Origin of the sequence: Flavobacterium frigoris (assembly GCF_900111075.1) — a bacterium.
Taxonomy (GTDB): Bacteria; Bacteroidota; Bacteroidia; order Flavobacteriales; family Flavobacteriaceae; genus Flavobacterium; species Flavobacterium frigoris.
In genome coordinates, this window is sequence record NZ_FOFZ01000020.1 from 1 (window position 1) to 57,209 (window position 57,209).

The 57,209-nt window shown below is 33.7% G+C and carries 43 protein-coding genes; 21 read left to right on the forward strand and 22 right to left on the reverse strand.

Annotation, left to right across the window (positions count from 1 at the left end; translation table 11 throughout):
• Positions 1-264 precede the first annotated feature (264 nt).
• The 5 genes from BMW63_RS16665 to BMW63_RS16680 all read right to left on the reverse strand — a co-directional run bounded on the left by BMW63_RS16665 (position 265) and on the right by BMW63_RS16680 (position 3,023).
• Positions 265-1,209 carry an ISAon1 family transposase gene (locus BMW63_RS16665; RefSeq protein WP_449403947.1) on the reverse strand — a complete coding sequence of 315 codons (945 nt, stop codon included), beginning with the start codon at positions 1,207-1,209 and terminating at the stop codon, positions 265-267.
• On the reverse strand, positions 1,190-1,555 hold the full coding sequence (locus BMW63_RS16670; RefSeq protein ID WP_074724595.1) for an ISAon1 family transposase N-terminal region protein: 366 nt from the start codon (positions 1,553-1,555) through the stop codon (positions 1,190-1,192). Before BMW63_RS16670 ends, BMW63_RS16665 begins: the two co-directional genes overlap by 20 nt.
• A 197-nt stretch (positions 1,556-1,752) precedes the next feature.
• Complete coding sequence (locus BMW63_RS18295) at positions 1,753-2,352, reverse strand: ISAon1 family transposase (RefSeq protein ID WP_245745011.1); 600 nt, start codon at positions 2,350-2,352, stop codon at positions 1,753-1,755.
• Positions 2,324-2,527, reverse strand: coding sequence for a hypothetical protein (locus tag BMW63_RS18300; protein ID WP_217643743.1), 204 nt, complete (start codon positions 2,525-2,527; stop codon positions 2,324-2,326). Before BMW63_RS18300 ends, BMW63_RS18295 begins: the two co-directional genes overlap by 29 nt.
• Positions 2,528-2,672: 145 nt before the next feature.
• The gene (locus tag BMW63_RS16680; RefSeq protein ID WP_074724596.1) at positions 2,673-3,023 is read right to left on the reverse strand and encodes an ISAon1 family transposase N-terminal region protein; all 351 of its coding nucleotides are present in this window, start codon (positions 3,021-3,023) and stop codon (positions 2,673-2,675) included.
• 428 nt (positions 3,024-3,451) lie between these two features.
• Between BMW63_RS16680 and BMW63_RS16685 the strand changes: the two genes are divergently transcribed.
• A complete protein-coding gene (locus tag BMW63_RS16685) occupies positions 3,452-6,445 on the forward strand; it encodes a sensor histidine kinase (protein ID WP_074724597.1) in 2,994 nt (997 codons plus the stop codon).
• Positions 6,446-6,582: 137 nt separating this feature from the next.
• The gene (locus BMW63_RS16690; protein ID WP_074724598.1) at positions 6,583-8,202 is read left to right on the forward strand and encodes an amidase; all 1,620 of its coding nucleotides are present in this window, start codon (positions 6,583-6,585) and stop codon (positions 8,200-8,202) included.
• Between the two features lie 182 nt (positions 8,203-8,384).
• Here the strand turns inward: BMW63_RS16690 and BMW63_RS16695 are convergent, their stop codons facing one another.
• From BMW63_RS16695 to BMW63_RS16705, 3 genes are read right to left on the reverse strand one after another with little or no spacing between them, the layout of a single operon-like run.
• A complete protein-coding gene (locus tag BMW63_RS16695; RefSeq protein ID WP_074724599.1) occupies positions 8,385-9,026 on the reverse strand; it encodes an endonuclease III domain-containing protein in 642 nt (213 codons plus the stop codon).
• A 6-nt stretch (positions 9,027-9,032) separates the two neighbouring features.
• Positions 9,033-9,419 carry a peptide-methionine (R)-S-oxide reductase MsrB gene (gene msrB, locus BMW63_RS16700; protein ID WP_074724600.1) on the reverse strand — a complete coding sequence of 129 codons (387 nt, stop codon included), beginning with the start codon at positions 9,417-9,419 and terminating at the stop codon, positions 9,033-9,035.
• A 26-nt stretch (positions 9,420-9,445) separates the two neighbouring features.
• Positions 9,446-10,312, reverse strand: coding sequence for an alpha/beta hydrolase (locus BMW63_RS16705; RefSeq protein WP_074724601.1), 867 nt, complete (start codon positions 10,310-10,312; stop codon positions 9,446-9,448).
• A gap of 186 nt (positions 10,313-10,498) precedes the next feature.
• Here BMW63_RS16705 and BMW63_RS16710 point away from each other — a divergent pair, with 186 nt between their 5' ends.
• The 6 genes from BMW63_RS16710 (at position 10,499) to BMW63_RS16735 (ending at position 20,132) form a co-directional block, all read left to right on the forward strand.
• The gene (locus tag BMW63_RS16710; RefSeq protein WP_074724602.1) at positions 10,499-11,920 is read left to right on the forward strand and encodes a glycogen synthase; all 1,422 of its coding nucleotides are present in this window, start codon (positions 10,499-10,501) and stop codon (positions 11,918-11,920) included.
• Positions 11,917-13,197 carry a glucose-1-phosphate adenylyltransferase gene (locus tag BMW63_RS16715; protein WP_074724603.1) on the forward strand — a complete coding sequence of 427 codons (1,281 nt, stop codon included), beginning with the start codon at positions 11,917-11,919 and terminating at the stop codon, positions 13,195-13,197. The genes BMW63_RS16710 and BMW63_RS16715 overlap by 4 nt, the downstream gene beginning before the upstream one ends.
• A 68-nt stretch (positions 13,198-13,265) precedes the next feature.
• On the forward strand, positions 13,266-15,173 hold the full coding sequence (gene glgB, locus BMW63_RS16720) for a 1,4-alpha-glucan branching protein GlgB (protein WP_074724604.1): 1,908 nt from the start codon (positions 13,266-13,268) through the stop codon (positions 15,171-15,173).
• Between the two features lie 202 nt (positions 15,174-15,375).
• Positions 15,376-17,775 (forward strand): glycoside hydrolase family 31 protein, encoded by a 2,400-nt coding sequence (locus BMW63_RS16725; RefSeq protein WP_074724605.1) that lies wholly within the window; start codon positions 15,376-15,378, stop codon positions 17,773-17,775.
• Positions 17,776-17,865: 90 nt separating this feature from the next.
• Positions 17,866-18,684, forward strand: coding sequence for a M48 family metallopeptidase (locus BMW63_RS16730; protein WP_074724606.1), 819 nt, complete (start codon positions 17,866-17,868; stop codon positions 18,682-18,684).
• Between the two features lie 140 nt (positions 18,685-18,824).
• Positions 18,825-20,132 carry an MFS transporter gene (locus BMW63_RS16735; RefSeq protein WP_074724607.1) on the forward strand — a complete coding sequence of 436 codons (1,308 nt, stop codon included), beginning with the start codon at positions 18,825-18,827 and terminating at the stop codon, positions 20,130-20,132.
• 75 nt (positions 20,133-20,207) lie between these two features.
• On the opposite strand, the gene BMW63_RS16740 is transcribed toward BMW63_RS16735, so the two are convergent.
• Positions 20,208-20,936, reverse strand: a complete 729-nt coding sequence (locus BMW63_RS16740; protein WP_074724608.1) for a head GIN domain-containing protein — start codon at positions 20,934-20,936, stop codon at positions 20,208-20,210.
• Positions 20,937-21,464: 528 nt separating this feature from the next.
• Between BMW63_RS16740 and lon the strand changes: the two genes are divergently transcribed.
• The 7 genes from lon (at position 21,465) to BMW63_RS16775 (ending at position 30,655) form a co-directional block, all read left to right on the forward strand.
• The gene (lon, locus tag BMW63_RS16745; RefSeq protein ID WP_074724632.1) at positions 21,465-23,915 is read left to right on the forward strand and encodes an endopeptidase La; all 2,451 of its coding nucleotides are present in this window, start codon (positions 21,465-21,467) and stop codon (positions 23,913-23,915) included.
• Between the two features lie 171 nt (positions 23,916-24,086).
• Positions 24,087-25,106 carry a type IX secretion system protein PorQ gene (porQ, locus tag BMW63_RS16750; RefSeq protein ID WP_074724609.1) on the forward strand — a complete coding sequence of 340 codons (1,020 nt, stop codon included), beginning with the start codon at positions 24,087-24,089 and terminating at the stop codon, positions 25,104-25,106.
• 7 nt (positions 25,107-25,113) lie between these two features.
• The gene (gene cmk / locus BMW63_RS16755) at positions 25,114-25,809 is read left to right on the forward strand and encodes a (d)CMP kinase (protein ID WP_074724610.1); all 696 of its coding nucleotides are present in this window, start codon (positions 25,114-25,116) and stop codon (positions 25,807-25,809) included.
• 70 nt (positions 25,810-25,879) lie between these two features.
• Positions 25,880-27,133, forward strand: a complete 1,254-nt coding sequence (locus BMW63_RS16760; protein WP_074724611.1) for a nucleoside permease — start codon at positions 25,880-25,882, stop codon at positions 27,131-27,133.
• A 404-nt stretch (positions 27,134-27,537) separates the two neighbouring features.
• Positions 27,538-29,319, forward strand: coding sequence for a 30S ribosomal protein S1 (rpsA, locus tag BMW63_RS16765; RefSeq protein WP_074724612.1), 1,782 nt, complete (start codon positions 27,538-27,540; stop codon positions 29,317-29,319).
• A gap of 122 nt (positions 29,320-29,441) precedes the next feature.
• The gene (locus BMW63_RS16770; protein WP_074724613.1) at positions 29,442-29,909 is read left to right on the forward strand and encodes a hypothetical protein; all 468 of its coding nucleotides are present in this window, start codon (positions 29,442-29,444) and stop codon (positions 29,907-29,909) included.
• Positions 29,910-30,100: 191 nt separating this feature from the next.
• The gene (locus BMW63_RS16775) at positions 30,101-30,655 is read left to right on the forward strand and encodes a fasciclin domain-containing protein (RefSeq protein WP_074724614.1); all 555 of its coding nucleotides are present in this window, start codon (positions 30,101-30,103) and stop codon (positions 30,653-30,655) included.
• Positions 30,656-30,781: 126 nt separating this feature from the next.
• On the opposite strand, the gene pheT is transcribed toward BMW63_RS16775, so the two are convergent.
• The gene (pheT, locus tag BMW63_RS16780) at positions 30,782-33,202 is read right to left on the reverse strand and encodes a phenylalanine--tRNA ligase subunit beta (protein ID WP_074724615.1); all 2,421 of its coding nucleotides are present in this window, start codon (positions 33,200-33,202) and stop codon (positions 30,782-30,784) included.
• Positions 33,203-33,466: 264 nt separating this feature from the next.
• On the opposite strand from pheT, the gene BMW63_RS16785 reads away from it, so the two are divergent.
• The 3 genes from BMW63_RS16785 (at position 33,467) to BMW63_RS16795 (ending at position 36,511) form a co-directional block, all read left to right on the forward strand.
• A complete protein-coding gene (locus tag BMW63_RS16785) occupies positions 33,467-34,972 on the forward strand; it encodes an aldehyde dehydrogenase family protein (protein ID WP_074724616.1) in 1,506 nt (501 codons plus the stop codon).
• Between the two features lie 62 nt (positions 34,973-35,034).
• Complete coding sequence (adhP, locus tag BMW63_RS16790; RefSeq protein ID WP_074724617.1) at positions 35,035-36,069, forward strand: alcohol dehydrogenase AdhP; 1,035 nt, start codon at positions 35,035-35,037, stop codon at positions 36,067-36,069.
• Positions 36,070-36,136: 67 nt separating this feature from the next.
• The gene (locus BMW63_RS16795) at positions 36,137-36,511 is read left to right on the forward strand and encodes a DUF779 domain-containing protein (protein WP_074724618.1); all 375 of its coding nucleotides are present in this window, start codon (positions 36,137-36,139) and stop codon (positions 36,509-36,511) included.
• 1 nt (position 36,512) lies between these two features.
• Here BMW63_RS16795 and BMW63_RS16800 read toward each other — a convergent pair whose 3' ends face one another.
• The 7 genes from BMW63_RS16800 to recG all read right to left on the reverse strand — a co-directional run bounded on the left by BMW63_RS16800 (position 36,513) and on the right by recG (position 46,819).
• Positions 36,513-37,430, reverse strand: a complete 918-nt coding sequence (locus BMW63_RS16800; RefSeq protein ID WP_074724619.1) for an AraC family transcriptional regulator — start codon at positions 37,428-37,430, stop codon at positions 36,513-36,515.
• Between the two features lie 241 nt (positions 37,431-37,671).
• Positions 37,672-37,914 carry a DUF1059 domain-containing protein gene (locus BMW63_RS16805; RefSeq protein ID WP_074724620.1) on the reverse strand — a complete coding sequence of 81 codons (243 nt, stop codon included), beginning with the start codon at positions 37,912-37,914 and terminating at the stop codon, positions 37,672-37,674.
• Between the two features lie 258 nt (positions 37,915-38,172).
• Positions 38,173-39,030, reverse strand: coding sequence for a bestrophin family protein (locus tag BMW63_RS16810; protein ID WP_074724621.1), 858 nt, complete (start codon positions 39,028-39,030; stop codon positions 38,173-38,175).
• Positions 39,031-39,059: 29 nt separating this feature from the next.
• Positions 39,060-40,394, reverse strand: coding sequence for a TolC family protein (locus BMW63_RS16815; protein ID WP_083380544.1), 1,335 nt, complete (start codon positions 40,392-40,394; stop codon positions 39,060-39,062).
• Positions 40,375-43,470 carry an efflux RND transporter permease subunit gene (locus BMW63_RS16820; RefSeq protein ID WP_074724622.1) on the reverse strand — a complete coding sequence of 1,032 codons (3,096 nt, stop codon included), beginning with the start codon at positions 43,468-43,470 and terminating at the stop codon, positions 40,375-40,377. The genes BMW63_RS16815 and BMW63_RS16820 overlap by 20 nt, the downstream gene beginning before the upstream one ends.
• A gap of 70 nt (positions 43,471-43,540) precedes the next feature.
• Positions 43,541-44,593, reverse strand: a complete 1,053-nt coding sequence (locus tag BMW63_RS16825; protein WP_074724623.1) for an efflux RND transporter periplasmic adaptor subunit — start codon at positions 44,591-44,593, stop codon at positions 43,541-43,543.
• A gap of 120 nt (positions 44,594-44,713) precedes the next feature.
• The gene (recG, locus tag BMW63_RS16830; RefSeq protein ID WP_074724624.1) at positions 44,714-46,819 is read right to left on the reverse strand and encodes an ATP-dependent DNA helicase RecG; all 2,106 of its coding nucleotides are present in this window, start codon (positions 46,817-46,819) and stop codon (positions 44,714-44,716) included.
• 180 nt (positions 46,820-46,999) lie between these two features.
• On the opposite strand from recG, the gene BMW63_RS16835 reads away from it, so the two are divergent.
• The 3 genes from BMW63_RS16835 (at position 47,000) to BMW63_RS16845 (ending at position 50,186) form a co-directional block, all read left to right on the forward strand.
• Positions 47,000-48,715 carry a serine hydrolase gene (locus BMW63_RS16835; protein WP_074724625.1) on the forward strand — a complete coding sequence of 572 codons (1,716 nt, stop codon included), beginning with the start codon at positions 47,000-47,002 and terminating at the stop codon, positions 48,713-48,715.
• Positions 48,716-48,876: 161 nt separating this feature from the next.
• Positions 48,877-49,482 (forward strand): transcriptional regulator, encoded by a 606-nt coding sequence (locus BMW63_RS16840; RefSeq protein ID WP_074724626.1) that lies wholly within the window; start codon positions 48,877-48,879, stop codon positions 49,480-49,482.
• Complete coding sequence (locus BMW63_RS16845; RefSeq protein ID WP_074724627.1) at positions 49,476-50,186, forward strand: DUF3307 domain-containing protein; 711 nt, start codon at positions 49,476-49,478, stop codon at positions 50,184-50,186. The genes BMW63_RS16840 and BMW63_RS16845 overlap by 7 nt, the downstream gene beginning before the upstream one ends.
• A gap of 728 nt (positions 50,187-50,914) precedes the next feature.
• On the opposite strand, the gene BMW63_RS16850 is transcribed toward BMW63_RS16845, so the two are convergent.
• From BMW63_RS16850 to BMW63_RS16870, 5 genes are all read right to left on the reverse strand, one after another.
• Positions 50,915-52,852 carry an OmpA family protein gene (locus tag BMW63_RS16850; protein ID WP_074724628.1) on the reverse strand — a complete coding sequence of 646 codons (1,938 nt, stop codon included), beginning with the start codon at positions 52,850-52,852 and terminating at the stop codon, positions 50,915-50,917.
• A gap of 44 nt (positions 52,853-52,896) precedes the next feature.
• A complete protein-coding gene (locus BMW63_RS16855) occupies positions 52,897-53,265 on the reverse strand; it encodes a hypothetical protein (protein WP_074724629.1) in 369 nt (122 codons plus the stop codon).
• A gap of 14 nt (positions 53,266-53,279) precedes the next feature.
• Positions 53,280-54,215, reverse strand: a complete 936-nt coding sequence (locus tag BMW63_RS16860) for a tetratricopeptide repeat protein (RefSeq protein WP_074724630.1) — start codon at positions 54,213-54,215, stop codon at positions 53,280-53,282.
• A gap of 8 nt (positions 54,216-54,223) precedes the next feature.
• Positions 54,224-55,132, reverse strand: a complete 909-nt coding sequence (locus BMW63_RS16865; protein ID WP_074724631.1) for a PorP/SprF family type IX secretion system membrane protein — start codon at positions 55,130-55,132, stop codon at positions 54,224-54,226.
• Positions 55,133-55,253: 121 nt separating this feature from the next.
• A partial coding sequence (locus BMW63_RS16870; protein ID WP_139174274.1) for a DUF7507 domain-containing protein occupies positions 55,254-57,209 on the reverse strand: 1,956 nt, incomplete at its 5' end.

Genomic DNA, 57,209 nt, shown 5'->3' on the forward strand with positions numbered 1-57,209 from the left:
CGAACAGAGTAGTTAAGCCCGCCTGCGCAGATGGTACTGCAGTTATGTGGGAGAGTATGTCGTCGCCTTTCTTTTGAAAAGCCTGTCTGAAAAGACAGGCTTTTTTTGTTTATTTGGTACAACGCTGTTCGCCCTTCGGGCTCGGTTCGTCGCCTTTCTTTAAAAACCCCGTTCGTTAGAACGGGGTTTTTTGGGATCAATACCAAAACCTGTGGAGTAGCAAAAATTAAGCGTAAATATTTGTTAGTCTGAAAAGGAAAAACTCTATGTTCCCACACCTCTAAATTGAGATCTAAACGCTTTTATTTTTGCATTAAAGGATTCTGCAGAAGCATTGGTACTTCTGTTGTCAAAATAGTTTACTATCGTTTGGTAATGATTCTGTATTGATCTAGATATTGTGTTAAATGATTTAAACTCAGCCTGAGCTACTTTTTCATGCCATCTAGCTAATTTGCTTAGACCATAAATTTTATCGGTGGTATTCTCAAAAACATTCCGTAAGTCTTGCGATAGCTGATATGCTTTTTCAATATTAGGATATAATTCGAATAATAATTTTGCTCTTTGGGTTTGGTTTTCAGACCATTTAGATTTGTTTTTATACAAAACATATCGACTTCTGGCTAGTAATTGCTTAATGGTGTCGCCGTTAGATAGTGTTATAGGCTCGTATTTAGTTTTTGTGGTTTTAGCTTTTTCAATAGCTTCATTCTCCATATCAATTGCTTGCCACCTATATTTGATTCTAATTTCTTGTAAAGCTTCGAGCGCCAGTTTTTGAACATGGAATCGATCCGTAACTCTTACTGCATTAGAAAAGCATTTCTTAGCAATAAGCCCCATATTAGCTGCCATATCGAGTGTTATTTCGGTAACCGAATTTCTTAGCTTTAGCGGTATTTTTTCTAATATAGCAATTACTGTTTCTGCTTTGGTTCCAGCTACCATGGCTACTATAGTTCCCTTTCTGCCTTTTCCTGCTTTGTTGGTCACAATAGTATAGAGTTCGCCATTGGAGAGGGATGTCTCATCTATTGATAAACGTTTCCCAATGTTTTCAGGAAAAATAAGCCATTGTTTAGCATGCGACTTTTGTTTCCATGCTTTAAAATCACTTAAGTACTCTTTGTACTGATATTGCAAATTCCTTCCAGAAACCCCATAGAAAGAGGCGATAGCACTACAGTCATTTGGGCTGGAATCTATTGATCTCTTTTAAAAAAGACGCAAACTCCTGTGTTACACGAGTTCCGTCCGCTACTAAATTCCAATCTCTAAAAACCACTTTCCCTGTGTCTTCGTTAAGCCATCGTCTGCGAGTAATATGCAGATATACCTGATGTCCCCGAATAGGAAAATCCTGAACTGTAATTTCATCAAAGAAGCCTTTTGAGCTTAACTTATACGGTCTGTATTCTTTAGGAATCGAATTTATCTCTTTAAGATATATATGCAAGACTTCATCTCCTTTCTTGTAAGACGTCAATTCAAAATATTCAACAATGATTTCAGGTAATAATAACTTGATTAGTTCGCTATAGGAGTCTTGCATTTGGTATAATTTGGAAACACAAATATCAAGATTTTAATATTTCCCCACAACATTTTGTCTTGATCCCATATATATTAGTTAGCCTAAAAATTAGGCGTAAATATTAGTTAGCCTAAAAAGGAAAAAGTCTATGTTCCTCACACCTCTAAATTGAGATCTAAAAGCTTTTATTTTGGCATTGAAAGATTATTCACTTTTTATTTTTTTGTTTTGGAGTTCATGAATTTCATTTTTGCAGAAGTATTTGTACTCCTATTATCAAAATAGTTTAAGATTGACTGGTAATTAAGAGTTACAGTATTGAGTAATGTATTATAGTTTTTAAAACCTGATTCTTCTACATTCCTGTGCCAATGTGCTAGTTTGGTCATCGCAACATGCTTGTCGTTGTTGTTATTATAAATACCTCGAAGTTGCTGACTTAAACCGTAAGCTTTCTTTATATCTGGATATGATCCGAATAGCATCTGAGCTCTTTCATTTTGACGCTCAGACCATTTTTCGCGAGATTTATAAAGCACGTAACTACTTCTGGCTAAAAGCTGTTTTACAGAATCTCCATTAGGCAAGAGTTCCGGTATATTTGCTCTATTCTCTCTTTTGGCTGTCATTATCAATTGATTTTCAAGATCCATAGCTTCCCATCGATGTTTGATTCTGATTTCTTGCATGGCTTCCAGAGCTAATTTTTGAACATTGAACCTATCAATTACCTGTATTGCTCTAAGAAAACATTTTTTAGAGATTAACTTCATGGAATTAGCCATGTCAGGTGTGATCTCTTGAACACCGAACACCACTTCTTTTTTTATAATCAATCTTACAGATGTGCTCTATGACTTGATTTGCCTTTGTTCCAGCAATAATGGCAACTAAGCAACCTTGTTTGCCTTTGAACTTCTTATTGGTTACTGTGGTATAGAGCTCTCCCTGAGACAAAGCTACTTCATCAATTGATAAATGGGTACCCATATTTTCAGGGTAAAGAATCCACTGATGCGCATGTTCAAGTGGATCCCAGGTATTAAAGGAGCTTAGGTGTCTTTTATACTGTCTTTGAAGTTTTTTTCCGTCGATACCTAAAAATTTTCCGACAGTATGACAGTCGGTAGCACTGTTATCTATTAATTTCTTTTAAAAAAGCCGCAAACTCTTCAGTCATGCGGGTTCCTTTAGCAACTAAAGTCCAGTCTCTTTTAATAATTCCTCCATTGGATTTGTTAGTCCAACGGCGTCTTTTGATATGCAAATACACTAATTTTCCTCTTAAAGGAAAATCCTGAATGGTAATTTCATCCTGAAATCCTTTTGACACTAATTCAAGGGTATCAAACTCTTTTGGAGGCTTTATTTTCTCCTCAAAATATAGGTGCAATATTTCTTCTGTGTTATTAGCAGAAACTACCTCAAAGTGGTCAACTAAAAAATCAGGTAGCATGAATTTCAAAAGGTCTATTGAAGTCATCACAAATTGTTAGATCGACAAATTTTTAAATTTTTTGCGACATTTCTTCCTGAGACTTTGTTCTTGATCCAAAATTAGTATCCATCTAAACCTCGTTATAACGAGCATTTTTATTTTAATATATTACTAAAAAGGATCGTATTCCATTTGAACCTGTTTATTTACTTCTATTATTTCTTGTAGAATAGTCACATTGATTTTTTAGTACTTTATTGTTAGTAACATCGTTAATATATTTAACTTTAACCCATCTTTTTAAGATTATAATAGTATATTTTCGCTTAAATATTAATCGACTCATATTTATGTAACAAAGAATTGTTCGAGCTGATTTTTACTTGATTTGTCATTGCGCAAACAGCACGTATACCTATTTGTAATTAATAAAATATTGATATTATCCTACGATTTATCAAACTAAATAACCTTGAATGAAATTACAAAATTGGTTTTTTCTGTTTTTCTTATTTATATTATCTTTATCATCGTTTGGTCAATACTTCCCCACCAAAAACTACACCACCGCAGATGGTTTGCCTAATAATGCGGTGCGATCTTTATTTTTAGATTCTAAGAACGTATTATGGATTGGTACCGAAAATGGCGTTTCCATAATGCAAAATGGGGCATTTTCAACCATAGATGAGTCCAATGGCTTAGGACATAATAGTTGTTGGGATATTTCACAAGATACGAATGGTAATATGTGGTTTGCCAGTTACGGAGGTGGTGTCAGTAAATTTGATGGTCAGAAATTTACTGTTTTCACGAAGAAAGTAGGCTTACTCGCCAATAAGACAAGAAAGGTTTTTCCTTATAAGAACAAAATGTATGTTGGCACAGAACAAGGTGTTTCTATAATTGATATTAATAGTAACAAAGTTATTACGCCAATTGTGCCAGTTCATAAAGAGGATTTTATATGTATTTCGTTTTTTGAATATGGCGGAATAGTATATTTTGCTTCCGTTTTTGATGGTTTGTATAAGATTGATGAATCAGGTTCATTCCCCAAAATAATTCCTGTAGTTTCTCATAAAAACACTTATGGTTTAGGACTTTTCGGTTCTACTTTATACAGCGGAAATAATGGTTACATTAATATATATGATATTTTAGAGATTAAAAAAGGTAAATTGGACTCTTCTCAATTTGGAAAATCAACGGTTTGGCAATTTGCTAAGGATAAAAGAAACATTGTTTTTGCAGCTGCTTGGGGTATTTATAACCCTGATGGCGGGTTGTATCGTATTGAGAATGATGAAATGATTAATATCTCTGATTTGTATGGAATCGATTCCAAAGTTTTACTCAATGTCGTTTATAATAAAAAAGAAGACATTTTATATGTTGGCTCGAATGATAAAGGAATCTATGAAGTTCGATTAGATAAAATGATTGATTATTCTCCATTTTATGGATATTCAGTCATAAATTTTGAGAATAATGGGAAACAAAAAATTGTTTTACACAGTAAGGGAGTTAGTATTTTAAATACAGATAAAGAAATTTTAAAAACGGTCTCGCTGCTTGATTTTAAAAAAGCTGAACAAGCCTATTTAAATAAAGGAAACAATATAATAAATAAACAAGGAGTTGAGTCAAGAGATTTTGAACTCAATTTCAATATTAAAGCCGATGGAATTGTGTTTTATGAAATGGTAAAACATAAAACGTCATTTTGGATTGGTAGTAATATTGGTATTTTCGAAATGAATTCAGAAGGGAAAATTATCAATTATATCCCTAAACACAGTCTTAAATTTGGGTTTTCATCAAATGATAAATTTATTGAAACGATTACTTATGCCGGAGTTAGGGTATATGATGATATCTATTCTCTTAAAAGTACCCATTATTCTAAGTTTGAAAAAAACACGCCAAAATATATCGTACAAATATTAAATAATAAGAACAAAACGTATCTTCTGTCGGTTTTTAATGGCTTGTATGTTTATCACAATAATCAATTTCAATCGTATTTAGCTGATGGTATTTGGAAAGAAAATAAATTCAAGCATATTACGGTAAATGAAAAAGACCAACTTATATTAGCTGCTGAATTTGGAAATGTATTTATCGTGGATGATAGGGCCGCTTTTAAAGTATTGGATACAATCAAAAAAGAGGATTTAATTGGTAAAACAATCCTTTTTCTAGAAGCTTACAAGGATTATATTTTTATTGGTACTGAAAAGGGAATCAATATTTATCAAAATGGAATCTTCCGGTTTATTAATAAAGAGCAAGGTTTGAATGACTGTAATTTCACTGTTTCCCAAATCAGGGATAATGAGTTATGGTTGGGAACAAAAAATGGTTTTTATACTGTTGATTTAGATATATTTTTAAAAGAGCAGATTGCCGTTTCAGGTATAGATATAACTAAGATAACAGTTAATAACATTCCTGTCAGTAGATCTAATTATAAATGGTTTAGGTATTCTTCTAAAAAGATAGTTTGTGATTATCAACAAAATTCTTTTTTAATTGATTTTGTTCCCAATGGAAACCCCTTTCCTGAAAAATTAAAATTTAGATATCGTTTAAAGTCAACTAATAGATGGAGTCCATACAGCGATAAAACCAATTTGTTTTTACCGTATTTACCTTATGGCAAGTATGAAGTACAAATTGAAGTATTTGATCTGAACAATGGTTTGGCGCGTGTTTTTAATGTATTGTCGATTCAAATTAGGCCTCCATTTTGGTTAGCTTGGTGGTTTATTTCTCTTATTATTATAATTGTTTTTGGTATTGTAGTTTATATAATCATACGTAGAAATAATAGCGAAAAAGAAAAAGCAGAAAAGGAAAAACAAATAACAGAGGCCAAACATGAAGCTTTGTCTAACCAGATGAATCCTCACTTTATTTTTAATGCTTTAAATTCCATTCAAGAGTATGTTGGTTCAAATGACGAACACAATTCCTCATTATACATTAGTGAATTTGCAGGATTGATGAGAAAAACTTTAAAAAACTCACCAAAGCAAACAATTACTATTGAAGATGAAATAGAGTATTTAAGTAGTTATATCTATATTGAAAATAGGCGTTTTAAAGACCGTGTTGCAATTGAAATTTTCATTGATCCTTCAATTGATATGAAGGTATTAGAAATTCCACCCATGTTAATTCAGCCTTTTGTGGAAAATGTTTTTGTTCACGCTTTTGATGAATGTCATCTTTCACCAAAACTGAAAATATCTTTTGAAATGGTCGCTGATAATATTTTAGAATGTAAAATTAGTGATAACGGAAAAGGCTTAAATACACATAAACAATCTAAATTCCACGTTTCAAGAGGTATTGCGTTGGCTAGAGAGCGAATTATTTTATTGCAGCCCTCTAATATGGATCCCATCCATCTTAATTTTACGGAGAATGAGGGTACAACGATTACGATTCGACTGATTATTTAAGAAATAGGTGTTTTGGGTTGCTAAAGTGCATCAACTTACTAAGGTGCTAATAATTTTTATGGCAGTTAATCTAAATTAAAAATTATGTACTACTTTAGGGGTGGATTTTTAGAAATAATGCTCAAATACTTTCAGCTATGAAAAGAAGAACTTTTTTAACTACAACAACTATGGCTTCTGCTGGTCTTAGTGCTTTTTTAATTTCGGGTTGTACTAATATAAAAAAGAACGAGGAACCAGATGTTGTTGCGGATTCTACAGTGGTATTTGAACTTGAAGAAGAAACAATCACTAGCTTAAGAGAGAAATTAGCTTCCAGTAAATATACTTCAGAACAATTAGTACAATTATATCTAAACCGTATTGACGCTATAGATAAAAACGGGCTTGAGTTACATTCGATTATAGAAATAAATTCGGAAGCTTTAGCTATTGGAAAGGCGATGGATGGCGAGATGAAAGCGGGTAAATCAAGAGGCCCTTTACACGGTATACCGATTGTAATAAAAGATAATATCGACACGGCTGACAAAATGCAAACTACTGCCGGTTCACTGGCTTTGGAAGGGAATATTGCTTCGAAAGATGCTTTTGTAGTAAAGAGGCTCAGGGAAGCGGGTGCCATCATTATTGGTAAGGCAAACTTGAGTGAATGGGCAAATTTTCGTTCCACTCAGTCATGTTCTGGATGGAGCAGTAGAGGCGGACAAACAAAAAATCCTTATATTTTAGATCATAATCCATGTGGCTCCAGCGCGGGTTCTGCAGTGGCAGTGGCAGCAAATCTTTGCGTCCTGGCCGTGGGTACTGAAACTGATGGTTCTGTGGTTTGTCCCTCTGCAGTTAGTGGTATCGTGGGTATTAAACCGACAATAGGATTAGTCAGCAGATCTGGAATTATTCCCATATCGCATACTCAAGATACGGCTGGACCAATGGCAAGGACAGTTAAAGACGCTGCTATTTTACTTGGAATATTAGCAGGAATTGATTCTAAAGACCCCGTTACTAGTGAAAGTGTTGGAAAAAGTGAAACAGACTATACTAAATTTCTAGATGCAAAGTCATTACAAGGGAAAAGAATTGGGGTGGAGAGAAAACCTCAGGGTCAAAATCAGTTTATGCATGCACTACAAAAGAAAGCGATTGATCTGATTAAAAAGCAAGGGGCGACAGTCATTGAAATCGATTATTTAGATAAAATAAATGAATTAGGAGCCGCTGAATTTGAAGTGATGCAGTATGAATTCAAAGCTGGAGTCAACAAGTATTTGGCTGCTTCAAATGCGAAAGTAAAAACATTAAAAGAGGTGATTGATTTCAATATTGCCAATGAAGACAAGGCGATGCCTTATTTTAAACAGGAAACGTTAATAAGTTCGAACGAAAAGAAAGGACTTGATGACAACAATTATATTGAAGCATTAAATAAAAGCCATTTCGGTTCTAAGAAAATTTTGGATGATGTAATCAAAGAGAATAGGCTTGATGCAATATGCGGATTAACAATGGGACCTGCATGTAGTATCGACAATATATATGGAGACCGTTGGGGAGATGTATTCCTGACAACTCCGGCAGCTGCAAGTGGGTATCCTCATATTACGGTGCCTTGCGGGAAGGTATATGAATTACCAATAGGTTTTTCATTCTTTGGGACAGCTTATTCAGAACCTGAATTAATAGGAATGGCCTATGCTTATGAACAAGCCTCCACTAACAGAATTAAACCTAGTTTCAAGAAATCCTTTTTATAGAAATAGTTGGTAAAAAAGACCTGTGACAAATAATGGGATGAATATCCGTTATTTGTTATGGTAATGTCGAATGTGTTTTACTTTTTTGTCAATTGATGCGCTGTACATTCTGGCAGTTTTGAACTCCATGGTATTATTCCCGTCTTTATCCATGTAGACAATTCCATCGTCACCTGCTAATTTTAGAAATTCTCTTTGTAATACTTACAGATTGGATTAATCGGACATTCAAGGCATTTTGGAGTTGGGCGACAAATTTCTCTTCCCAGAAAAGATATTGCCATACCTATTTCGCCCCAAATTTCTTGTGGTAATACTTGCATCAATTGTTTTTCGACCTTGTTACCATCTTGTGTTTCTGAGATTAATCCGATTCTGGGTGTCACTCGGATGACATGTAGATCTGCAATTATCCCAGTTGCAGGATTTTTTGCTTCCCTCATAATTACATTCGCAGATTTGCGGCCTATACCTTTTAAAGCCGTCAAGCCATCCATTGTGAGAGGAATGCTATCGTTTTTTTTAATGGTTTTTGCGATTTCTATTAACCAATTGGCTTTAGTTTCAAAATTTTTGACTTTGGAGATATAGGGTATTAGCCTTTCTAAATTCGAAACCGCCAAACTTTGTATATTTGGATAAACTTCAAAAAGGATTGGAGCTATTTTATTTATATTGGCATCAGAATCCTGAGCTGATAGAACAACCATCACCAAAAGCTGATATAAACTGCGGTACTCCAATGGATGTTTTCTTCCTTTGTATTTTATTAGAATAGGGTCTAATTTTTGTGCCCAATCATTTGAGTTTCCGAATAAATCCATTTACTATTATTTGAAATCTATTGACAGCGAATTTACGCAATACCGTTGGCCGGTAGCCGTTGGGCCATCATTGAATAAATGTCCTAAATGGCTTCCACAATTAGCACAAACTATTTCGGTACGTGTCATTCCATGCGTTTTATCTAAGACATATTTTACTTTTCCAGGGATTGAATCATCAAACGATGGCCAACCACAATGCGCGTCGAACTTTGAATTGCTTTCAAATAAAGGTTCTGAGCAAGCGCCACAGCAATAAGTTCCTTCTTCATAGTGCAAATTGTAAGTTCCGGTGTGTGGACGTTCTGTTCCTTTTTCACGCAGGACACAGTATCTTTCTTCTCCCAGTTCTTGTTTCCATTGGGCTTCGGATTTTTCTAAAGGATATTTCATTTGTACAGTTGATATTGAGATAATAATTAGTTTTTGGTTACAAATTGAACCGTTCTTTTAACGACCTCCGAATCACCTAAAATTTTTCGGTGCCCCAAACCTTCTGTTAATAGGAGTTCGCCATTTTTTAAATGATCGTAAATGTTTTGGCCTGCTTTTACAGGAACTTCAGGATCATCTTTATCATGGATTACCAAAACAGGCATCGTAATTTCTTTAGCCGCTTGATAAGCGGAATAGTCGTTCATTTTTTCGCCATACTTTTTTTCAAAATGAAGTCTTAAAGTAGTGGCAAAACTAGGCTTTAGTTCTAATTTAGCAATAAAATCTTCGATAATATCTTGAACAACATCTCCACTTCCTATAATTACAGCAGTATTTAATTTAAGTCCTTTTTTTATTGCATTTAGCACCGACATTCCGCCCAGAGAATGACCAATAGCCGATTCAAAAGGACCATACTGTTTGTCAATTTCCAAAATTGAAGCGATAAACTCAGTCATTATAGATTGATTTCCAGGTGATTTACCATGTGCAGGAGCGTCAAAACTAACGGTAGAATAACCTGATTTCACTAATGCATCTGCAATCTTCACTAATTGTGTACCCCGGCCAGACCAACCGTGAACTAACAAAATTTTCTTGTCACTTTGACCATATTGGTAAACAACTACCGTTTTGTTTATAACAGGAATCTGAAGTTTTTTTTGGTCACTTATCTGATCCATTTCGAATTCCCTTTTGGGAATGGTATGTTTTATGGGTGTCGTAAACAATTTTGCGGCAAACAATATGGTGAGTTTAGACGAAATTAAAGAGATAAATTTACTAGCAAGTAGAATAGGCTTAGGAATTTTCAATGATTGCGTATGAATGGAAGTTTTTTTTGTCATATTGATAAATTTTTGAGACGCTTTTTATATTATATAATTTTTACTAAATTTAGAAAAGCATAAAAGTAGTATATTTAGTAAAGTTTTAATGTCAATTTAACCATTTACATTAAATAAAGAATGGCATTAACAAAAAAAGAATTTTCAATTCGACTACATAATTTGAAGAATAACAAAATTTAATAAATGGAAATATTTCATATTAGCGCAGAGTGTTATCCCGTAGCAAAAGTGGGTGGTTTAGCAGATGTTGTAGGGGCTTTACCAAAATACCAGAATAAAGCTGGTCACCTTGCAAGAGTTGTGATTCCTTGTTATGACACAAAATTTAAAATAGAAAATAAATTTGAATGTGTCCATTGGGGTTCTGTAAAACTGGGAAAATTCAATTTTTCATTTAATGTACTCAAGGAAACAACAGATAAGTTAGGATTTGAGTTATACCTTATTGAAATTCCCGAATTATTCGACAGAAAAGAAGTTTACGGATATGAAGATGATATCGAACGGTTTTTATCTTTTCAAATTGCGACTTTAGATTGGATAATTGGACGTGATGATATGCCGGATGTAATCAATTGTCATGATCATCATACAGGCTTGATTCCATTTATGATGTTGTATTGTGCCAAATATAAAAAATTACAAAATACACCTTCGATGATTACCATTCATAATGGATTATATCAAGGGCAATTTGGATTTGATAAACTACACTATTTGCCAGAATTTGATTTAGCTCATGTAAATGTTTTAGAATGGGATAAATGTATCAATTCTTTGGCAGTAGGTATTAAATGCGCTTGGGCAGTGACGACCGTTTCGCCAAATTATTTGAATGAGATTAATTATTCAGCAAATGGATTAGAATCACTTTTTAATATTGTACGCTATAAATCAAAAGGAATATTAAACGGTATCGATACCGAAGTTTGGGATCCGGCCAAGGATAAAATGTTAGAAAAAAATTATTCAGTTGAAAATTTTGAGAAAGGCAAACAACAGAATAAAAAGATATTATGCACTTTATTTAATTTAGATCCTACAAAACCACTTTTTAGTTTTATAGGACGTTTATTAGAAGAAAAAGGAGGTGATTTATTACCACAGGCATCTGCTTTGGCCTTGTCAGAAAATTATAAAGAAATCAACATTCTTATTTTAGGCTCCGGAAATCAAGAGATAGAAAACCATTTGAATAGTTTATTGGTAGATTATAAAGGAAATTATAACACGTTTATTGGATACAACGAAGAATTAGCGCATTTAATTTATGCAGGAGCTGATTTTTTATTGATGCCATCAAGGGTAGAACCTTGCGGGTTGAATCAAATGTACTCCCTTAGATACGGAACAATTCCAATTGTGAGAAGAACAGGAGGGTTGAAAGACACAGTAACTGATTTTGGAGATAATGGCAACGGAATTTCTCATGATCAAGCTTCTGTTGGAGATATTTGTTACTCCATTCAAAGGGCAGTAAACTTATATAAAGATAAAGAACATTTTAATGAAATTAGAAAATTAGGTATGAACACAGATCATTCCTGGGAAAAAGCATGTCAAGAATATTTAGAGGTTTATAATTTAATAATTAACAAAGTATGAAAGCTAAGAATAAAAATGTTATTGCAATTATTTTAGGAGGCGGTCAAGGATCTAGATTATTTCCATTAACTGAAAGCAGGTCTAAGCCTGCAGTGCCTATTGCTGGAAAATACAGATTAGTTGATATTCCAATTTCAAATTGTATGAATTCAGACATTAAAAGAATGTTTGTATTGACACAGTTTAATTCTGCATCCTTAAATGCACATATAAAAAACACCTATACGTTTAACGCTTTTAGTCAAGCTTTTGTTGATATTCTTGCTGCCGAACAAACTCCTGATAATCCAACATGGTTTCAGGGAACATCTGATGCAGTGAGACAATGTATGCCTCATTTTTTGAATCATGATTTTGATTATGTTTTAATTCTTTCTGGAGATCAATTATACCAAATGGACTTCAACGAAGTGATTGAGGAACATATAAAACATGGAGCAGATATAACAATTGCTACTTTACCGGTTAATGCTAAGGATGCGCCAGAATTTGGAATTTTAAAAACAAATGATGAGAATTGCATAGAATCATTTATTGAAAAACCTGCTAAGGAACTGCTGCCGGATTGGCAATCAGATGTTAGTGAACAAATGAAAAGTGAAGGTAAACTGTACTTAGCTTCCATGGGTATATATATATTTAATAGACAGCTATTAATTGATTTAATGAAAAATCCAGATACAAAGGATTTTGGAAAAGAAATTATACCCCAAGCTGTGGGAAAACAAAAAATACTGAGTTATCAATATGAAGGATATTGGACTGATATAGGAAATATAGATTCGTTTTTTGAGGCGAATATCGGTTTGACAGATGATATTCCTAAATTTAACTTATTTGACAGTGACAATAAGATTTATACCCGTCCTAGATTATTACCTCCGTCAAAATTTCACCAAACGTTAGTGGAGAAATCACTAATTTCTGAAGGTTGTATTATCCATGCTAAAGAAATTAAAAGATCAGTTATAGGGATTCGATCTCGAATAGGCGATGGGACTATTATTCAAAACACCTATGTGATGGGTAATGATTTTTATCAGAGTATTGATGATATGAATGAGGACATAAAAAACCATAAATTATTGGTAGGTATTGGTGAAAGATGTTTTATCAGTCACGCTATAGTGGATAAAAATTGTAGAATTGGTAATGACGTTTACATCAATGGAGGTAAGCATTTAGAAGATGTTTCGCATGAGTTATATGCGATAAAGGATGGTATTGTTGTGATAAAAAAAGGTGCCGTATTACCGGATAATTACATAATTAATTAAACTATTGCTACTTTTTCTAAAATTAATATTCTATTTATTTTAAATATTTAGAATCATACAAGTACTATATGAGTAAAGTTATCACGCATTCCCTTTTTACTGATTTTGACATCGACTTATTTAAAGCTGGAAAACATTACAGATTATATGAGAAACTTGGAGCGCATCTGATTGAATTAGATGGCGTAAAAGGCGTTTATTTTGCTGTTTGGGCTCCAACGGCTCATTCTGTATCTGTTGTGGGAGATTTTAATTTCTGGACACAAGGGGAAAATCTGCTTGAGGTAAGATGGGATTCCTCTGGTATTTGGGAAGGGTTCATTCCAAATATTGAAAAAGGGGCTACCTATAAATATAAAATACAATCGAATAATGGCGGAATTGTTACTGAAAAGGCAGATCCTTTTGCTTTTTATTGTGAAAAGCCACCGCATACCGCATCTATAGTTTGGAATCTCGATTACAAATGGGATGATACTAAATGGATGGAGAATCGCCAGGATCACAATGCGCTGGACAAGCCGTACTCCGTTTATGAGGTTCATTTGGGTTCTTGGAAACGACATATAGAAGACAATCGATTCCTGACTTATCTTGAATTTGCAGAAGACTTAGTTGCTTATGTAAAAGAAACTGGATTTACACATGTGGAGTTTATGCCCATCATGGAGTATCCATACGATCCTTCTTGGGGATATCAACTCGTGGGTTATTTTGCACCGACATCCCGTTTTGGAGATCCACAAGGTTTTATGTTATTAGTTGATAAATTGCATCAAGCTGGAATTGGAGTTATTCTGGATTGGGTTCCTTCTCATTTCCCAGATGACGCACATGGATTAGGACTCTTTGACGGCTCCAATCTTTTTGAACATCCAGATCGTAAAAAAGGCTATCATCCAGATTGGAAAAGTTTAATATTTAATTATGGGCGAAATGAAGTTCGTTCTTTTTTGATCAGTAATGCCTTGTTTTGGTTGCAATATTACCATGCAGACGGGCTTCGCGTGGATGCAGTAGCTTCGATGTTGTACTTAGATTATTCAAGAAAAGTAGGGGAGTGGGAGCCTAATATTTACGGTGGAAGGGAAAACCTAGATACCATAAGTTTTTTAAAAGAATTCAACGAAGCAGTATATTCTAATTTTGAAGGTGTCCAAACAATTGCTGAAGAAAGCACCTCATTTCCGATGGTTTCAAGACCTACTTCCATTGGAGGTTTAGGATTTGGGATGAAATGGATGATGGGTTGGATGCATGATACTTTAGAATATTTTCAAAAAGATATTGTTTATAGAAAGTACCATCAAAATGATTTGACTTTCTCTTCCACCTATGCTTTTTCAGAAAATTTTATGTTGCCACTTTCCCATGACGAAGTGGTGTATGGAAAAAAATCTATCCTTGGCAGAATGCCGGGTGATGAATGGCAAAAATTCGCAAATTTACGACTGCTATATGGCTATATGTTTACGCATCCTGGAACAAAATTACTGTTTATGGGATGTGAATTTGGCCAAAGTGCTGAATGGAATTTTGAACGTAGTCTGGATTGGCATTTAAATGAGTATCCATACCATGACGGGGTAAGAAAGTTGATTACAGATCTAAATGGGTTATATAAAACCCAACCGGCACTATATGAAAAACAATTTAGTCCAGAGGGATTCGAATGGATTAATTATTCAGACCATCAAAATGCAGTTATATCCTTTATTCGAAAAGGAGTTAAAGTAAAAGACGATGTAATAGTAGTTTGTAATTTTACGGAAGTAGTTCGTGAAAATTATAGAATAGGTATTCCAAGAAAAGGAAAGCTGAAGGAGATTTTTAACAGTGATGCAACTATTTATGGTGGTAGCGGAATAAAGAATACGGCTAAATTAGGGATAGAAGCGGCACCATATGACGGACGCGATTATTCAGTAGAACTAACGCTAGCTCCTTTAGCTGTAACCGTTTTTAAAATAGTCTAACCATTTAAATTATTAGGTGTACTATTTTTATAAATAAATTCTTAATTGGGTAAACTCTATTATTTCCTAAAATTAATAGAGTTTTTTTTAAATAAAATAGTTTACAACGATTTCGTGAATAAAAATATTTTTTAGGAAAGAAAATATACTTTTGTTGTATGTTTGGAAATAAATAAGGGGCTTAATCTTAATAAGATATCAAATGATTACAAATACAGAATTAGAGTTCAAGGGAGATTTATATCCATCAAAAATTATTTCTTTTGAACATGACGTTGATTCCGTTTATTTTAACACAGATAACAGCGTAGTTTTAAAAATCACCATTTTGAGAGACAGTCTCATACGTTTTAGATACACAACTAAAGGATATTTTAGCAATGATTTTTCCTACGCTATTGACAAAAGTCATTCGCATGGATATAATTTTCTTGAGGTTACTGAAGAAGCCGAATATTATCAAATACAAACCAGTAAGGTAAAATGTGTCATTCAAAAAATAGATATGAGAGTGTCTATTTATGATTTAAAAGGGAATGTTTTACTTGAGGATGAATTGGGTTTCCATTGGGAGGAAAGTTACGAGTACGGCGGTAATATCGTTAAAATGAGTAAGGCATCAAAAGATGGGGAATGTTTTTATGGTCTTGGCGATAAAGCGACCCAAATGAATTTGAAAGGGAAAAGATTGGAAAATTTTGCCACTGATCAATATGCTTTTCAAAAAGATCAAGAACCTTTATACAAAGTAGTTCCCTTTTATATTGGGTTACAAAATAAACAAGCCTACGGTATTTTCTTCGATAATACATTTAGAACATTCTTTGATTTTTGTCACGAAAGAAGAAATGTCACCAGTTTCTGGGCAGAAGGAGGAGAGATGAATTACTATTTCATCTATGGTCCTCAAATGGAGGGTGTTGTTACCAGCTATACTGATCTAACTGGTAAGCCAGAATTACCGCCTTTGTGGGCTTTAGGATATCACCAATGTAAATGGAGCTATTATCCAGAAAGCAATGTAAAAGAAATTACAGCAAAATTCAGGGAATTAAAAATACCATGCGATGCCATTTATTTGGATATTGATTACATGGAAGGGTTCCGATGTTTTACCTGGAACAAGGAATATTTTCCTGATCCAAAAAGAATGGTCGCAGAATTAGCAGAAGATGGTTTTAAAACTGTCGTAATCATTGATCCGGGAATTAAAATTGACAAGGAATACGCAGTCTATAAAGAGGCTTTGGAAAAAGATTATTTTTGTAAACGTGCTGATGGTCCTTATATGAAAGGAAAAGTTTGGCCTGGAGAATGTAATTTTCCGGACTATACTAATCCCGAAGTCAGAGAATGGTGGGCAGGATTATTTAAAGAGCTGATATCAGATATTGGAGTAAAAGGAGTTTGGAACGATATGAATGAGCCTGCTGTTATGGAGGTTCCAAATAAAACGTTCCCGATGGATGTGCGACATGCTTATGACGGAAATCCATGCAGTCATAGAAAAGCACATAATATTTATGGTACACAGATGGCAAGAGCCACTTATCATGGAGTAAAAAGATTTGCTTATCCTAAAAGGCCTTTTATAATTACAAGATCAGCGTACGCTGGGGCGCAACGCTATACTTCCTCTTGGACAGGTGATAATGTGGCTACTTGGGAGCATTTATGGATTGCAAACATACAAGTGCAAAGAATGTCAATTTCTGGAATGGGATTCACTGGGTCTGATATTGGTGGATTTGCAGAACAACCTTCAGGGGAGTTGTATGCGCGCTGGATTCAATTGGGTGTTTTTCATCCTTTTTGTAGAACACATTCGTCTGGTGATCATGGAGATCAGGAGCCGTGGGCATTTGATGTAGAGGTTGTTGACATTACCAGAAAGTTCGTTAACCTTCGTTATCAATTGCTACCGTACTTATACACTATGTTTTGGCAATATATTGAAGAGGGAATCCCTATGCTTAAACCATTAGTATACTATGACCAAAGTGATATACAAACACATTATAGAAATGACGAGTTTATTTTTGGAAATCAAATTTTAGTATGTCCTATTTTGGAACCTAATGCCATAGGTAGAAGAATGTATATTCTTCGCGGAGAGTGGTATAATTACTGGACTAATGATTTTGTGACTGGAGGGAAGGAAATTTGGGTTGACACTAAATTCGATGAAATTCCGGTCTTTGTAAAAGCTGGGGCTATTATTCCAAAATATCCTGTTCAACAATATGTGGGAGAATTAGAGTTTGATGAGTTGACCTTAGATTTATACTATAAAGAAGGGAAAGAGAAGTCAGTTGTTTACGAAGATGCACAAGACGGCTATGATTATAAAAAAGGCAGGTATAGTTTCTTGACTTTTCAAGTAACAGGCAAGGAAAAAGAGCTCAATATTCAATTGCATAAAGAAGGTAAATATGATACTAATTATTCTAAGTATAAGATAAATCTAATCGGATTTCCTTTTAAGGTGAAAAGCATAGAGATTGACAACGAAGAAGTTTTATTTGACAGAGTCAAATTTGAGGAAGATAATTATCTTATTGTAAATAAGGAATTTAATGTTTTGCATATCATTGGAGAATAAGAAAAAACAAAAATGTTGAAACATTTGATTTTAATTTTGCAAATAAAACATCTATTATTATTGTATTTTTGTTAAAATAAAAATAGTATCATGAAAAAAAATTCAATATTAATAGGCATTTGTACATTGGGATTATTGGTCTCATGCGCAACGAATCCGCTAACGGGAAAGAAAACATTAAATTTTGTTTCAAATAGCGAGCTTTTCCCTACCTCTTTTGCGGAGTATGGAACTTTTTTAAAGGAAAATAAAGTAATTACAGGAACTACTGACGCAAGAAGAGTAGAGTCTGTTGGAATAAAAATAAAATTAGCTGCTGAAAAATACTTGAATTATTTAGGGCAAAAGCAGTATTTAGATGGCTATCAATGGGAATATAAGCTAGTCGATAGTAAAGATGTAAACGCCTGGTGTATGCCTGGAGGAAAGATTGTAGTTTATTCTGGAATTTTACCTATTACAAAAGATGATGCTGGTTTAGCTACCGTAATGGGACATGAAGTTTCTCATGCATTAGCAAATCATGGGGCACAAAGAATGAGTGCAGGACAATTACAACAGTTAGGAGCTGTAGGAGTTGCTGTAGCAACTGGTAATAAAAGTGCCGAAAATCAGCAAATATGGCAACAAGCTTATGGTGTGACAACACAATATGGTGGGATGCTTCCTTTTAGTAGAAATCATGAAACCGAAGCTGATCAAATAGGTTTGACCTTAATGGCGATCGCAGGATATAATCCAGAAGAAGCAATTGCTTTCTGGACTAGAATGTCAGCAAATTCAAACGGGCAAGCACCACCAGAGTTTCTTAGTACACACCCATCTGATGCTACCAGAATAGCGAATTTAAGAGCGATGGTTCCTGAAGCTAAGGCTGTTGCAGCAAAATTCGGAATGATCTATAAGTAATAATTTATAGTTTATTTAATAAAAGCCAATTCATTTGAATTGGCTTTTTGCTTTAGCAAAAGATCAAGTTTTGAATATTCCTTATATTTTATATGTTTACTATGAAAAAATAGATAAATTCGTATAAAAATAATTCTATCATGGCGTTACAAAAAGGAGATAAAAAATTAATAAATGCATGGGCTTTTTATGATTGGGCTAATTCAGTTTATAGTTTAGTTATCGCTACAGCGGTTTTCCCAATTTACTATGAAACGGTAACTAGTGATAATAACGGAATAGTTCAATTTTTAGGTTATGAGTTTAATAATTCATCTCTTTTATCCTATTCTTTATCCTTTTCATTTTTGATAGTGGCTTTAATGTCTCCCATTTTGTCCGGTATTGCAGATTATACAGGAAATAAGAAACGATTCCTGCAATTCTTTTGTTATTTGGGATCAGTATCTGTGATGAGTTTGTTCTTTTTTAAGGGCCAAGATACCTTATGGATTGGAGTTTTAGGTACAATCTTCGCAAGTATTGGTTTTTGGGGAAGTATCGTTTTTTATAATTCCTATTTGCCAGAAATTGCTTTTCCTGAACAGCACGATAGAGTAAGTGCCAAGGGATTTATGTTTGGGTACGCGGGTTCTTTAATTTTACTTGCTTTTAATCTAACCATGGTTATGATGCCACACTGGTATGGAATATCAGATGGATCTTTACCGGCGCGTATTTCATTCTTATCTGTTGGTATTTGGTGGATGGGTTTTGCCCAAGTTACTTTTCATTATTTACCTAATAATGTCTTTCATAAAAAACCAGAGAAGGATTATATCTTTAAAGGACTAAGAGAATTGAGAGTGGTATTAGATAGTCTAAAGAATATGAAGGATTTAAAACAGTTCTTAACTGCTTTTTTTCTTTATAGCATTGGAGTTCAGACTGTTATTTTGTTAGCAGGCCTTTTTGGGAAAAAGGAATTAGGTATTGATACGAGTAAGTTGATCATTATTATATTATTAATAAATGTAGTTGCTATTTTTGGCGCGTATTTATTTTCGCGACTATCAGAAAAAATTGGCAATATAAAAACATTGAAAATTACAATAGTAATATGGGGATTTATTTGTGTTGCGGCATATTTACTAGATGCCAAAAGCGACTATATTGATACTCAATTTTATATTCTTGGCGCAATGATAGGAATGGTTTTGGGAGCTATTCAGTCTTTATCTCGTTCTACCTATTCAAAATTATTACCAGATACTGAAGATCATGCTACCTACTTTAGCTTTTTTGACGTAACTGAAAAAATATCGATTGTCGTAGGGACGTTTGTTTTTGGGTTTGTCGCAGCAATTACCAACTCGATGAGAAATTCATTTTTCATTTTGGCTCTGTTTTTTTTACTTGGATTTGTGATTCTAAGTTTTATGAAAGAAGAATCTAAAAATGGGAAGTAATAGTTTTGTTAAATGAAAAAAGCTGTTTTAAGTACTATATACTTAAAACAGCTTTTTTGTTTGGTTTAGGGTTAGTTACCTTTTAGAAATATTTCCAGAACCAGTTACTTTACTGTCTTTGGTTTTTGGATCTCCTTTGTAATAAATGTCACCTGAACCTGTAACTCTTGCTTTTAATGCATTAGAGCAATATACTGTAGCATCACCCGAGCCTGCAACAGTAGTTTCTACATTCGCTGCTTTTAGCGCATCAGTTGATACATTTCCAGATCCTGCTAAACGCACTTTTAGATCATTAGTTTTACCTGTTAATTTGACAGTCCCAGAACCACTCAATGCTAATTCAATTGCACTTGCTTCAATAGTCAGATTTATATCTCCGGAGCCTGTTAATCGTGAACTGAATCGAGTACTTTTAATAGTTGCGTTAGATGTTACTTCCCCTGAACCTACAAGAGAAATAGCATTTAAAGATTCAAATGGAATAGTAATAAGTAATTTTTTTCGAGTACTTATATTTTGATTCTTTTCGGTACTAATTTTTAACACGCCATTTTCGACTTCAGTTTTTATCAATGGAAGTATATTTTCCTCACCTTCAATAGTAAGATTTCCTTCTTTTCCGGATGTTAGTTGAATCTCAAAAAATCCTGTAATTTGTATTTCATCATAGTCAGCTGTGGTTCTTTTTTCAGTTATCAAATTCCCATTGCCTTTAATTGTTTTACTTGAGTACCATTGCGCATTAACAAATGTTGTAAAAAAGAGAGCCAAATACAATACTGGTTTTAATGATTTTTTCATGTTTTTTATTTTTAAATGTCATTTTTTAATTAATGTGATATTCCCGTAGTCTGAGTTTATTTTTAAAATATTGGGGCCTTTTTTCTTGTAATAGCCACTATATTTTTTAGTAGTATTTGTTTGTTGTTTATGGATCATTTTTATAAGCTATTGGTTAGCTAATTTTAAATAGAGGTTGCTACTGATTTTTAATTTAAACTATTTTTTTTCTATTTTTTGATTGTTAAACTTTTGTAAAATTACATAAGAGTACTTCGATTAAGATTGTTTTTATTTTTCCATCTAGATTGCTAAATGAGTTTAGACTTTTCTTGCGAAAGGAATAAAGTAATAAATTTACGACATTTTATTTTATTAACTTTTAAATTGATTATTTTTTATTTCCTCAAAATGGCATAAAGATTGCATTTTTACTGCAGCTAATGAATAATGAGGTTTAATGCATGTTTTATTCATATTTAAACAACTGATACCTTATATTTGTTATTTACTTGAAAATTTTTAATGACAAAAAGACTCAAAAATATTATGTCAAATCATAAAATACTTACTATTGACAATCTGTCACTACAGGAATACGACTCAGAAGCAGAATTAATACCATTGTTAACTCCCGAGGATGAGGAGGAGATGATTAATGAAGAATTACCTGATTCGTTACCCATTTTACCGTTGCGTAATATGGTTTTATTTCCAGGAGTTGTTATTCCTATTACTGCTGGCCGAGATAAATCGATTAAGCTAATTAATGATGCAAATGCAGCAGGGAAAATCATTGGGGTTGTAGCTCAAAAAGACGAATCAGACGAAGATCCTACTAAAGATGATATTCACACAGTGGGTACTGTGGCTAGGATTTTACGCGTTTTAAAGATGCCTGACGGGAATACAACCGTGATTCTTCAAGGAAAAAAACGTTTTGAAATTGATGCTGTTACTTCAGAAGATCCTTATCTGACCGCCACCATCAAAGATTTTCCTGAAAACAGACCTGAAAAAACAGATACTGAATTTTTAGCAATTCTTGAGTCTATAAAAGAATTAGCAATCCAAATTATAAAAGAAAGCCCAAATATTCCAACTGAAGCAACATTTGCGATTAAGAATATTGAAAGCCAATCTTTTCTTATCAATTTCGTTACATCCAACATGAACTTGTCTGTAAAGGAAAAGCAAGATTTGTTAGCGATCAATGATTTGAAAGAAAGAGCGCTGGAGACACTTCGTTATATGAATATTGAGTTGCAAAAACTCGAATTAAAAAACGATATCCAGTCAAAAGTGCGTTTTGATTTAGACCAGCAGCAAAGAGAATATTTTCTTCATCAACAAATGAAAACGATCCAGGAAGAGTTGGGTGGTTCTTCACAAGAAGAAGAATTGGAGGAAATGTTAGTTAAGGCAAAGACGAAGAAATGGGATGAAAAAACCAAGAAGCATTTCGAAAAAGAAGTGTCTAAGATGCGCCGAATGAATCCGCAGGCTCCTGATTTTGGTATTCAAAGAAATTATTTGGACTTGTTTTTAGAGTTGCCTTGGAATGAATTTTCGAAAGATAATTTTGATTTGAAACGCGCTCAGAAAATTTTAGATCGTGACCATTTCGGTTTAGAAGATGTGAAGAAAAGAATGATAGAGCATTTGGCAGTTTTAAAATTGCGAAATGATATGAAATCACCCATTATTTGTTTGACAGGGCCTCCGGGAGTGGGTAAAACCTCCATTGGGCGTTCTGTTGCAGAAGCATTAGGTAGAGAATATGTGCGTATTTCCCTTGGTGGATTGCGTGATGAGTCTGAAATTAGAGGGCATAGAAAAACCTATATCGGTGCGATGCCGGGAAGGATAATTCAAAGTTTGAAAAAAGCGGGTACATCAAATCCAGTATTTGTTTTGGATGAGATTGATAAATTATCCATTAGTAGTCAAGGTGATCCATCATCAGCGTTGCTGGAAGTATTAGATCCGGAACAAAACAATTCTTTTTATGATAATTTCCTTGAAATGGGATATGACTTATCTAAAGTGATGTTTATTGCTACATCGAATACCATGTCAACGATTCAACCGGCTTTGAGAGATCGTATGGAGATTATAAAAATGTCTGGATATACCATCGAAGAAAAGGTAGAAATAGCACGTCAGCATTTACTTCCAAGACAGTTGAAAGAACATGGTTTGACTTCTAAAGATTTAACGTTCGGAAAAAAACAATTGGAAAAAATTGTAGAAGGGTATACCCGTGAGTCTGGTGTTCGTGGTTTAGAAGCAAAAATTGCTCAAGTTATCCGAAATGCAGCAAAATCAGTTGCGATGGAAGAAGAGTACAATAAAAAAGTAACGGATGAAGATATCATAAAAGTGCTAGGTGTGCCAAGATTAGAAAGAGACAAATACGAGAGCAATGACGTTGCGGGAGTAGTGACTGGTTTAGCTTGGACAAGTGTAGGTGGTGATATTCTTTTTATAGAATCTTTAATTTCTCCAGGTAAAGGAGTAATGACCATTACCGGAAATTTAGGTACTGTAATGAAAGAATCAGCAACAATTGCTTTAGAATATATCAAAGCAAATGCAGAGCTTATGGGTTTAAATCCTGAAATGATTGCTAAGTACAACATTCATTTACACGTTCCAGAAGGAGCAACACCTAAGGATGGGCCAAGTGCAGGTATTGCCATGTTGACTTCGTTAGTCTCTGTATTTACCCAAAAAAGAGTAAAGAAAAATATGGCGATGACAGGGGAGATTACCTTAAGAGGAAAAGTATTGCCTGTAGGTGGAATAAAAGAAAAGATCTTAGCAGCAAAAAGAGCCAATATTAAAGAGATTATCTTATGTCATGAAAACAAAAGTGATATTGACGAAATTAAGCCAGAATATATTCAAGGACTTACGTTTCATTATGTAAAGGAAATGAGTGAGGTTTTGAAAATAGCGATTACTGATCAAAAGGTTAAAAACGCCAAAATTTTATAAGTAAAATAGTTTCATAAAATGATAAGTTCCAAAATCAAAGCCTAATGTAATTAAGCGATGATTTTGGAATTTTATTTGTTTAGAATTTGAAGATACAAAACTCGTGTTTATTACTATTATAATTTTATCTTCGCAATTGCGTTTTATTTTACAGAAATATAGCTATAAAGCATGTTCAAAAAACTTTTATTATACGTTTTATTCTTTGTTTGTACTGTAACTTACAGTCAAATAGGAGGTAAGTATACTTATCAGTTTTTGAATTTGGTTACCTCTCCTAGACAAGCAGCGCTTGGTGGAAAAACCATTACCATTTATGATGATGACGTGAATCAGGTTAATTTTAATCCCGCAACAATAAATGTAGAAATGGACAACCATTTGGCGTTAAATTACGGTAGTTATTATGGAGAAGTGACCTACGGTACGGCTTCCTATGCGTACACTTATGACCGTCATTTGCAAACGTTTCAGGCTGGAGTGAATTATGTGAATTACGGCAGTTTTGAAGGTTACGATGAAGCGGGTCAGCCTACTACTTCATTTACGGGTAGTGAAATTGCGCTTTCAGCAGGATACGCTTATAATATTCCGAGTACGACTATTCATATTGGGGCAAACGCAAAATTAATATCTTCAACACTCGAGAGCTATAATTCATTAGGAGGAGCGATTGATATTGGGGCGATTTTTATTGACGAAAGAAATGACGTTAATTGGGGTTTAGTGATTCGGAATATAGGGACTCAATTCACAACTTATTCTGAAGTTAGAGAAAAATTGCCACTTGAAGTAATTGTGGGTGTTTCCCAAGAATTAGAACATGTCCCGCTTAGATGGCATCTGACATTAGAGAATTTACAACAATGGAATGTTGCTTTTTCAAATCCAGTTAGGGCAGAATCATCTCTTGATGGCACTTCGACACAGGAAAAAGTATCCTTTGTAAATAACGCTTTGCGACATGCTATTTTTGGAGTGGAACTTTTTCCTCAAAAATCCTTTAATATAAGATTAGGTTATAATTTTAGAAGAGCCCAAGAATTGCGAATTCTGGAACAGCGTAATTTTTCAGGCGTTTCGCTTGGCTTTGGACTAAAATTCAATAAATTAAAATTTAATTACTCCTACTCAAGATATACTTTAGCAGGAAACACAAGTCTTTTTGGTTTAACAATTAACTTTCAATAATACTATTTTGAATAAAAAAATTACAATTGCGATAGATGGATTTTCATCTACAGGGAAAAGTACTTTAGCCAAACAGTTAGCTAATAATTTAGGCTATGTTTATGTTGACACCGGTGCAATGTATCGCGCTATAACATTATTTGCAATGCAAAACGGATATATAGGAGCTGAATATTTTGATAAAGAATTATTAATTAATAGTTTGACTTCCATTAGATTACAATTTAAATATAATCCGGAGTTGGGATTTGCAGAAATGTATTTGAATGATGTCAATGTTGAAAAAGAAATCAGAACCATTGAAGTTTCTAGTTTTGTTAGTAAAGTAGCGGAGATAGCAGAAGTACGTGCAAAATTAGTCGAACAACAAAAAGAAATGGGTAAGGACAAAGGTATTGTTATGGATGGCAGAGATATTGGAACCGTCGTTTTCCCGGATGCCGAACTTAAAATATTCATGACTGCTAGTGCAACTACCCGAGCACAAAGGCGTTACGATGAATTGCTGCAAAAGGGCGATGCTGTTACTTATGAAGAGGTTCTCAAAAATGTAGAAGAACGAGATTATATTGATACTCATAGAGATAACTCCCCTTTGGTGCTGGCAGAAGATGCCATCGAGATTGACAATTCACATCTTACACGTGAAGAGCAATTTGAAATTGTATTAGGGTTAGTCAATGAAGTTATTAAAACAGAATAATTTTTTTGTATATCTCATTTTTAATATTAGATTTACTGCTTTTGTTATTTAAAATATAAGAATTCATTTTATGGGAATTAAAAATAGATTGACGGTAATGAGTTTTCTTCAATTCTTTGTTTGGGGAGCGTGGTTGATTACTGTTGGGAATTATTGGTTTGGGACCAAAGGATGGAGTGGTGCTGAATTTGGGGCGGTGTTTTCAACACTTGGAATTGCGTCAATAATAATGCCTGCACTAACAGGGATTATTGCAGATAGATGGATTAATGCCGAAAAATTATACGGAATATTACATATATTAAGCGGCTTAGCTATTTTTTATATACCGCAAGTTGATAATCCTACACTTTTCTACTGGGTTATATTTCTGGCGATGATGTTTTACATGCCTACCATTTCACTATCAAATTCAGTAGCTTACAATATATTGAAAAATAATAATTTTGATGTGGTAAAGGTTTTTCCACCTATTAGGGTCTGGGGAACTATTGGTTTTATTGCCGCCATGTGGATGACTAATTTATCTGGTAACAAGGCGTCAGTTAATATGTTTTATATTTCTGGATTTGCTTCTTTAGTTTTAGGAATTTATTCTTTTACATTACCCAAATGTCCTGCGCAAAAATCAGTTGTTAAAAATGCTAGTTGGACGGAAAAATTAGGATTGGATGCTTTTAAGTTATTCGGTACCTACAAAATGGCGTTGTTTTTCATTTTCTCTATGTTTCTTGGTGGTGCATTACAATTGACGAACATGTACGGAGATACTTATTTATCAGATTTTGCAAATACACCAAAATATGCAGACTCTTTTGTGTCGAAATATTCTACTATAATCATGTCGATTTCTCAAATATCTGAAACCTTATTTATTTTAGCAATTCCTTTTTTCTTGAAGCGATTTGGAATTAAGCAAGTGATGTTGATTTCAATGCTTGCTTGGGTATTGCGTTTTGGATTGTTTGCTTATGGCAATCCTGGAGATGGATTATGGATGATTATTATGTCTTGTGTGGTCTATGGTATGGCGTTTGACTTTTTTAATATTTCAGGATCATTATTTATAGAAACTACTACCGATTTTAGAATACGTTCTAGTGCACAGGGATTGTTTATGATGATGTCCAATGGTTTTGGCGCCTTCTTTGGAGGGATTTTCAGCGGAATAGTTATCGATAAATTTTTCACGCATGATGGGGTTAGAGACTGGCACAACATATGGCTTTCGTTTGCAGGGTATGCCTTAATCATCGCCATTGCTTTTGCTGTTTTATTCAAACATAAACATTATGCAGAGGATGTAGCTACTGTAACTCATTAATAATTATTTTTTTAAATATATAGAACCCGATACTTCCGACGTATCGGGTTCTTTGTTTATTAGAACTTCTATGCGTTGTAATTAGCCCTGATGGAGCTGGTATCCTCGCAATGAAATGGAGAGATAAAGGCGAGAGCAGGAGGAAGGTGAATTAGAATGCAGGGAATTTATGCTCCTGATAAACAGTTATTTATATTAATTTAATGTTAAAAGAGTGTTTATTTCTTCGTAATTAATTATCAGGCAGTTATTTATTTTGTAGTTAAGTAAAAAAGTATTAATTTTGCACACCTTTTGGTGAATAAGAGTTTCCTTTAGGTATCAATTAATTATACAAACAACTTCTGTTGTTTTCTATCACATTAAGAAGCTCGAGAGAATACAGAATACAAATTTTTATCAGCATGTCTGAACAAATCCAATCACAAGAAGAGTTTTTAGCAAATTTTAACTGGCACAACTTCGAAGAAGGTATTGATGTCGTTAATCAAGAAAACTTAAAAGAATTCGAAGAATTAGTTACAAAAACATTTATTTCTACTGATCAAGAAGAAGTAGTTGATGGAACAGTTGTTAGAATTACAGATAGAGACGTTATCGTTGATATCAACGCAAAATCGGAAGGTGTTATTTCATTAAATGAATTCCGTTACAACCCAGCATTAAAAGTAGGTGATACTGTTGAAGTATTAATCGACATCCGTGAGGACAAAACTGGACAACTAGTTTTATCTCACAGAAAAGCACGTACTATCAAATCATGGGATAGAGTTATTGCTGCAAACGAAACAGGAGAAATCGTTAATGGTTTTGTAAAATGCAGAACTAAAGGTGGTATGATCGTTGACGTTTTCGGAATTGAAGCGTTTTTACCAGGATCTCAAATTGATGTTAAGCCAATTAGAGATTACGATGTTTACGTAAATAAAACAATGGAATTCAAAGTTGTGAAAATCAACCACGAATTTAAAAACGTTGTTGTATCTCACAAAGCGCTTATTGAAGCGGATATTGAAGTACAGAAAAAAGAGATCATCGGTCAATTACAAAAAGGACAAGTATTAGAAGGTGTTGTTAAAAACATTACTTCTTATGGTGTCTTTATTGATTTAGGTGGTGTTGATGGATTGATTCACATTACTGACCTTTCTTGGTCAAGAATCAATCACCCATCTGAAGTTCTTGAATTAGATCAAAAATTAAATGTTGTAATCCTTGATTTCGATGATGAGAAAACAAGAATTCAATTAGGATTGAAACAATTAAACGCTCACCCTTGGGATGCTCTAGATGCTAAATTAGCAATTGGAGATAAAGTAAAAGGTAAAGTAGTTGTAATCGCTGATTACGGTGCTTTCATCGAAGTTGCTGAAGGTGTTGAAGGTTTGATCCACGTTTCTGAAATGTCTTGGTCTACTCATTTACGTTCTGCTCAAGATTTCGTAAAAGTAGGTGATGTTGTTGAAGCTGTTATCTTAACATTAGATAGAGATGACCGTAAAATGTCATTAGGTATCAAACAATTGTCTCAAGATCCTTGGACTGACATTACTTCTAAATACCCAGTAGGTTCTAAACATTCTGGTATCGTTAGAAACTTTACAAACTTTGGAATTTTCGTAGAACTTGAAGAAGGAATTGATGGATTAATTTACATCTCTGACTTATCTTGGACTAAGAAAATCAAACATCCATCTGAATTTGTAAATGTTGGAGAGAAACTTGATGTAGTAGTATTAGAATTAGATGTTGACGGACGTAAATTATCTTTAGGTCACAAACAAACTACTCCTAATCCTTGGGATCAATACGAAGGTTCATTTGCTGTTGGAACTATCCACACAGGTGAAATCGCTGAGATTGTTGACAAAGGAGCTACTGTAGAATTTGGAGATGATATCGTTGCTTTCATTCCTACTCGTCACCTTGAAAAAGAAGATGGTAAGAAATTGAAAAAAGGTGAATCTGCTGATTTCAAAGTAATCGAATTCAACAAAGAATTCAAAAGAGTAGTTGCATCTCACACAGCTATCTTCCGTGAAGAAGAAGAGAAAAATGTGAAAGCAGTTACTGAAAACAATTCTTCAGCTTCAAGCTCAACTAATGCGCCTGCATCTACTTTAGGAGATAGCAATGATGTATTGGCTGCATTGAAAGCTAAAATGGAAAAATCTGAGAAAAAATAATTCTCACTATTTCTTATAATAAAAAAGCCTCACAGAAATGTGAGGCTTTTTTTGTGGTTGATCTTTTTTTATTTTTAACAAATAAATACCTATATTTAACTCCTGATTATTAAAAATTAAATATGGAAGAAAATTTTACAGAAGTGGTATCAAAAAGAAATTTTGAACTATCAGAAGAAGCACAAGGATTTTTAAAGGAAACTGCTAAATGGGCTTATTTCTTATCAATCATAGGATTTGTTGGTGTAGGTTTTATGGTGTTGTTAGCGTTTTTTATGGGAACTATATTTTCGGTTCTAAGTAGTAGTTTAGGTAAAGGTATGAATCCAATGATGGGTTTTGGGGCAGGATTTACGGTGCTATATTTATTGATTGCTCTACTTTATTTCTTTCCAATTTATTACCTGTTTCAATTTTCATCAAAATTAAAGAAAGCTTTCAAGTTTAATGACAATGAGGAAATAAATGCTTCTTTTGAATTTTTGAAGTCGCATTATAAATTTATGGGAATATTAGCTTTGATTTTTGTTTGCTTTTATGGCTTCATCATTTTGATGGGTTTAATTGTGGGAATATTTTCTGCTTTTTAAAATTAATATTCTAATTTTACTATAACCTCCAATTCTGTGAAAAGAATTGGAGGTTTTTTTTTATAAATAAATAATTTTCAACTATTTGATTTACAGTGAATTTTAAATAATTATTCTTTTTTTTTCTTTATTTTAAAACCATAACTGCTTTTGTGGCGTAAATGCTTTTATATAACTTAATAAATAGATTTATGAAAACTAGAAAATTTTTATCAGTAGCCTTTATGGCATTAGTATTTGGAGCAACATCATTCGCTCAAAAAACAGTAATGGTTGGTGGAGCGGCGATGTATCCTTCAAAAAATATTATTGAAAACGCAGTGAATTCAAAAGACCATACTACGTTAGTTGCCGCAGTAAAAGCAGCTGGTTTGGTAGAGACACTACAAGGAAAAGGGCCGTTTACCGTTTTTGCACCTACAAATGCAGCTTTTGCTAAATTGCCAATGGGAACAGTTGAGACATTATTGAAGCCAGAAAATTTAAAAATGTTACAAACGATTCTTACCTATCATGTTGTAGCTGGAAAAATGAATGCTGCTGATATTGCTAAAGCCATTAAAGCTGGAAATGGAAAAGCTAAATTGAAAACCGTTAGTGGTGGAACTTTAACTGCCTGGATGAAAGGTAAAAAATTATACATTACAGATGAAAATGGTACAATGTCACAAATCATAATTGCTGATGTGAATCAATCAAACGGTGTCATTCACGTTGTAGATACTGTAGTATTACCAAAACAGTAATTTCAATTAAGAGGTTGGTTTTTGTTGGTTGAAAAGTCCTGTGTTGTACAGGACTTTTTTTATGTCAAAAAAGCTCAATTCTAAATATTAGAATTGAGCTTTCATAATTTAATTTAGATCGCGTTCTTATCTTAAGCTAGCTCCTAGTTCTGTTTCAAAATTCTTTTGCAGTTTACCCATAATTTTATCAATTTGAGCATCAGTCAAAGTTTTTGAACTATCCTGTATGATAAAGCTTAGTGCATATGATTTTTTACCTTCAGGTAGGTTGCTGCCTTCGTAAACATCAAATAAGTTGACGTCTTTTAAGAGGCTTTTTTCGCTTTGTTTTGCAATTGTGTAAATACTGTCGTACGTTACGTTTTCATCTACTAACAAGGCTAAATCTCTTCTTACTTCAGGGTATTTTGGAATTTCAGTGAATTTAATTTTATTGGATATCATTTTAATAATCACATCCCAATTAAAGTCAGCATAAAATACTTCTTGCTTTATTCCAAAATGCTTTAAAATTGATTTTTTTACAACTCCAAATTCAACCAATGCATTATGACCGGCACCGATTGCAATCCCTTCTGAAAAAACATCAGATGTTACAGGACTATTTTGTGTTTTTTGAATTCCAAATCTAGCAAGAACGGCGTCTACATAACCTTTAAATAAAAAGAAATCAGAAGGTTTTTGTGTTGCAGTCCAATTTTCCTTAGATCTGTTCCCTGTAAGGAATAAGGTCAGGTGCTTGTGTTCTTCAAAACCAGATAAAAATTTATGATAGCTTTTCCCAAATTCAAATAATTTCAAATCACTATTTCGGCGATTTATATTATAAGAAATGGCTTCAAGTCCAGAGAATAATAATGATTGTCGTAATGTGGCTAAATCGTTACTCAACGGGTTCAACATCGTTACATTGTGTTCTTCCTTCAATTTTTCTGAAAGCTCAACGTAAGAGGCTGTCGTTAATGAATTGGCCATCATTTCATTAAAACCTTGTGAATTTAATTGAGTGGCAACTATATTTTGCAATTTATAATCTTCGTTTCTAGGAGAATTAGATACGGTTGCATTCAGTTTTTTTGAAAAACTGATATTGTTGTATCCATAAACTCTTAGTATTTCTTCAATTACGTCAATTTCTCTTTGTACATCAACACGATATGCTGGAATTGTTAAACCTAGTCCTGCCTCTGAAAAGCTATTTACCTTAATATCTAATGAAACTAAAATTTGCTTTATAGTGTCTTTCGGTATTTCTTGTCCGATGATTTTGGCAACATTCCCAAAGTTTAAGAATACAGAGAAATCTTCCATTTTCTTTTGGTAAACATCAATCAGATCAGATGTAATTTCACCGCCTGCAACTTCTTGAATTAATAAAGCGGCACGTTTTAGTGCGTAAGCAGTAATTGTAGGATCGATTCCTCTTTCAAAACGGAAGGAAGCGTCTGTATTTAATTGATGTCTTTTGGCTGTTTTACGAACGCTCACGGGATTGAAGTAAGCACTTTCCAGAAAAATAGAAGTAGTATGCTCTGAAACTCCCGAGTTTTTACCACCAAAAACTCCTGCGATACATAAAGGGCCTTTTTCGTCACAAATCATTAGATCTTCTTCGTGCAGTGTTCTTTCAACATCATCTAATGTTGTGAACTTAGTTCCAGAAGGTAATGTTTTTACAATTATTTTCTCATTAATTTTTGAAGCGTCAAAGGCGTGCAAGGGTTGGCCTAATTCATGCAAGACATAATTAGTTACATCAACCACATTATTTTTAGGTGTAATTCCTATTGCTTTCAATCGATCCTGTAACCAATTAGGCGATGGTTTTATCGTTATTCCTGAAATAGTAACACCACAATAACGAGGTGCTAACAGAACCTCTTCTACGTTCACATCAATTTTAAGTGTTCTCATGTCTACTCTAAAATTGCTGACAGAAGGAGTTATAAACTCTACATTTACTCCACGTTGCAATAAACCGGCTTTCAAATCACGAGCGGTTCCTAAATGGCTCATCGCATCGGCACGATTGGGTGTAAGTCCGATTTCGAATACTTCGTCATTTTCTATTTTAAATACATCTGCCGCTTTTGTACCTGCCACAATTGAATTGTCTAATATCATAATCCCGTCATGACCAGTTCCAAGACCTAATTCGTCTTCGGCACAGATCATTCCGTGACTTTCCTGTCCACGAATTTTTCCTTTCTTTATGGTAAAAGCAACTCCTGAACCATCATATAATACAGTACCTATTGTTGCTACTGGGACTTTTTGTCCTGCATCAACATTAGCGGCTCCGCATACAATTTGTAAAGGTACGCCATTGCCTAAATCAACAGTTGTTATTTTTAGTCTGTCGGCATCAGGATGCGGGATGCAAGTAAGTACATGTCCAACTACTATTCCTTCTAAGCCACCTTTTATGGATTGGTATTTCTCAACAACTTCTACTTCTAGACCTAGATCTGTAAGCAATGCTGCTGTTTCTTCGGAATTCCAGTCTGTTTTTATAAATTGTTTTAACCAATTATATGATATTTTCATCTGTCAATTTTAATAAGATTGCAAATATAAGGATTGCAGTTTGTAGTAAGAAACTATTTTTTTGGTTTTTTAACACAGAAACGAGATATTTTAAAAGTATTGCCAATATGAATTTAACAATATAAGTCTCTAGTGTTTGTCAATAAAATAAAATAATAACTATAAAAAAACACATATGAAAATTTAATGCTATTTATTGGAGGAATAGTGCTATAATAAAGAGTTTTGTCAAGCTATATTTGATAAAATTTAAATTAGATAGATATGAGTAACATAGTTTCAAGACCTGATTTTAAGGCAAAGTACGATAATTATATAGGCGGGAAATTCGTAGCTCCCATTAAAGGAGAATATTTTGATGTGATTTGTCCGATTGACGGAAAGGTTTTTACACAAGCAGCACATTCCACTAAGGAAGATTTAGAACTTGCTGTAGATAAAGCGCATGAAGCTTTTCAAACTTGGGGAAAAACTTCGGCTACAGAGAGAAGTAATATATTAAATAAAATTGCGCAGCGAATAGAAGATAACTTAGAGTATATCGCAACTGTAGAAACGATAGATAACGGGAAAGCGATTCGAGAAACTTTGGCAGCTGATATTCCTTTGGCAATTGACCACTTCAGATACTTTGCAGGAGTGATACGTGCCGAAGAAAGCTCGATTGCTGAATTGGATTCGCAAACGGTTTCTATAGCTTTGAGCGAACCATTAGGAGTTATTGCTCAAATTATTCCTTGGAATTTTCCAATATTGATGGCAGTATGGAAATTGGCACCAGCCTTAGCAGCCGGAAATACTGTGGTACTAAAACCAGCAGAAAGCACTCCTATCTCCATATTAGTTTTAATGGAATTGATAGGCGATATTCTTCCTCCAGGAGTAATTAATATCGTAAATGGTTTTGGTGCGGAGCTTGGAAGAGCTTTGGTAACAAATAAAAAAGTCTCAAAAGCCGCATTTACAGGTTCGACACCCACAGGCCGTCTAGTGATGCAATATGCCACTGAAAATATTATCCCTGTAACATTAGAATTAGGAGGTAAATCCCCTAATATTTTCATGAAATCTGTTGGTGATGCTGATGATGATTTCTTTGATAAGGCGATTGAAGGAGCAGTAATGTTTGCTTTGAATCAGGGAGAAATATGTACATGTCCTTCCAGATTATTGGTGCATGAAGATATATACGATAAATTTATAGCTCGAGTAATTGAAAGAACTGAGGCTATAAAAATGGGGAATCCATTAGATAAAACAACGATGATGGGCGCACAGACTTCATCGGTTCAACAACAAAAAATTCTTAGCTACATTAAATTAGGAAAAGAAGAAGGGGCAGAAGTATTGACTGGAGGAGAGGAGAACCACTTACAAGGAGATCTTTCTACAGGGTATTATATCAAGCCTACTCTTTTTAAAGGGAACAATAAAATGCGTATTTTTCAAGAAGAGATCTTCGGACCTGTTTTGGCAGTTACCACTTTCAAAACAACTGAGGAAGCCATCGCTATTGCAAATGATACGATGTATGGTTTGGGTGCTGGACTTTGGACAAGGGATGCACATGAGATCTATCAGGTTCCAAGAGCGATTCAAGCGGGTCGTGTATGGATAAACCAATATCATTCTTATCCTGCAGGAGCTCCTTTTGGAGGATACAAACAGTCTGGAATTGGACGTGAAAATCATAAAATGATGCTTGCACATTATCAACAAACAAAAAATATGTTGATTTCGTACGATAAAAAGAAATTAGGTTTCTTTTAGAATGAATTATTAATAGAAAAGGGAAAGTAATAAAGCTTTCCCTTTTTTTAAATCCATATATTATGTTACCAAAAACAATGAAGGCTGCAGTGATTAGGGAATTCGGATCGCTTCTAAAGATTGAAGAAGTAGAGGTTAAACGTCCTGGTCGCAATGAAATTTTAGTAAAAGTAATTGCAAGCGGAGTTTGTCACACTGACCTACACGCTATTCAAGGAGATTGGCCCGTAAAACCAAAAATGCCACTAATTCCTGGTCATGAAGGGGTAGGGTATGTTGTAGCAGTAGGGCCAGATGTTAAGAATGTAAAGGAAGGAGATGCTGTTGGGGTGCCATGGCTATATAGTGCTTGTGGTGGTTGTGACCAATGTATCACAGGTTGGGAAACGCTATGTGATACCCAGCAAAATGGGGGTTATAGTGTTGATGGTAGTTTTGCCGAATATGTAATTGCTGATGCGAGGTATGTAGGACGCTTACCGTCGAATGTCAATTTTATGGAAATGGCCCCAATACTTTGTGCTGGTGTGACTGTGTATAAAGGATTAAAAGAAACTGAAGTAAAACCAGGAGAATGGGTGGCTATTTCGGGAATTGGAGGTTTAGGGCACGTTGCCGTGCAATATGCAAAAGCGATGGGAATGCATGTAGCTGCTATTGATATTGCAGATGATAAGTTAGAATTAGCAAAGAAATTGGGTGCCGACTTAGTCGTAAATGCTAAGAATCAAAATCCTGGAGAATTTCTTAAAAAAGAAGTTGGCGGAATGCACGGAGCGTTAATTACGGCCGTTTCTCCAATCGCTTTTAAACAAGGATTGGAAACCCTGAGAAGAAAAGGAACGATGGCGTTGAACGGACTTCCTCCTGGCAATTTTGATTTATCGATTTTTGATACAGTATTAAATAGAATTACAATTCGTGGTTCTATTGTAGGTACTCGAAAAGATTTACAAGAAGCCATACAATTTGCGGTCGAAGGAAAAGTAAAAGCAACTGTCACATCGGCAAAATTAGAAGATGTAAATGATGTTTTTGAAAAAATGAAAAAGGGACAGATCGAAGGAAGGGTAGTACTCGAAATTGCAAAACCATAATTAAAATTATTAAAGCAGAAAATAGGCGTTTACGCGTGTTTTCTGCTTTATCAATCACGAACAAAAGATGACAAGAAGAATAGATGCAACCGATAAAGCAATTGAATTAATAAAAATATTACAGGAAAAACACGGCGACTTGATGTTTTATCAGGCCGGAGGATGCTGTGAAGGAACGCAGCCACAATGTTTTGAAAAAGGCGCCTTCTATCAAAGATTTGGTGATGTTTGCATTGGTTTGGTGGAAAACACTGAATTTTGGGTAGACAAGGACTTATTCGAATATTGGAAACATACGCATTTTACTTTAGATGTAATTGATGCTTTTGGCGTGGGTGGATTTTCTTTGGAAACGCCATTAAAGAAGACATTCCGAATTGAATACAGGATTTTTACACCAGAGGAAGAACAATCACTTGAACCACTAAAATATATAGAATAATCTAATTCACGTACAACAACTGATATTGTTTTGGCGTAATACCTTCGTGCTTTTTAAATAAACGAATGAAGTAATTACTGTCTTCAAAACCAGATAAATGACAAACTTCATTAATTTGAATTGCCGGATTTTTCAATAACTGCTTTGCACATTTTATTTTTTCTCTAATAACAAATTCTATTGGCGTCATGCCTAATTCTCTCTTGAAAAAACGATAAAAAGAGGTTGTACTCATGCAAGCTTTCTCACTCAAGTTTTTAAGACTTATGTTTTCTCGGATATTTACTCTAATGTATTCCAATACTTGAGTTATCGGACTATTAGGATCAGTATAAAGTCCGTCCTCGATAGATTTAGCAGTTTGAGTTTGTACAATTCTTATGAGTAATTCTTGTAACGTCAAATCAGCCAATACATCCTTGGTAATAGAAGTGCTCATGCATTCTTTTATCAATTTATTGATGGTTGTGGCTAATTCTACATTGTTGTAGAAATAGTAGTTTTGGTAGTTTAAATGCCAAAATTGACTGTTACCTTCCTTAGGATAACGATCATTTAAAAAATGCAAGGTTTCATTTATTTTTTGCTGGTCTATCGCCAAAGCCAGACATTGGGTAGGATTATTTTTTGTGGCTTCCGGGAAGTCAATTTTCATTTCTACATTAGACGGAATTACTACAGTTTCACCAGGCAAGTATTCAAAACTTGGTTCATCAAAAAGATGCATTACTTTTTTCCCACGCAACATACTGGTTACAACCAAATCATTAAATTTCAAAGGCACTAATTGTGATTCTTTGTAAGTTTCAAACAGATTTAATTCACAATGATTCAAATTGTAAACCGTTCTATTTTCAACTAAGGTTTTTAACGATTTTTCACTCGATAAATTAGGAGGATTGATGTAGTTGCGGTTCATAAAATTAGTTTATAAAGAAAGAGTTATAAACTTAATGAAAATAAACGAATTATCTAAAGCTTACTTTGTTAAAAAGGATACAATTTTAATCTGATGAATGTCATTGTACAAAGCTTAAATTCAAAGATTTTGCTGGCTGTAGCAAGTTCTTTTAAAAGTAATTGCAAATCGCACCACAAATTTACAAATTAAATTAGGCAGCCATTTTTTTGCGTAAATCTTTATGGCAATTAAGGATTTATTAGTTTTCAGATGTTGGCAAGGATTCAAATGTTTTTCTTTTGTTTTCGTACCATGCATTCATACCTTCTGGAAAATGCATTAACTCTTGCATTTCTCTCAGTGCTGTTTTATGTGCATCATCTTTTTTTTCAATCATTTCTAAAGCGTGGTTTTTACTCAATTCAGCTATTTCCTCAAAAGTATTGGCATGGAATTTTGCTTCACATGCTCCTCCAAGCTGTTTACAAGTCATTGTTTTCATAATTGTTGGTTTTAATTAATAGAGAACTAAATAGCGAGAGATGATATTTAATTTAATGCAAATTTAAAGACGTATTTTAGTCATTAAACAGTGTATTATTGTAAATATAAAGGAATTAAACAACAATTTAGCGAGTTTTAGCAAAAAAGTGTCTAAGAATTATAGTTTTTATAAGTTTAAAAGAGGGCTTTTTTACTCAAAATATTATATCAAAAGTTCCAATTAGTCACAAAAGTAAAATAGATTAACTAGGAAATTTTACAGCAATTCCTCAACATGTCTTTTGATATTTTCGGCTATTTTTTTTGTAGGAAGGTCATTCGCGTCATTTCCAAATGGATCTTCAATTTCTTCTGCAATCAATTCTAAACTAGCCAGAACATAAAAGATAAATACAACTACGGGAATTACATAATAGCCTAAATTAAAAACATATCCAAAAGGCAAAGTTAGTACGTAAAAGAAAATAAATTTATTGATAAAAGCACTATAAGAATAGGGAATAGGTGTGTTTTTAATGCGTTCACAGGCACCACAAATATCAGTAAAGGATTGTACTTCATGATTGAGTATTATGAGTTGGTCTCCAGTTATTTTTTTGCTGGTATACAAGTCATTTATTTTTTGAAATATAATCTTTGCCACCTGATTAGGTCTGTGATTATGATGCTCGATGATAACATCGTCAAAAAGCTGCTTGCTTGTTTCTTCATTTTTTAAATGTTTGTTTAAAATAGAGGCATAGCTAGGAATAATTTTTCTGAAAAAAGCGCGATCACTTTCATCACTAAGCATTACCGATAATTTGATTGTGAGATTCCGACTATTGTTTACTAAACTACCCCAGATTTTTCGTCCTTCCCACCAGCGATCGTAAGCAGTATTGGTTCTGAAAACAAGTAATAAAGAGATCACAAAACCTAACATTCCATGCATGATAGAAATATTTTTCACATGACTGCTTTCTGGTAAATTCCAATATTCAATTTCGAGATACGCAATTCCAGCTGAGTATATCCCTATAAAAATCATCATCGGAAATAGTTGGCGTAAAGTATCGGCTTTGTGAAAACGAAAAATAAAAGTTATCCAATTTTTTGGGTTGTATGAAATCATCTAGTATAAAGTATTTCTACAAATGTATTTTAAAAATTAATATTCCCCGCTAATTCTCGTAAAGCAATTTCTGACAACTTTGCCTGAAATTGAGCATTGCTATAACGTACTGTAGCATTTACATAATTCAATTGTGCGGTTCTAAACTCTAGTGTAGTTATCGTTCCAATATGGAATTTATCTAAAGTAATATCTAGATTTTGTTTGGCAATAGCCTCATTTTTTTCTTCGAGTTCAATCAATTCTAGATTTGTCAAATAAGTTTGGTAGGAAGTGGATAATTGCGAATTTAACGCTAGATTAAGTTGTTCTATATTCAGCTTCGTATTCTCAATTTGAATTTTAGCAATTTTTTCATTTCTATTTTGTGAAAAACCATCAAACAAATTTAGAGAAGCCGCAAAACCATAATTAAATCCTTTAGATTGCGATTGTGATAGAAAGCCAAGACTTGACTGACTTTTAGAAAAATTATAGGAAGTATTTACTCGCACTGTCGGATAACGTGCCGCCTTGATTTGTTTCAATTCTAATTCGGCGACTCTTTTATTGATGATTTGAGTTTCTAGCTGTGGATTTTGTTTTTTTGCTAATATTGTAAGTTCGTCAAGCAATAGCATTTCATCGACTTTTAGGACATCAATTACTTTAAAATCTGTAGTTACATCTCTGGCTAATAGTTGATTTAATAAAATCTTACTGTTTGCGTATAATTCTTTTTGTCTTAGCAAAGTTACTTGATCAGTATTCAAATCTACTTGTGCGTTTAAAACCTCCAACTTCGATGCTTTCCCAATGGTAAATCTGTTCTTTGCCAAAGTTAATCGCTGATTTGAAATAATCAGTGTGGTATCTAATGCCGCTAATTGCTGCTGCTGTTGTACTAAATCATAATACTGGGTATTTACATCGCTAATATTTGTAATTAAAGTTAGTTTTAACTGTGCTTCACCTAGTTTTTGCAATTCTTTTAACTGATCCAATCGGGCGAACATTCTCAGTCCATCAAAAATAGTCCAGTCTAATCCAACCCCATAAGTCAAACTAGTGTTTTTAGCATTATTTAATGTAGTTTGAACTCCATCTTGACGGGTTTGTGAACTATTTTGAATGCTGTTATTGTCAAGAAGCGAGCCCGTTAAAGCTGGTAACATACCAGCATTTCCAATGGCTACATTTGTTTTGTTAATATCTAAATTATTGTTAGATATTTTTATTTGAAAATTGTTTTCCAATGTGATTTTTACCGCATTTTCAAGCGTTAGCAATTCCTGAGCATTTGTTTTCACAATGCATAATAAAAATAAAATTAGACTTTGTACTAGAACTTTGTAATTCTTCATTTTATTTACTTTCATTTTCATATTCTTCAATGTGATCAAATTCTGGATAATGTTTTTTGGTTCTGGACCACATCAAATAGATGGCCGGAATTACAAATAAGGTCAAAACTAAGGAGAAAATAGTTCCGCCAACGATGACAACTCCCATTCCCATTCTACTTGTTGAAGCTTCTCCAAGTGACAAAGCAATAGGTAGCGCACCAAGTGAAATAGCTAAACTCGTCATTAAAATAGGTCGCAATCTTGCTTCTGAGGCTTCTAATATAGCTTCTAATTTTGGTTTGCCTTGCTCTCGAAGCTGGTTAGCAAATTCAATAATTAAAATTCCGTTTTTAGTTACCAAACCAATAAGCATTACGGTTCCAATTTGGCTAAAAATATTCCAAGATTGATCGAAAAGCCACAACGAAAATAATGCACCAGCTACTGCCATTGGAACAGTTAAAATGATAATCATTGGATCGATAAAACTTTCGAATTGAGCTGCTAAGATTAAAAATATCAGTAATAATGCTAAGCCAAATGCAAAAGCAGTGTTAGAACTACTTTCCACAAAATCTCTTGACTCTCCACCTAAATCAGTGGTAAAACTTTCGTCTAAAACTTTCGCTTTTATTTGATTCATTGCTTCAATTCCATCACTTATACTTTTGCCGGGAGCAAGACCTGCTGAAACGGTTGCCGACATGTATCGATTATTGTGGTACAATTGTGGAGGATTACTTTCCTCCTCAGTCGTAACAACATTATCCATTTGTATTAATTCCCCTTTATTGTTTTTGACAAACATTGATGTTAAATCCAATGGTTTAGAACGATCTTGTTCTTCAAATTGCCCTATTACTTCATATTGTTTTCCTTTTCGCATAAAATAGCCAAAACGTTGTCCACTTAATGATAACTGTAGTGTTTGGGCAATATCAATTACAGATATTCCTAAGCTTTCTGCTTTTTCCCGATCGATTGAGACACTAATTTCTGGTTTGTTAAATTTTAAATTAACATCAGTTATTGAAAATGTAGGATCCTTTGCCGCCGCATCCATAAATAATGGAATTTTCTCCTGTAATTTGTCAAAGGTTGTCGCCTGAATAATGTATTGAATAGGTAATCCACCACGTCTGTTTACAGAAATAGTAGGTTGTTCTGTCACCGATGTTTTCGCTTCAGGAAAACCTTTCGTCCATTGGGTTAGTTTATCAGCTATTTCACTTTGAGATCGCTCTCTTTCATTTGGTTCAGTTAAAGCTATTCTAACTCGACCACTATTAACAGAAGAGGATCCCCAACCTGGAGACGTAATAATTAATGCTACTTTTTTTTCAGGAATAGAATCATCAATCAACCTTGAAATTTCTTGCATGAACCTGTCCGTGTACTCATAAGACGATCCTTCGGGTGCTGTTATATTCATACTTAAAGCACTTCGATCATCATAAGGAGCCGTTTCTTTCTTTAATAAACCAAAAAATAAATAAATTAATCCAAAACAAGCTATTAAAATAGGGAAACTGAGCCATTTTTTCTTCATGAAACGAGATAAAGCACTAGCATAACTACTATTTAAATTTTGATAAAAAGGTTCTGAATAAATATAAAATTTTGATTTCTTTTGCTTTCCTCCTTTCATTAAATAGGCATTCAGCATTGGCGTTAGCGTTAATGAAACAAAAGCTGAAATTAATACAGCTGCACCTATGACGACTCCAAATTCCCTAAAAAGACGGCCTACAAAACCTTCGAGAAAAATTACGGGTAAGAAAACGGCAGCTAAAGTTATCGAAATAGAAATTACAGCAAAAAATATTTCATTGGAACCTTTAATTGCAGCCTCGATTGGCGACATTCCCTCTTCTACTTTTTTGAAAATATTCTCCGTAACTACAATTCCATCATCTACTACTAATCCTGTAGCTAAAACGATAGCTAATAATGTCAAAACATTTATTGAATATCCAAATAGCCACATGATAAAGAAGGTGGCGATAAGCGAAACGGGAATATCAATTAGGGGTCTGAAGGCGATCGCCCAATCTCTAAAAAATAAATAAATAATTAGAATTACTAGAAAAATAGAAATTGCTAGCGTTTCGGCCACTTCAACTACTGATTTTTTTACAAAAATAGTACTGTCAATAACAATATTCAGTTTAATATCTTTAGGCAAATCTTTTTTTAGAGACTCGTATTCTTTGTAAAATGATTTTGAAATATCGAGATAATTAGCTCCAGGTAACGGTACGATTGCTACCGCAACTAGAGGAAGACCAGATTGACTCAACTTGCTTTCAATATTGGCAGGACCAAGTTTAGCATATCCAATATCGCTTAAACGAACAGTTTTTTCTCCGTCAGAACGGATAATAATGTTGTTAAATTCTTCGGCAGTTGACAGATTCCCTGCAGTTTTTACAGTTAACTCTGTATTTGCGCCTGTTAGTTTTCCCGAGGGTAATTCTACATTTTGTTGGTTCATTGCGGCTCGCACTTCTGAAACTGTGCAACCATAAGAGGCTAATTTTATTGGATCAATCCATAAACGCATAGCATATTTCTTATCTCCCCATATTTGAACTCCACTAACACCAGGAATGGTTTCAAATCGTTGTGCGATTACATTTTCGGCATAATCACTTAATTCTAATGTGTTTCTGCTATCACTTTGAATCGTCATTGATATAATTGCCTGACCATCGGCATCAGCCTTAGAAACGACTGGGGGTGAGTCAATGTCTTCTGGTAAATTTCTTGCTGCTTGAGAAACTTTATCTCGAACATCATTTGCTGCCGCTTCAAGATCTTTATCTAAATTAAATTCAATAGTAATATTACTACTTCCTTGTATACTTGATGAAGTCACATTTCGAATACCATCAATGGAATTAATCGCTTTTTCAAGGGGTTCTGTAATCTGGGATTCAATGATGTCTGAATTTGCACCAGTATAATTGGTGCGAATTGAGACTTGTGCAGGGTCGATAGAAGGAAATTCTCGAACACCCAAATAACTATAGCCAAGTAGTCCAAATATAACTATCGCTAAGTTAATTACGATAGTAAATACCGGTCTTTTAATACTAGTAGTGGATAAACTCATTTAAATTTTTTTATTTTAAATCGTTGATTTTAGATTTTTTTGTAAGGACTTAGAATCTGAAATCTCAAGACTATTTAATTTTTACTTTTACAAGATCATCTTGTTTTAAGGACATAACACCAGTGGTCAAAATTGTATCACCTGGTTTAACACCTGACAATATTAAAATTGAAGCATCGGTTCGAGTAGCTGTTTCAACATTGACTTCTTTAACTTTGCCGCTATTAGAAATTAAAACTTTTTTTCCGTTTTGTACGGGAATAATGGCTTCAGTAGGAACTAAAATGGCATTTGTTATAATATCTAATGGCAATTCTACATTAGCATAAGTCCCAGGAAATAGTTTTCTGTCTTTATTTTCAGCAATTGCGCGAATTTGTAATGTTCTTGTGGCAATTTCAACGGTAGGTTCTATCGCATATATTTTGGCAATAAATTTTTCTTTGGAGCCAGAAACGGTAAAATTTAAATCGGTATCGGTTTTTATTTGACTCGCATATTTCTCAGGAACCGAAAAAGTAATTTTTAACTTTCCAATGTTTACTAATTTTGCAACTAAAATCATGGGAGTGATGTAGGTACCAGTCGAAATAGAACGCAAACCAATTTTACCAGAAAAGGGAGCTCTTATTGAAGTTTTTGCAATTTGAACCTTTATCAATTGACCTTGGGACTGAGCTAATTTATAATCAGCCCTTGCGACATCATATTCTTCTTGACTTATCGCTTCCTTTTGCAGTAATAGTTTAGCCCTACGTTCATTTTCAGCTGCTAATCCTTCTTTTGTGTTGGCTTGTCTTAATTGTGCTCTTAACTCAAGATCGTTCACTTTAAAAAGTACCTGTCCTTTAGAAACAGTACTTCCTTCTTTAAAATAAATTCCTTCGACGATTCCAGAAACTTCACTTCTAATTTCAACTTCTTCATTTGCTTCTACTGACCCAGAAAGGGATAGAGTATTATCGAAGGTTTGCGTTTTAGCAATTATGCCACTAACATTCAAGGCTACATTCATTCCGTCTTTGGATTCGTTTTTTTTACTTTGATTATCTATAATTCTATAGGTTACGAAAGCGCCAAAACCGACGATCAGTAGGGTGTAAATAAGGTATTTTATTTTCATAATTTTTAGGGAAGGGTATTGTTATAAAGTATATTTGTCTATTTGGTAGACAAAGGTAGTCTTTAAAATTGGGCTATTTATACAACGGTTAGACTTTCAAAAAGTAATAAGGTTTAATCCTTAGCTAATATAATTCCAGATATTTTTCTTTTTAGTCAACTCAATATAAACACTTCTTAAAGTAGCATGTTCTGGTTTTTGCAAAGCCGCATCAGCAGTAAGGATTTTTATAGCTTTTTCTCTGGCTAGAGCCAAAATATCCTTGTCGCGAACAATATCGGCAATTTGAAGATTGAGTACTCCACTTTGCTGGGTTCCCATCAGGTTTCCGGGACCGCGAAGTTTTAAATCAACTTCAGCAATTTCGAACCCATCATTTGTTTGAACCATGGTTTGCATTCGGGTTTTACTGTCAGAACTTAATTTGTGGCTTGTCATCAGGATGCAATAACTTTGATCAGCTCCACGGCCTACACGACCGCGCAATTGATGTAGTTGAGAAAGTCCGAAACGCTCTGCACTTTCGATAATCATTACTGAAGCATTAGGAACATTTACTCCCACTTCAATAACGGTTGTAGCAACCATAATATTAGTTTTTCCATCTGAAAAGCGTTTCATTTCAGCATCTTTATCGGCAGGCTTCATCTTTCCATGCAAAATAGAAATGGAATAATCTGGCAAAGGAAAGTCACGAGAAATACTTTCATAACCGTCCATTAAATCTTTGAAATCCATTTTTTCTGATTCTTGAATCAGCGGATAGACAATATATATTTGTCGGCCTAATGCGATTTCATCTCGAATAAATTTCCACACTTTCAGACGGTTACTGTCAAAGCGATGTACGGTTTGAATGGGTTTTCGTCCTGGAGGTAATTCGTCAATAACAGAGATGTCCAAGTCACCATATAAACTCATCGCGAGTGTTCGCGGAATAGGAGTGGCGGTCATTACCAAAATGTGTGGCGGAATTTCGTTTTTCTTCCACAATTTAGAACGCTGCTCTACCCCAAAACGGTGTTGCTCATCAATTACTGCTAGGCCTAAATTTTGAAATTTCACTTTGTCTTCTAATAAGGCATGTGTACCAATCAATATTTGTAAACTTCCGTTTTCTAGTTCTTCGTGAATGATTCTTCTAGCGGCAGTTTTACTTGATCCTGTGAGTAATTTTATATTCAGATTTAGCTTTTCAGCTAATTCTGACAATCCAATAAAGTGCTGATTTGCTAATATTTCTGTTGGAGCCATCAAGCATGCTTGGAATCCATTATCGAGTGCGAGCAGCATGCTCATAAAAGCGACAATCGTTTTTCCAGAACCTACATCGCCTTGCAATAAACGATTCATTTGGGCATTGGTTCCCATGTCTGTTCTGATTTCTTTAAGTACCCTTTTTTGTGCTCCGGTGAGCTCAAAAGGCAGGTGGTTTTGATAGAAATCATTAAAAAGATCCCCCACTTTAGTAAACGGATGTCCCTTTATTTTGTGTTTTTGAACTAGATTTTTGGTAATTAATTGCAACTGGATAAAGAACAATTCTTCAAATTTTAATCGGAATTGGGCTTTCGCCAAAGCTTCTGCGCTTTTAGGAAAATGAATGTTGAATAGAGCCGCTTTTTTAGAAATAAGTTGTAATTCCTGAATCAGATACTCCGGCAAGGTTTCGGTAAATAAGGCTTGAGTTTCTAGAAACAGTTGTTGCATTAATTTATTGACCACTCGGTTTGAAATCCCGCGATTCGTCAAGGTTTCTGTTGAAGGATAGACTGGTTGCATGGCAGAACGCAAACTTTGTTCGTGCTCGCTCATTGCTTCAATTTCAGGATGTGCCATATTGTAGGCGCCGTTAAACGAAGTGCATTTTCCGAAAATCACGCTAATTTCGTTTAGTTTCAAAGATTCCCGAACCCATTTCTGTCCCTGAAACCATACTAGTTCCATTTGGCCAGTGTCGTCCACAAAAGTAGCGACGAGGCGTTTTCTGCCTTTGGCAAATTCGACGGTTTTGATGTTTACTATTTTACCAATAATTTGTACCTCAGCCACATTGTTTTGCAACTCGTTGATTTTGTAATAACGCGTTCGGTCAATGTACCGGTTTGGGTATAAATTGATTAAATCCTTGTATTTATGAATCCCCAGTTCCTTACGCAGCAATTCGCCCCGATTAGGGCCAACGCCTTTTAAATATTCGATAGGAGTAAGTAGGAGATTGCTCATGTAGGGTTTTCCAAGTTCAAAATTTCAAGTTGATTAGTCAAAATTCAAACTTGTTTTTTTAAAGAAGCGAAGATAGTTTTTTGTTTGGAATTTAGAAAATGAGAAGGGCTGAAAAGCATGTAAGAAAAAAGAGTATATTTGATGATTCTGTTTCGAAAAATAATTTATACAAATCATTGAATGAAAAAAACCATAAGATATTCTTTAGTAAAAGTACTTTTTTTAAGTGTCCTAATTCAATTGACAACAACAAGTATTGTTGCGCAAAACAAAGCAGCAGAATTGGATAAGTTAATGAACCGAGCACATGCTACTGGCGTATTCAATGGAACCGTTTTAGTTGCCGAAAACGGGAAAGTGATTTATCGCAAAGCTTTTGGCTATGCCAATAAAGAACTAAAACAACAATTAACACCAGATTTCTGTTTTGATTTAGCTTCCGTTTCTAAGCAATTTACGGGCATGGGAATTATGGTATTAAAAGAAAGGAAACAACTAAGCTATGATGACAAGATTACTACGTTTTTTCCAGAATTTCCTTCCTACGGAAAGGATATAACGGTACGAGATTTACTCAATAACATTTCAGGAATGCCTAAATACGAGTCATTCGCTACTGAATACAATCTGTCGAATACGGAAATCTTAAAAATAATTGAAGAGAGAAAGTCGCTAGATTCTAATATCGGGGAGAGATATGTGTACAACAATGCCGGTTACGTTATGTTGGCTTTAATTATAGAAAAAGTTTCGGGAATGTCCTTAGCAGATTTTTTGAAAGAAAATGTTTTTAGACCTTTAAAAATGAAAAACACTTTGGTTGGTGATACTCCAAAAATCAATTTAAAAAATCGTGCGATTGGTTATACTGTAATTGGTGAACTCGATGATTATCAGGTTTCACACACGGGATCTACAAGTATTTTTTCAAACGTTGATGATCTATTTTTGTGGGATCAAGCGTTATACACGGATAAATTAGTTTCTAAGAGAACAATTGCCGAAGCATTTACGCCTATAGTTTTAAATGATGGTTCTGTATCTAATTATGGATTTGGATGGTTTCTAACTCCAGAAAAAGAATCCGTAAATCATTCAGGAAGTGATTTTGGTTATCGTAATTTTATCTTTAGAGATTTAGCTAAAAAGAATACCTATATATGGCTTACAAATGCTGGAAATGCGGTTTTAAAGGACGAAATAAATGTAGCTATTGAAAACATCTTAGCTTCTAAACCCTATAAAACGCCCAAGATTACTGTTTTTTCAGAATTACAAAAAGCATTGCAAACCAATTCTGTAAACGACGCGATTGCTATTGCTAGTAAATCAATAAAAGCGAATCCAAATCAGTTTGTTATGGATGACGCCGCTATTAACGAATTGGGTTACAAATACCTTAACGAAAATAAATTAGCAGATGTTTTCTCGATTTTCAAATTCAATTTGGAACTAAATCCAAATTCCTCGAATGTGTATGACAGTCTTGGCGAAATTTATCTATTGCAAAAAGACACAGTCAATGCTATTGAGAATTATAAAAAATCAGTGGCTTTAAATCCTAATAATGCAAATGCGGTAGGAGCATTAAAAAAATTAGGTGTTGCGACAACGGAGTTGATTATAGAAGTGAAAGTGGCGCCAGTCGTTCTTAAAACCTATATAGGAAGGTATCAGCTAAATGAAAATTATTCTTTTACCGTAACCGAAGAAAATGGAATACTTCATATTCAGGGAACAGGTGAACGCCTAACCACTGTGATTCCAATGAGTGAAAATAGATTTTATAGTAAAATAGTCACTGTCCAATTTACATTTAATAAAGACGAAAAAGGGATTGTTGATAGCTTGACATTAAATATGGGAAAAGATATGGTAGCTAAAAAAGTGGAGTAAAATGGTATTTATGCCATTTGTAATCTGTGTCGTTACATTGAATCGATATAATTATTATCGTCTTAATCGCAGATTTTATTAATTATCGCTTTATTTAACGATAATATAAAATATCGTCATATTTAACGATATTTTTAGTATCTTGCTTAAAATTTAGAGATATGAAGGCAGTAATCACTGGTGATATTATTAACTCGAGAAAAGTAGCTTCGGCACTATGGATGGAGGACTTAAAGGATATTTTGAACGCTCACGGCAACGAACCGAAGGACTGGGAAATCTACAGGGGCGACAGTTTTCAGTTGCTAGTGAATCCTATTGATGTGCTAGAAATCGCCTTATTAATTAAGGCCACCATTAAACAACACAAAGCACTAGATGTCCGAATGGCAATAGGAGTAGGTACTGTCGATTATACTGCCAATAAGGTGACAGAATCGAATGGTGCTGCTTTTGTAAACTCAGGGGAATGTTTTGAAGGATTAAAAAAACAGACTTTGGGAATACAAACGCCTTGGTCTGGATTTGACGATGCCTTCACGATTATTTTACAATTAGTTGTTTTATTTGCTGATAATTGGACGACAACATCAGCCGAAATTATAAAAAAAGCATTAGAAAATCCAAGTAGTAATCAAAAGGAACTGGCACTTGCTTTAAACAGAAAAAGCCAAAGTTCGATTAGTGCATCCCTAAATAGAGCAGGGTATGAGGAATTAAAAAATGTGATTGAGTATTATAAACAACAAATTAAAAAACAATGGTAGAACTATCTTTAATGCTTGTTTTAGCTCATTTAATAGGTGACTTTTTATTGCAGCCCACTTCTTGGATCAAGGATAAAAAGAAATGTAAAATTAAATCAAAATACCTGTATCTTCATCTGCTAGTGCATTTTATACTCTTGCTTTTGATTACAAAATTTAATACCGAATACTTTTTTGCGGTGATTGTAATTGTTACTAGTCATTTTGCCATTGATTGCGCCAAATTATATTTCGAAAAAAAGAAAACGACAAAAATCTGGTTCTTCACAGACCAATTATTACATTTAGCTGTGATTGCTGCCGTGGTGCGTTATTATTACCCGTATGAAATTGATTTTGAAGTGGTATATTCGGCTAAAAGTCTAGCACTACTTACAGCATTAGTCACGGTGACTTATGTGAGTGCAATAGTGTTAAAAATAATGCTGTCTAAATGGAGTAATCAAATCACTAAAAACAATAACGACGACACTAATAATGCTGGAAAATACATCGGGATTCTGGAGCGCTTGTTTATTTTCTTTTTTGTGGTAATTAATTTTTGGGAAGGTATCGGGTTTTTATTGGCAGCTAAATCCATTTTTAGGTTTGGAGATCTTAAAGAATCTAAAGATGTAAAACTTACTGAATACATCTTGATAGGAACTTTATTGAGTTTTGGACTCGGTATTTTGTGTGCGATGGTTTATAAATATATTGTGTAAAGTGACCTAGCTTTCTGAAGTCTCCTGACTTCGTTTTTTTTATTATAGTTCAAACTAAACCACGATGGACTGAAAGTCCATAGATTTGGTTGGGCAGACTAAAATCTGCAAAGTTGAATTGCAAATTTTCACCGCAGATTCGCAAATTATTCAAATTTCAAATATTTTAAAATCTATGAATCTGCGGTAATAAAATTTTTAGAAGCTAAAGCGAGATGCACTAAAAGTGCATAGTTTTAAACTATATTTGAGACCAATAAAATGGTTCTACTTTATTTAATTAACGTATTACGCTAGAAAACAAATTCTTATGATTTTTTCTTTTTTAATCGAAGTGAAAGCAAGTTAAATAATACGTTTTAAACAAAAAAATGTATTTCGTCGATTATTTTTGGTGATTTATCAAAAATACATGTATGTTTGAAAATAATTAGAATAGATACAGGATATAAAATTAAAGAAGTTTGCTCCACAATCTACTTTAAAGTTAAACTACTGAATTAAGAATGCAGATTTATATCATGCTACTATTTTAGTAATTTTCTATTTACCTTAAAGTTCTAAAGCTCGTGAAGTACTATTAAAAGCATAAGTTATGCGCATAGCACAAGTTGTAAAAAAAATCCTGTAATGGGAAAACAATAGTATAGCAACATTTTTAATAAAATATAATTACGTTTGTTTAGTTTGAAACACCCCGAATATTAATTGATATCCGGGGTGTTTTTTTATAACTCTGTAATAATAAATTCGCTACGTCTGTTTAGTTGATGCTCTTCCTCAGTACATTCGATTCCATCAGTACATTTGTTTATGAGTTTAGATTCGCCATATCCTTTAGCTGTTAAACGTTTTTTGTCCACTCCATTTTTTACTAACCAACCAATGGTTGATTTTGCTCGTCTATCTGATAAAGCTTCATTGTATTTTGTTGATCCTCTACTATCAGTATGAGAACGGATATCCAATTTCATCGCTGGATATTCTAGTAATACATCTAGTATTTTTTCTAAATCAATGGCAGCTTCCATGTGTATGTCTGATTTATCAAAATCAAAGTAAATCATTTTTATGCCAAAACACAGCCCTAAATCATCTCCCACGGCCACTTTACATATTTGTTTTTTCAATTCTATATTTAGTTCCGTTTTTCCACTTTCATCCAATGTTACTATTTTTTCTTCTTTAGTGGTATAATCTATTTTTTCAGCTCTCACATAAAGATCTTTGCCGCAATCTACCATAAAACTATAGTTTCCTTCTTTATCTGAAAGTGTTGTTCCTAATAGATTAAACATATTATCAAAGACTGTAATTTTTGTGTCTGGAAGTATTTCATGAGAAACACTATCTGTTACTTTTCCGTAGAGCTCTTGTTCACAAAGTAATCTCTTTGTTTCGAGAAAACTATAGATATCATCGAAGCCTTGTCCACCGTCTTTATTCGAACTAAAAAATCCTAGTCTTGATTGCGAATCAATTATATAGCCAAAATCATCCATAGGTGAATTAATGTCAGCACCCAAATTTTGAACCTTAGTAAAGCTTCCTTCAGCATTTAATTTAGATACAAATACATCGAGTCCTCCAAGACCTGGGTGGCCATTTGAAGCAAAGTAAAGTTCGTTGTCTGCACTTATATAAGGAAAGGTCTCTCTTCCAGCTGTATTTATTGGATTTCCCAGATTGATAGGCGTACCAAAACTGCCATCCTGATTTATTTCTACTTTAAATAAATCTGACAAACCAATCGTTCCAGGCATATCTGACGCAAAATATAATGTTTTTTCATCTTTACTTAGTGCCGGATGTGCAGTGCTGTAATTATCACTATTGAACGGAAGCTCAGTTATATTTACCCATTTATTGTTTTCAAAATTCGCCTTATAGATTTTTACAAGAGTGATGTCGTTACCATCGAAGCCTTTTTTACCATTGTTGAAATTATTACGAGTAAAGTACATCGTTTTTCCATCTTTGGTAAAAGCGGCGCTGGATTCATGAAACCTAGTATTTATTGATTTATCAAATTTCTCTATTTTACCTAAGGACATATCAGTACCTAATTCAGCAGTGTATAAATCAGAGAAATATTGATTGTTCCAGGAGTGTTTTCTTTGTTGCAGACCGCCAGTATCCTTTGCCGATGCATACACTAATTTGTCTAAATAAATAGCTGCTCCATAATCTGAATACGGAGTACTTATAATGGTTGGTGCTATATTATACCTTCCAGAATTTGCTTTTATTTCTGATAAATAGTTCTTGTTTTTCATGAAAAGTTTAGCTCTATCATCATTATTTGAAAAAGCATTAAACTGCATCATAATTTCATCTGCTTTTTTATTTTCGCCGATGGATTTTAATGTTTGAGAATATCGATAATAATATTCTGGCTCTATGTCAGTAGTTAGATTAAATAGCTCTTTATACCATTTAGAAGCATCTTCAAGTTTTGCATTAAAGTAATATGCGTTACCCAATTTTTTAAACATGTCAGGCGACTTATATCCTTTATTGGCAAGTTTTTCGTATGTTTTGATAGCATCTATATATGCATAGTTATCGTATTTTTTTTCAGCTTTGGCTATTCTAGCTTTTTGCGAATAAATGTTTATTGAAAAAACACTTATAATCGCGATGTATAAAAGTAAATTATTTTTCATAATAATTGTTTTTATAATGAATCAATGAATTCTCATTTTTTCTATTAATTTATTTTTGATTTTTCTATGAATATTGACATCATCTTCTCCGCTTTTAGAGTATTACCTACCGCTTTTAAAGATTGTGCATAACGATAATAGTATACAGTTTCAAAATCAGTAGTAAGTGAAAATAGCTTATCGTACCACTTAGCTGCATCTACTAAATTAGAGTTAAAAAAAGAAGCATTCCCTAGCTTTTTTAACATATCTATGGATACATATCCTTTATCAGACACCCTGCCATATGTTTTTATTATATCAATATTCTCATAACTATTTTGATTTGTATTATATTCAGATGTTATCTGAGAATGAATAGCATGTGAAATAGCACATAAAATTAGTATAAATGCAAGTATATTATTTTTCATGGTTCCTCATTTGTTTATTGATTTAATTTTTGCTTCTCTTTAAAAAGTTGCATTATTTGATCTGCTTTTGCATTTTCATTAATAGCGGATAATGATTTAGAATATCGATAATAATACTCAGGCTCTAAATTAGTATTCAATTTAAATAGCTCTTCAAGCCATTTTGCTGACTTTTCGAATTCACCATCATAAAAGAAAGCGTTAGCTATTTTCTTTAACATATCTTCAGTTCGATATCCTTTTATCGCTATTCTTTCATATGTTTTTATCAAATCTACATATGCAGTTCCATTAGTTCTCTTTAAGTTAATTGAAGTTGTAAGACTATTTTTATTAGAGCTCAAAATTTGTGATTCTTCGATAGTATTTTTAATCGAGGAATCAGATGAATTTAAAATTCCTATTTTACTATTTTCAATAGACGCTGCACTCTTATTTTTTACTAATTCTGACTTATTGAATACTACTTTCTTTGAGGGTATATTTATGTCTGAATTTTTAATTGATAATTGATTTTTTTGTATGCTTTGTATTTCCGGTGAAATAGCCACTTTATTTATTTTTTTACTTTTTACGGATATACTTGATTTTTTTAAGGTTGAATTAATGGAGTCTGTTTCTAATTTCTTCAAATATTGGGAAGTGACATAAATTTCTACATAAATCGGAGTCACAACTCTTGTGTTATTTGGTCCCAAATCATATTTATTTACCATGCTAAGTTGAGATACAGTATACGTTGTTTTATGTCCGCCAAATACCGAATTTATATTTTCTACTACATGATATGATTTTATTATTCTTATTTTTATAGGTGTTTCAGCTGTATTAATTTTAGGATTAGTACCGATATTTGTTTGCCCTACCGACGCCAGCATATTCTTTTGTGAATAAATGCTAGGGGTTAATAAATTAAATAAAATTATAAATATTTGAACTTTATGTTTCATACTTCATTTTAAAAAAATCGTTGCATTGTCATTTTTTCATTGTTTTTAAACAAATCGTATCTTAAAAATATTTCATGAGATCCAGAGTTGTAGTTGTCTAATCTTGTAGTTTCTAAATCATAGCCATAGCCAACATATAAAGCTTGAGAAATTTGGAAGCCAACCATTGCACTCATAGCGGCGCTCCATCGATAAGAAAGGCCAACTGTCAATTTATCATTGAACATTAAACTTCCCGAGACATCTACTTGTAAAGGAGCTCCTTCAACTAGTTTAGTAAGAAACGCGGGTTTAAATTTTATTGAATTATTTAAGTCAAAAACATATCCAGCGATTAAATAATAATTAATTTTTTCTTTAAATATGGCGACTTCATTATCGTCGTATCTATTGGTTTCAATAAAGTTAGGTACGGACAAACCGACATATGCTTTGTCTGAGTGTAAATAAACACCTGCCCCAAAATTAGGTGAAAATTTATTATTATAATCACGTAAAGTGGGATCATCATCAACGGGGTTTAATTTAGACACATCTAAATCAAATAAGTTTGCTGTAGCTTTTATACCAAATGATAACAAAACATTTTCAGATGTTGGTATGCTGTATGAAAAATCACCTGAAATTGTATTTTCTTGTATAGGTCCAATCTTATCATTTACGACAGTCAGACCTAATCCTATACGACTTTCACTTAAAGGCGTATTTACTGATACGGCGTTAGTAATTGGCGCACCATTTAATCCAACCCATTGTGTTCGATGCAATGCAAATATACTTAAAGCGCCTCTAGAACCAGCATAAGCAGGATTAACATTAACAGTGTTATACATATATTGTGTGAATTGAGCATCTTGTTGCGCTAAACTTACAATTGTTGTAAACATTAAAACGAAAGTGAATATAATTGTTTTCATAGTAGGTGTTTATTAGATAAATTATCTTTCGAACCCATTATTTGTAGTTCGGCAGGTTATATTGAAAAATTTATTTTTTCTCTATTAATGAGGAACAAGGTTTAAATCTATTTTATTAATTTTATTTAGTTAAGTATAAATACCCGTCTTTTTGATTGACTTGAGTGTCTCCAACTCCATCAACTGAGGTGTATTTAAGTATATAGAAATAGACTCCTGAAGGTAATCCTGATGATTGGCTTATTGTTGTTCTACCTGTAGAAATGCCTTTGAAATTATTACTAGTATTACTGTAGTTTCTAGTTTCAAAAACTAATACTCCCCAACGATTATATATTTCAACAGTATTATCTGGATAGCAAATAGTATCGTCAATATTGTCAATAACAAAAACTTCATTTATACCGTCGCCATTAGGTGAGAAAGCATTATGGACTACAATATTTCCACAACCAAGAACGATTGATTTATCTACTACTTCAGTATCTGATGCATTAACAGGTTCATCTTGTGGTGTCAACCCGCTTGCAGTAGCTATGTTGGTTACAGAGCCCACTTCTAAGTCATTTTTAGTTACTGTATAGCTTACATTAAATACTTGGAAAGCTCCAGGAATTAAACTTGGAATAGTAATATCTAATCCAGTCAAGGGGTCTTTTATAACGATTTGATGTAGTATTAAATTACCATTGTTTGTTACTTGGATTGTATAATTGATAACATCTCCCACAAAACTATAACTAGCATCAAGAGCAGCATTTTTCTCTACTTTAAGGTTCGGTGTTTGTGCTAAAGGTGTTGTTGTGCAATCCGGACATGTAGGATCAATTGGACAAGATGTACATGGAGTTGGATCTGTTGAAGAATCTGTTACAGGATTGCCAACTGGAGGTGTTCCAGTAGTAAGAGCCATATTGTAAACATATCCTTTATCAATATCATTTTGAGTAATCACATAAGTAGCAGTAAATGCGCTACTATTACTAGTACCAGCCAATAAGGTTATAGAATTACCAATAATCACTACGTTGTTATCAGTAATGATTACATTTGTAAGAGTCACATTACCTGTATTTGTTACCACAAAACTATATGTTATTTGATCTCCCACATTTGTAATTCCATCTTTGTTAGTATCAACATAAGTTCCATCTTTAGTGATAGCTATACCATCATTTGTACAAATAGGTATTACATTTGGATTATCGTTCTCTGTTGAGTCACCAGATTGGTCAATAACTACTGTAGTGTCTGGAGCAGTACCATTAACAGAAGCTTGATTGGTTATGTTACCAGTATCAATATCGGCTTGAGTTACTGAATAGGTTGCAGTATAGATCCAAGTTTCTTTAACCTCTAAAATGTCGTTACTATTTGCGTCACCACTTATCAGGGCGATAGTCGATAAATTTGAAAGAGGATCAGTAACGATTACATTACTTAAACTCACATTACCAGTATTGCTCACGGTAAAGGTATAGGTCACCAGATCTCCAACAACAAGTGTTGCGCATCGCTCTTCTCCAAACTGAATGTCAGTGGTTTTTACAATGGCAATGTCAGGAGTAGAACAAATAGGTATTACATTTGGATTATCGTTCTCTGTTGAGTCACCAGATTGGTCAGTAACTACAGTAGTGTCTGGAGCAGTACTATTAACAGAAGCTTGATTGGTTATGTTACCAGTGTCAATATCGGCTTGAGTTACTGAATAGGTTGCAGTATAGATCCAAGTTTCGTTAACCTCTAAGATGTCGTTGCTATTCGCGTCACCACTTATCAGGGCGATAGTCGATAAATTTGAAAGAGGATCAGCAACGATTACATTACTTAAACTCACATTACCAGTATTGCTCACGGTAAAGGTATAGGTTACGAGATCTCCAACAACAAGTGTTGCGCATCGCTCTTCTCCAAACTGAATGTCACTGGTTTTCACAATGGCAATGTCAGGAGTAGAACAAATAGGTATTACATTTGGATTATCGTTCTCTGTTGAGTCACCAGATTGGTCAGTAACCACTGTAGTGTCTGGAGCAGTACCATTAACAGAAGCTTGATTGGTTATGTTACCAGT

Bases quoted from the DNA above. Each gene is read 5' to 3' on its own strand.
- BMW63_RS16820 (WP_074724622.1), bottom strand. From the start codon at position 43,470: ATGAGTTTATCCACTACTAGTATTAAAAGACCGGTATTTACTATCGTA.
- msrB (WP_074724600.1), bottom strand. From the start codon at position 9,419: ATGAAATATCCTTTAGAAAAATCCGAAGCCCAATGGAAACAAGAACTG.
- porQ (WP_074724609.1), top strand. From the start codon at position 24,087: ATGTTCAAAAAACTTTTATTATACGTTTTATTCTTTGTTTGTACTGTA.
- BMW63_RS16860 (WP_074724630.1), bottom strand. From the start codon at position 54,215: ATGAAACATAAAGTTCAAATATTTATAATTTTATTTAATTTATTAACC.
- rpsA (WP_074724612.1), top strand. From the start codon at position 27,538: ATGTCTGAACAAATCCAATCACAAGAAGAGTTTTTAGCAAATTTTAAC.
- BMW63_RS16800 (WP_074724619.1), bottom strand. From the start codon at position 37,430: ATGAACCGCAACTACATCAATCCTCCTAATTTATCGAGTGAAAAATCG.
- BMW63_RS16805 (WP_074724620.1), bottom strand. From the start codon at position 37,914: ATGAAAACAATGACTTGTAAACAGCTTGGAGGAGCATGTGAAGCAAAA.
- BMW63_RS16705 (WP_074724601.1), bottom strand. From the start codon at position 10,312: ATGACAAAAAAAACTTCCATTCATACGCAATCATTGAAAATTCCTAAG.
- pheT (WP_074724615.1), bottom strand. From the start codon at position 33,202: ATGAAAATATCATATAATTGGTTAAAACAATTTATAAAAACAGACTGG.
- BMW63_RS16850 (WP_074724628.1), bottom strand. From the start codon at position 52,852: ATGAAAAATAATTTACTTTTATACATCGCGATTATAAGTGTTTTTTCA.
- BMW63_RS16685 (WP_074724597.1), top strand. From the start codon at position 3,452: ATGAAATTACAAAATTGGTTTTTTCTGTTTTTCTTATTTATATTATCT.
- BMW63_RS16785 (WP_074724616.1), top strand. From the start codon at position 33,467: ATGAGTAACATAGTTTCAAGACCTGATTTTAAGGCAAAGTACGATAAT.
- BMW63_RS16760 (WP_074724611.1), top strand. From the start codon at position 25,880: ATGGGAATTAAAAATAGATTGACGGTAATGAGTTTTCTTCAATTCTTT.
- BMW63_RS16670 (WP_074724595.1), bottom strand. From the start codon at position 1,555: ATGCAAGACTCCTATAGCGAACTAATCAAGTTATTATTACCTGAAATC.
- recG (WP_074724624.1), bottom strand. From the start codon at position 46,819: ATGAGCAATCTCCTACTTACTCCTATCGAATATTTAAAAGGCGTTGGC.
- BMW63_RS16840 (WP_074724626.1), top strand. From the start codon at position 48,877: ATGAAGGCAGTAATCACTGGTGATATTATTAACTCGAGAAAAGTAGCT.
- BMW63_RS16710 (WP_074724602.1), top strand. From the start codon at position 10,499: ATGGAAATATTTCATATTAGCGCAGAGTGTTATCCCGTAGCAAAAGTG.
- BMW63_RS16845 (WP_074724627.1), top strand. From the start codon at position 49,476: ATGGTAGAACTATCTTTAATGCTTGTTTTAGCTCATTTAATAGGTGAC.
- BMW63_RS16815 (WP_083380544.1), bottom strand. From the start codon at position 40,394: ATGAAAATGAAAGTAAATAAAATGAAGAATTACAAAGTTCTAGTACAA.
- BMW63_RS16740 (WP_074724608.1), bottom strand. From the start codon at position 20,936: ATGAAAAAATCATTAAAACCAGTATTGTATTTGGCTCTCTTTTTTACA.
- BMW63_RS16810 (WP_074724621.1), bottom strand. From the start codon at position 39,030: ATGATTTCATACAACCCAAAAAATTGGATAACTTTTATTTTTCGTTTT.
- BMW63_RS16690 (WP_074724598.1), top strand. From the start codon at position 6,583: ATGAAAAGAAGAACTTTTTTAACTACAACAACTATGGCTTCTGCTGGT.
- adhP (WP_074724617.1), top strand. From the start codon at position 35,035: ATGTTACCAAAAACAATGAAGGCTGCAGTGATTAGGGAATTCGGATCG.
- BMW63_RS16835 (WP_074724625.1), top strand. From the start codon at position 47,000: ATGAAAAAAACCATAAGATATTCTTTAGTAAAAGTACTTTTTTTAAGT.
- BMW63_RS16730 (WP_074724606.1), top strand. From the start codon at position 17,866: ATGAAAAAAAATTCAATATTAATAGGCATTTGTACATTGGGATTATTG.
- BMW63_RS16735 (WP_074724607.1), top strand. From the start codon at position 18,825: ATGGCGTTACAAAAAGGAGATAAAAAATTAATAAATGCATGGGCTTTT.
- glgB (WP_074724604.1), top strand. From the start codon at position 13,266: ATGAGTAAAGTTATCACGCATTCCCTTTTTACTGATTTTGACATCGAC.
- lon (WP_074724632.1), top strand. From the start codon at position 21,465: ATGTCAAATCATAAAATACTTACTATTGACAATCTGTCACTACAGGAA.
- BMW63_RS16770 (WP_074724613.1), top strand. From the start codon at position 29,442: ATGGAAGAAAATTTTACAGAAGTGGTATCAAAAAGAAATTTTGAACTA.
- BMW63_RS16715 (WP_074724603.1), top strand. From the start codon at position 11,917: ATGAAAGCTAAGAATAAAAATGTTATTGCAATTATTTTAGGAGGCGGT.
- BMW63_RS16825 (WP_074724623.1), bottom strand. From the start codon at position 44,593: ATGAAAATAAAATACCTTATTTACACCCTACTGATCGTCGGTTTTGGC.
- BMW63_RS16695 (WP_074724599.1), bottom strand. From the start codon at position 9,026: ATGGATTTATTCGGAAACTCAAATGATTGGGCACAAAAATTAGACCCT.
- BMW63_RS16775 (WP_074724614.1), top strand. From the start codon at position 30,101: ATGAAAACTAGAAAATTTTTATCAGTAGCCTTTATGGCATTAGTATTT.
- BMW63_RS16865 (WP_074724631.1), bottom strand. From the start codon at position 55,132: ATGAAAACAATTATATTCACTTTCGTTTTAATGTTTACAACAATTGTA.
- BMW63_RS18300 (WP_217643743.1), bottom strand. From the start codon at position 2,527: ATGGGTACCCATTTATCAATTGATGAAGTAGCTTTGTCTCAGGGAGAG.
- BMW63_RS16795 (WP_074724618.1), top strand. From the start codon at position 36,137: ATGACAAGAAGAATAGATGCAACCGATAAAGCAATTGAATTAATAAAA.
- BMW63_RS16725 (WP_074724605.1), top strand. From the start codon at position 15,376: ATGATTACAAATACAGAATTAGAGTTCAAGGGAGATTTATATCCATCA.
- BMW63_RS16855 (WP_074724629.1), bottom strand. From the start codon at position 53,265: ATGAAAAATAATATACTTGCATTTATACTAATTTTATGTGCTATTTCA.